Genomic DNA, 57,671 nt, shown 5'->3' with positions numbered 1-57,671 from the left:
ATAAGCGACCTTGATCTCAAGCCTTTCCACGGCAGCATCCTGCGTCATACGGGTCTCCATCGCGGCATCCACTCGACGCCTTTTCTTGCGAACGCTGAAGGAACGCGATAAACACGCGGCCTCTTTCCAGCATGCCGACAGTTTCTCATGTCATTGACCAGCGTCATTTTTGACAACACCCTGCGCGACTGGCTTTTGGCGCTTGGGCTCGCCCTGAGCATCAATGTCGTGATCGGTCTCCTCAAATGGGTGATCATTCATAAAGTTGCGACGATCAGCCGAGACACCAGCAGCGCGCTGGATGACGCGGTGGTTTACGTCGCCCGATCAACCCGTCAATGGCTGATCCTTGGCTTGACGCTGTTCGCAGGCACCCGCTATCTCGAAATGCCCGATCGGGTCGGCACCTTCTTTACCGTCACCGCCACCGTCGCCGCCTTCCTGCAACTGGGCCTCTGGCTCAATGCGAGCATGCGCTTTTGGCTCGATCGCCATCAGAAGCGTGCGCTGGCCCAAGACGCCGCCTCGGCCACCAGCCTCGCTGCCGTGGGCTTCGTCGGGCGAATGGTGCTTTGGTCGGTGGTGGCGCTGTTGATGCTCGACAACCTCGGCGTGGACGTCACAGCATTGGTCGCCGGCCTCGGTGTGGGGGGCATTGCGGTGGCACTGGCGCTGCAAAATATCTTGGGCGATCTGTTCGCGTCACTGTCCATCGTCGTCGACAAGCCGTTCGTGATCGGTGACTTCGTGGTCGTGGATGACATGTCCGGCACCATCGAGCACGTGGGGCTCAAGACCACCCGAGTCCGCTCGCTCTCCGGCGAACAGATCGTGATCGCCAATTCGGACCTCCTGAAAACGCGCATCCGCAATTACAAGCGCATGTATGAGCGGCGCATCGTGTTTAAGTTTGGCGTGCTCTACCAAACCACTGCCGATCAGTTGGAGGCGATTCCGGGAATGGTGCGCGAGCTGGTCGATGTCACCGCCAACACGCGCTTTGATCGGGCACATTTCTTCAACTTTGGCGACTCGTCACTCGACTTCGAGGTGGTCTATTGGATGACCCTGCCCGACTTCAACGCCTCCATGGATGCCCAGCAGGCCATCAACCTCGGACTGGTGCGGCGCTTCAAGACAGCGGGCATAGAGTTCGCGTACCCGACGCGGACGCTGTTCATTGAGGGTGGCGCGGTACCGACGGCATCAGACGAGCACGAATCGCATCAAAGCGGTTAAGGCGACGCCCCCGCGGACGCCAAGGACATCAAACATCTTGCCGCCCATGGCGCCTCAAACTCAACGACGTTTGCTCTTTCTCAGAAGTAATAGCCCACATTGATGTTGAAGCGGGTGTGGGTGTCTTCAGCGGCGTCGCCCAGCGAACCGCCGATGAACGGCTGGTTGCGGGCCGTCACCAGATCAAAATAGGTCACCAGCCCGCCGGCCGCAACCGACATGCCCAGCGTGTTCATCCACGTGCGCCCGCCAACACCGCGCTTGGCGACCATCTGGCTGTGGTCGTTGTAGACCGTCACCGCCGTCACTGGCCCCCACTGCACCGGCAGCGCGTAGGCGAGATTGGCGGTGTGTACCGTCGCCGCAGCCGGAATGCTGTCGAAGAAGGCATACGCGCCCACCACCAGTCGATCTGCGTCAACGTCGGTGCGGTGGTCATAGCGGGTGGACTGCAGCATCAGGGTCCAGCGGTCAACTTTGGCGCCCACATGAACCGCACCGGCACGCTGCGTACCGATGCTGTCATCGGCGTCCACCAGGTCACCATAAAGCGCTGAGACGCCCAGTGAGGCGTCAATCGGACCTAGCGCGCCCTCCCAAGCCACGCGCAGCGCGGCAGTGTTGCTCTCGGCGATCTCCTGCGCGGGTGCGTCGAAGGTGCCGTCGCCTGTGCTGCGAAGTCCGAGAATGTCGTAGGAGTAACGCTCGGTGCGGTCATTGACGAAGCCGTCGATACCGCCCTGTTCGTCGTTCTTGAACAGACCCAACTGCACGTCCAGCGCATCGAGCTTGCCGTGCAGCACGCCGCCCAAGTCGTAGTCGTCCTCCAGCCCCACGTAATAGAGCATGCTGAAAAAGTAAGAGTTTGAATTGAACGGTTGATGCCCGAACGGCACCTTGGTCACGCCCAACTGGCCACGCCATGCCGTACTGAAGTCATAGCCCACCCAGGCGTGGTGAATCACCTGCATGTATTGGTAGTAGCGAAGCTCGGCCGACAGGATCACGTCGCCCACCGTGCCATCCAGATTGATCCGGAAGGTGTCGAAATCCAGATCACCGACCCGCTCACGGTTGGCGGGCTGGTAATCCTCGAAGCTGTACTGGAACCGCACGGCACCGCCAACGTTGATGCCCTCTACGGGCTCGTCGGCCATCACTGGTCCAACCAGCGCGCACGATGCCGCGGCCGCAATGACGACCTTGAACCCTTTTTTCATTGTTCTTCTCCCCCGGCTGATATCGGGTCAGTCAGCACCTCGCGGATGATCGACATCCCCAAAGGTTTCCTTGGGGGCATCGGGCTCGCGTTCACGCACGGTCGGGGTAATCGGCTCGCCCCTGAAGGCTTTGAGCAACGACACGATCATCAGCAACATCACCACCGAGAACAGCAGTCCGGTCGCGATTGATGCCGTTTGCAGTGCCTGCAAGCCCCCGCTCAGCAGTAGGGCTGTGGCCACCAGACCTTCGGCCACCGCCCAGAACACACGCTGGATGCGCGGCGGATCGAGGTCACCGCCAGCCGTCAGCATGTCGATGACCAGCGAGCCGGAGTCTGATGAGGTGACGAAGAAGGTGACGATGACCAGGGTCGCCACCGTTGCGGTGAGGCCTGACAACGGCAGCCGGTCCAGCGTGACGTAGAGGGCCGTGGTGAGGTCGTTCTGCACTGCGGCGGCAATACCGCCCTCGCCAACGAGTTCGTGGAACATCGCCGTGCCGCCCATGACCGACAGCCACAGGAAGGTCACCAATGTCGGCACGAACAGCACGCCCAAGGTGAATTCGCGGATGGTGCGCCCGCGCGAAATGCGCGCGATGAACATGCCCACGAATGGCGCCCACGCCATCCACCAGCCCCAGTAGAAAATCGTCCAGCTGCCGGCCCAGCCGGTGTTGCCCACCGTGTCGGTCCAGAAGCTCATCACCACCAGATTCTGCAGGTAGCGGCCCGTGGTTTCGACGAAGGTGTTGAGGATGTACACCGTGGGCCCCAGCACCAGAACCGCTGCGATCAGCCCCAATGCCAACCAGACATTCACCGTGGACAGTATCTTCACGCCCTTGTTGAGCCCCATCACCACCGAACCCGTGGCAATGGCGGTGATGAATGCAATCAACCCGATCTGCAGCATCACGCTCTGCGGCGCATCAACGAGATAGGTCAACCCGGCGTTGATCTGCTGCACCCCCAGACCCAGCGACGTCGCCACCCCGAACAGCGTGCCGAAAACGGCGGTGATGTCGATGATGTGCCCGGGCCAGCCATAAATTCGGTCGCCCAACAGCGGATAAAACGCCGAACGAATTGCCAGCGGCAGCTTGTGCCGGTAAGCGAAGTACGACAGCGCAAGCCCGACGATCACGTAGATCGCCCAAGCGTGCAGACCCCAATGGAAGAAGGTCGTGCGCAGCGCCACCTCGGCCGAACGCGGTGTTTCGCCCTCCACCGCGAACGGCGGGGTGATGTAGTGGTACATCGGCTCGGCGATGCTCCAGAACAGCAGGCCAATGCCCATACCCGCCGAGAACAACATCGCAAACCAGGCGAAGTAGCCGTACTCGGGCTTCTCGTGAGGGTCGCCGAGGCGCACGTCGCCGTAGCGCGACATCAGCAGCCACAACACAAAGCCGACGAAAATACTGGCCGCCAGCATGTAGTACCAACCGAGGTATTCGGTGATAAAGGCCTGCACCGCGCCGAAGACGGCCTCGGTGGGCACCTTGAAGAAAATCCCCAGCGACACGAACACCAGCACGACCGTGGCCGACGTGATGAAAACGGGGGGGTTGACGCGCGGGAACGGCCCCACGGCGCGGGTTTGAATCTGGTTCTGCACTGCACTTCTCCCTGAACTTGGGGAGCGCCGCAATCACCGGGGCGCGGCGGGCGCTTTCCGTTGTTGTTGAAAAGACCCTAACACGCACCTCCATCCCGCCCAACCCTTGCCGGACTAATCCTCGGGCTCGTAACCCAGATTCGGCGCCAACCATTTCTCGGCCTCGGGAAGCGTCCATCCCTTGCGGCGCGCGTAGTCCTCGACCTGCTCACGGTTGACGCGGCCAACCACGAAGTACTGCGCATCAGGGTGCGCGTAGTACCAGCCGGAGACGCTGGCGCCGGGCCACATCGCCATGCTCTCGGTGAGCTGGATGCCGGTATTGTTCTCGACATCCAGCAATTGCCAAAGCGTCGATTTCTCGGTGTGTTCGGGGCAGGCGGCGTAACCCGGCGCGGGACGGATGCCAAGATACTTTTCGTCAATCAGCGCCGCGTTATCGAGGTGCTCATCGGGCTGATACCCCCAGAACTCCTTGCGCACCCGCTGATGCAGACGCTCGGCAAAGGCCTCGGCCAACCGGTCGGCCAAGGATTCCAGCAGGATGGCGTTGTAATCGTCGTTGGCGGCCTTGAACGCCTTGACCCGCTCATCAGCACCCATGCCGGTGGTGACGGCAAAGCCACCCACATAATCCCGCAGGCCACTGGTCTTGGGCGCCACGAAATCCGCGAGGCTGCGGTGCGGCACGCCGGCGCGATGCTCGGACTGCTGACGGAGGTTGAGCAGGCGCGCCTTCACCGTCTCGCGGGTTTCGTCGGCATAAATCTCAACGTCATCATCCCCAACCTGGTTGGCCGGAAACAGGCCGATCACCCCGTTGGCACTGATCCACTTCTCAGCAATGATCTGGTCCAGCATGGCGTTGGCGTCGGCAAATAGCTTGCGCGCGGTCTCGCCCGAGGCCGGGTTGTTGAGCAGATCGGGGAACCGGCCCTTCATCTCCCAGCCGATAAAGAACGGCTGCCAGTCGATGTAATCGCGCAGCTCGGCCAGCGGGTAGTCGGTGAAGGTTTTCACGAACTGCGTCGCCAGCGCGTGATGGTGGTCGCAGCCCGGGCCCTCACACACATCCTTGGCCTGCTGCACCAGCATGCGCGGACGCGGCGGCACATAGCCTTCCCAAGTGATCGGCGTGCGGTTGGCGCGCGCGGCGGCCAGCGGCACGAACTTTTGCTGGCGGTCCTTGTTGCCGTGGCGCTCGCGAATCTGGTCGTACTCGGCCTGGGTGTCGGCCAGCAGCTTGGGCTTCTGCTCGGCCGACAACAGCGCGGCGGCCACCGGCACCGAACGTGAGGCATCCTTCACCCAGATCACCGCGCCGTCGTAAGCCTTGTCGATCTTCACGGCGGTGTGCGCGCGCGAGGTGGTGGCACCGCCGATCAGCAGCGGAATGGTGAAGCCCTGACGCTGCATTTCCTTGGCGAGGTTCACCATCTCGTCAAGACTCGGCGTGATCAGACCGGACAAACCAATGATGTCGGCCTTGTGCTCGCGCGCGGCGTCGAGAATCTTTTGCCCCGGCACCATGACGCCCATGTCGACCACGTCATAGTTGTTGCACTGAAGCACCACGCCGACGATGTTCTTGCCGATGTCGTGGACGTCGCCCTTGACGGTGGCCATGAGGATCTTGCCCTTGGCCTGCGCGACATCGCCGGGCTTTTTCTCGGCCTCGATGAACGGAATCAGGTAGGCCACAGCCTTCTTCATCACGCGCGCCGATTTGACCACCTGCGGCAAAAACATCTTGCCGGCGCCGAACAGGTCACCGACCACGTTCATGCCGCCCATCAGCGGGCCTTCGATGACCTCAATCGGCCGACCGCCGCGCGCGGCAATCTCGGCGCGCAGCTCCTCGGTGTCGGACTCGACATGGGCGTCAATGCCCTTGACCAGCGCGTGGGTGATGCGCTCACCCACCGGCAGTTCGCGCCAGGACTCGTCCATGGTTTGCTTGGCGCCCGCACCGCCGCCCTGAAAGCGGGTGGCGATGTCCAGCAGGCGCTCACCCGCATCCTCGCGGCGGAACAGAATCACGTCTTCGATGCCGTCGCGCAGCTCGGCCGGCAGATCGGAATACACCGGCAGCACGCCGGCGTTGACGATGCCGAAGTCCATGCCGCGCTGAATCGCGTGGTACAGAAACACGCTGTGAATCGCCTCGCGCACCAGGTTGTTGCCACGGAAGCTGAAGCTCACATTGGAGACGCCGCCGGAAATATGGCAGTGCGGCAGGTTCTCGCGAATCCAGCCGGTGGCCTCAATGAAGTCGAGCCCGTAGCGGTTGTGCGCCTCGATACCGGTCGCCACCGCAAACACGTTGGGGTCAAAGATGATGTCTTCGGGCGGGAAGCCGACCTCGTCCACCAGCAGGTCATAAGCGCGGCGGCAAATGACCTTGCGGCGCTCCAGGGTGTCGGCCTGGCCTTCTTCATCAAAGGCCATCACCACCACTGCGGCGCCGTAACGGCGACACAGCCGCGCCTGCTCCAGGAAGGGCTCGACGCCTTCCTTCATCGAGATTGAATTGACGATGGGCTTGCCCTGCACGCATTGCAGACCGGCTTCGATGACCGCCCACTTGGAGCTGTCGATCATCACCGGCACCCGCGAAATATCGGGTTCCGAGGCGATGAGCTTGAGGAAGGTCTGCATGGCCTCGACGCCGTCGAGCATGCCCTCGTCCATGTTGACGTCGATCACCTGCGCGCCGGCCTCCACCTGCTGGCGGGCGACGGTCAGCGCGGCGGTGTAATCGCCTTCCTTGATCAGTTTGCGGAACGCCGCCGAGCCGGTGACGTTGGTGCGCTCACCGACGTTGACAAAGCCCAGCTCCGGCGTGACGTTCAGCGGCTCCAGCCCGGACAGACGCATCACCGGCACGTGCTCTACCGGGACACGCGGGGTGATGCCCTCGACGGCTTGGGCAATGGCGGCGATGTGCTCGGGCGAGGTGCCGCAGCAGCCGCCGACAACATTGACGAGGCCGTCTTCAGCAAAGCCACGAATGATGGCGGCGGTCTCGTCCGGGCGCTCGTCGTACTCACCAAACGCATTCGGCAACCCGGCATTGGGGTAGCACGAGATGCGGCAGTCGGCGAGGCGTGACAACTCGGCGATGTAAGGGCGCATGTCCTTGCCGCCCAGCGCACAGTTGAGCCCCACCGCGAACGGCTGGGCATGTCGGACCGACGCCCAGAACGCTTCGGTGACCTGGCCCGAGAGCGTACGGCCCGAGGCGTCGGTAATGGTCCCGGAGATGATCACCGGGTACCGAACGCCGCATTCCTCAAAGAAGGTTTCACAGGCGAAGATCGCCGCTTTGGCGTTAAGCGTGTCGAAAATGGTTTCAATCAGGAACAGGTCGACACCGCCTTCGGCAAGCGCGCGCGCCTGCTCCAGATAGGCATCCACCAATTGCTGGAACGTCACATTGCGCTTGCCCGGGTCATTGACGTCGGGGCTGATGCTGGCGGTGCGGTTGGTCGGCCCAATTGACCCCACGACGAAGCGGGGTCGCTGGGGCGTGCTCACCGATTCGGCCGCCTCGCGCGCCAGCGTCGCCGCCGCGACGTTCATCTCATAGCTCAGCGACTCCATGTGGTAGTCGGCCATTGAAATGACCTGCGCATTGAAGGTGTTGGTCTCGATCAGGTCAGCGCCCGCTTCAAGGTATTCGCGATGAATGTCGCGAATGATGTCGGGCTGGGTCAGCACCAGCAGGTCATTGTTGCCCTGCAGGTCGTGCTCCCAATCGGCAAAACGCTCGCCGCGGTAGTCCGCTTCGGACAGCTTGTGGCGCTGAATCATGGTGCCCATGGCGCCGTCCAGCGTCAGGATGCGGCGCTCGGCGGCGGCGAAGAGTTCAGCACTGCGGGGTGAGGGTTTCATGTCCATCCAAACGTAAGCAAACGCGTATTTTATCCTCTTATCCGGATAAGCGGATAATTAAGCTTGGTCGCCGATTGCTCACCGCCCGTCCGTCTGCGGCGCCCACTGATCGCGACCCCGCCCCTGCCTTCACATGGGCATGACAGGATGCAATTGTCGTCTCGCAACCGGTCGTGATTTCCCCCTCCACACCGGCTGCAACGGCTCTCCACCAGTCCGGCACCCCCCTTCCTGCCGGCCTGCACTGACCGGGTGTGCCCCAGTGGCGCACCCGGTTTTTTTGTGCCCGCGCTCGCCTCTTGCTCCAGACAACAGCGCCCATGATGCGCCGCTTGACAGTGATCGACCTCAAAGTCACATTAATAGAACGATTGGTCAATACGCGAGGCGCCTGATGTCATCAAATTCTCTTTCTGCGGCCGAGTGGCGCGATCAAAAGCGTGCCCTGTGGCCGCTGGGTGCGGTGATCGTTTTGCTGCCGCTACTCGGCGTTGCGCTTTGGTCAACATTCGGCGGCGCGGCATGGCTGTGGCTGCCCATGGTCATTCTCTACGGGCTGATTCCACTCATGGACCGTTTGGTCGGCGAAGACACGGCCAATCCGCCTGAAAGCGCCATCACCCAACTCGCGCAGGACGGCTACTACCGCTGGGCGCTGTTCGCAGCCATTCCGACGTATCTGTTCACCTGGGTCACCATGGGCTGGTTCGTGGCCAGCACCGAGCTGCCCTGGTATGGCTGGCTGGGCGCAACCCTTTCGGCCGGACTGGTTTGCGGGCTGGCGATCAACATTGGTCATGAGCTGGGGCATCAACCCTCCAAGCTTGAGCAGACACTCGCCAAGTTCGTACTGGCACCGGGCGCGTACGGGCATTTCTTTGTCGAGCACAACCGCGGTCACCACGTGCGCGTTGCCACACCCGAGGACCCGGCATCCTCACGCTTTGGCGAAAGCTTCTACGCCTTCTTTCCGCGCTGCGTGGCGGGCTCAATCCAGTCGGGTTGGGTACTCGAGAAGCAGCGTCTCGCCCGCCAGGGAAAGTCCGTCTGGCACTGGCAAAACCACAATCTGCAGACTTGGGCAATGACCGCTGTGATCTGGGGTGTCATGGTCGCCTGGCTGGGCTGGGTGGTCCTGCCCTTCATGCTCGTCGCAGCCGTCTTTGGCGGCAGCCTGCTCGAGGTGGTGAATTACCTTGAGCACTACGGCCTCAAGCGCGAACGCAAGGACGATGGCAGCTACGAGCGCTGCCAGCCGCATCACTCGTGGAACTCCAACCACACGGTCACCAACGTGCTGCTTTACCATCTGCAACGGCACTCTGATCACCACGCCAACCCGACACGCAGCTACCAGACCCTGCGCAACTTCGACGGGGTTCCGTCACTGCCGTCGGGCTACGCGGCGATGATCGTCGTGGCCTACATTCCGCCGCTGTGGTTCCGCCTGATGAACCCGCGCGTCATCGCGCAACATGGCGGCGACATGCGCAAGGCCAACATCAAACCGTCGATCAAAGAACAGGTCATCGCAAAATATTCGGCGCAGACCGCTTAAACTAACGCGCCTGGCGTGCTCGGCGCATGCCTTGGATCAAGCTCTTTTTGGACAATCAACGATGCGTAAATGGCGTTGCGTAATTTGTGACTGGGTGTACGACGAGGCTGTGGGCGTGCCCGACGAGGGCATTCCCGCCGGCACCCGTTGGGAAGACGTGCCCGAAAGCTGGACCTGCCCGGACTGCGGTGCCGCCAAGGCCGATTTCGAGATGGAAGAAATCTGAGTGCCGTACCGGTGCACCCGAAAAGCCCTCCACGCGGAGGGTTTTTTTGTGCCTGACGACACCCTGATGCCATGGTGATCCCCGTGGTGTGGCACCCCGATTACAGTATTCCCCAGCCGCCGGGGCACGCCTTCCCGATGGGCAAGTTCGCGGCGGTGGGGCGGTGGTTGGCGGCGCGCGGCATGGCGACGGTATGCCCGCTGCATGCCGACATGAGCACGTTGTCGGCCGTGCATGACCCGGACTACCTGCGTCATTTGGCCACGGGAACGCTCGATGCACGCGCCCAGCGCCGCATCGGCTTTGACTGCACGCCGGCGCTGTTTCAGCGCTGCCGGCTGGAAACCGGCGGCACGCTCGCCACCGTGGCGCTGGCGTTGCAGCACGGGCTGGCCTGCAATGCGGCCGGAGGCACCCACCACGCCCATCACGACTTCGGCAGCGGCTACTGTCTGCTCAACGACCTTGTGGTGGCGGCACGGCATGCCCTTGATCATCTTGGGCGCCACAAGGTGCTGATCATTGATCTCGACGTGCATCAGGGCGATGGAACGGCCGCACTGCTCGCCGATGAACCCCGCGCCTTCACCTTTTCCATGCATTGCGGCGACAACTTTCCGGCACGCAAGCAGCGCTCCGATCTGGATATCGCCCTGCCGCGCGGACTCGACGACAGCGGCTATCTGCACGAACTGAACAGCGTGCTGCCGTGGCTGCTCGACAGCGTGATGCCCGACCTGGTGCTGTACGACGCGGGCGTTGACGTCCATGCCGACGACCGTCTCGGTCATCTCAGCCTGAGTGACGCCGGGCTATTGGCGCGTGACCTCGCCGTGATCGGCGCCTGCCGGGCGCGCCACATCCCCACCGCCTGCGTGATCGGTGGCGGCTACGACCGTGATCTCGACCGACTCGCCAGTCGGCACGCTTGGCTGTTCGAGGCTGCCTGCCAGGTATTCAACGCCACTGACTCGGCGCCGTCCCGGTCCAGCGCTTGAAGGCGCGGGTAAAACTGCTGGCATCGCCAAAGCCCAGCAGATAAGCGATCTCGCTGACCGAATGCCGCCCCTCGGCGAGGTACTGCCGCGCCAGCGCCTCGCGCGTCTGTTGCAACAACTCGCCGTAGCGCGTGCCCTGCTCGGCGAGCTTGCGCTGCAGGCTGCGCAGTGACAGGTGCAGGGCCTCGGCGATAGCCGCCTCGCCGGGATCGCCCTGGGGCAGGCGCTCGGCCAGCAGGCGCTGCACGCGCTGTCCCCAGTCCGACTGTTCACGCGCGGCGAGCAGGCGCTGGGCGATGGCTTCGTTGGCGGCGGCGAGCTCGGGGCTGGCGCTTTCCAGCGGGCGGTCGACACGCTCGGCCGGCAGGATCAATTGATTGTGCTCGGCCGCAAAATGCACCGGGCTGCGGAACATGCGCAGCCAGGGTTCGGCGTTGCGCGGTTCGGGGCGTTGCAACCTCAGTGCCTGAGGATTGAAGCTGCGCCCCAGCAAGCCGCGGCTGAGCCGCATGAAGATCGTGGCGTAGGCGTCGATGGCCTCAGGCGAAGGCGCGGCTTCGCCCGCGGCAGGCGCGATGGTGACCACAAGCGCATCGGGCACATCTTCGAGGTGCAGACTCGCAGCATCGGAGACCACGGCCAGATACCGGGCGCAGCGCTCGAAGGCATCGCGCAGGCTCAGGCTCGCCATCACCGCCACGCCCAGCGCGTGAAAATGCGTGAACTCGGCATGCCGCGCCGCGGTGATGCCAAAGGCCTCGTCGCCGGTCGCCGCCACCGACAGCGCCCACAGCCGCCTTGAGGCAGCGACCGGATAGCGCGCCTGGGGATCGTCAAGCGCTGCGGGGTCCAGCCCCGCCTCGCGGATCAGCGCCTCGGCATCGCAGCCGGTCTCTCGCAAGGCACGGCGGACGGCGCGGCCCCAACTGCCGAGCGTCGAGGCGCTCATCTGGCGCTAATGGCCAAGAGATTGGCAGGATGGGTCATGGTGGCCGGCGGGCCGGTCTCGGATGATGGGCGAGGTCACTATAACGAGGTCTCTGCCCATGTCCGTCACCCTGAGCGATGCTGAAAAAGTCGCCCACATCAAGAAGGTCATCCTGCAGGCTGGCGACGAGTTGCGCGCCCGCCACCCCTGGCTGAAGAAACACCAGGACGCCATCGGCGCGACCATCATGGCGGTCTCGCTGGCCGGCATGATCGGCACGGCGACGCTGTACTACCACGGCCTGATCGCGTGGTGGCTGTGCATTCCGGTGGTGGCGATCTTCGCTTCGTTCATCCACGAGCTGGAACACGACCTGATCCACCTGATGTACTTCCGCAACACGCCCTGGGCCAACAAGCTGATGCTGTGGCTGGGCTGGATCGCCCGCCCGAGCACCGTGAGCCCCTTCGTTCGCCGCGACCTGCACCTGCACCACCACAAGCATTCGGGCACCGAAACCGATCTTGAGGAGCGCGGTATCACCAACGGCGAGCGCTGGGGCCTGAAACGCCTGATCATGACCGGCGACAACATGCTCGCCGTCTACCTGCGACCGAAGGAGACCTTCCGCATGGTGCGCGCCTACATTGCGAGCAAGAAGCCGGAGAACCACGCGGCGTTCAAAGCGATGGCCTGGGAACAGCGCCTGGCCTACTTCCCGCTCGGCAATCTTTATTACCTGGTCTGGCACAGCTTTCTCGCCTATTGGGCCGTCGCGGGCATTGCAATGCTCATCGGCAGCCCCCTGCAGCTTTCGGGCACCGCGCAGTCGGTGGTGAATGGGCTGAACTTTCTGGCCGTGGTGTGGATGCTGCCCAGCTTTCTGCGCACCTTCTGCCTGCACTTCGTCAGCAGCAACATGCATTACTACGGCGATGTGGAAGACGGCAACATCCTGCAGCAGACGCAGGTGCTCAACCCGTGGTGGCTGATGCCTTTCCAGCTGTTCTGCTTCAACTTCGGCGTCACCCACGCGATTCATCACTTTGTGGTGAAGGAACCCTTCTACATCCGCCAGTGGACCGCACCGGCAGCCCACAAGGTGATGCGCGAGATGGGCGTCCGTTTCAACGACACCGGCACCTTCGGCCGCGCCAACCGCTATCGCCTGGCCTGAGGACGTCTCGCCGACCGCGACGCCAACGCATTCGCGGTCATTTAGTGTTCATTTGGGCGAAATCCCCGTTAAACTGCCGCCCCTCACCGGGCAGGCAACGTCTTTTTGTGCCCGCGGAGACCGTATTTCAATTACAGGGAAGCTCCATGGCATTCAAGATCGCCGTCCTCAAGGAAACGCGCGCAAACGAGCGACGCGTCGCCCTCGTGCCCGTGGTGGCCGACAAGCTCACCAAGCTGGGCGCCACGCTGGCGGTTCAGACCGGCGCCGGTGACGCGGTCAAGCTGCCGGATTCGGCCTTCAAGAACGTGCACTTTGCCGCCAACCCTCAGGGTCTGGTGAGCGATGCCGACATTGTGTTGGCGGTGCAGCCGCCGTCGCTTGAGGCCGTTGACGCGATGAAGGACGGCGCCATCCTCATTTCCTTTATCTATGCCCACAAGGAAATCGAGCTGGTCAAAAAGCTGCGTGACAAGAACATCACCTGTTTCGCGATGGAGCTGGTGCCGCGCATCACCCGCGCCCAGGCTATGGACGCGCTGTCGTCGCAGGCCGCGCTGGCCGGCTACTACGGCGCCCTGCTCGGCGCCACCAGCATCGCCCGCATGATGCCCATGACCACCTTCGCCACCGGCTCCATCCGCCCCGGCACCGTGCTGGTGATGGGTGTGGGCGTTGCCGGTTTGTCAGCCATCGCCACCGCACGCCGCATCGGCGCCAAGGTGGAAGGCTACGACGTGCGCCCCGAAGTGAAAGAGCAGGTTGAATCCCTGGGCGCCAAGTTCATCGACACCGGCGTGGATGCCCGCGGTGAAGGCGGTTACGCCCGTGAGTTGACCACCGAAGAGAAGGACAAGATCGCCGCCGTGGTGACCAAGCACATCCAGGCGGCCGACATCATCATCACCACCGCCGCCATTCCGGGGCGCCCCTCGCCGAAGCTGATCTCCAAGGCGCAGGTCGACGGCATGAAGGGCGGCAGCGTGATCATCGACCTCGCAGCCGAAGGCGGCGGCAACACCGAGTACACCCAGCCGGGCGAAACCGTCACCGTCGGTCAGACCACCATCGTCGCGCCGCTCAATGTGCCGTCACTGCTGGGCGAGCATGCCTCCGAGCTGTATGCCAAAAACCAGTTCAACCTAGTGGAGTTGATGGTCAAGGAAGGCGTGCTGGCGGTGAACTGGGAAGACGAAGTCCTCGCCAAGGCCTGCCTCACGCACGGCGGCGAGATCAAGAACGAAGCGGCCGCCAAGGCCGTTGACGCAGCGTAATTAAGGGAGCACACGTCATGGATGCCACCATTGTCATCACGGGCTTCGTCGCCCTTTATATCTTCATGCTGGCCGCGTTCACCGGCTACGAAATCATCGGCCGCGTGCCGTCGATTCTGCACACGCCGCTGATGTCGGGCTCCAACTTCATCCACGGCATCGTCGTGGTCGGGGCCATGTACATGCTCATCAACGCCAGCTCGGTCATCGAGCAGGCGCTGGGCTTTTTCGGCGTGATTCTGGGTGCGGCCAACGCCGCCGGCGGTTATGTGGTGACCGAACGCATGCTTGAAATGTTCAAGCCGTCCGACAAGAAGAAGGGCTAAGTCATGAGCATCTCGTGGATCATCAATGCGAGCTTCGTGCTCGCCACGCTGCTGTTCATCTACGGCCTGAAGCGCATGTCGTCGCCGGTCACGGCGCGCTCCGGCATCGTCGTCGCGGGCTGGGGCATGGTGCTGGCGGTGGCCGTCAGCTTCCTCTATGTGTTCAACGTATCGCCTGATGTAAAGCCGCACCTCACCGTCAACGTCATCCTCGTGGTGATCGCGCTGGTGTTGGGCCTGGGCTGGGCGTGGCGTAGCGGCAAGAAGGTCGAGATGACCGCCATGCCGCAGATGGTCGCGCTCTACAACGGCATGGGCGGCGGCGCGGCAGCGGCCATCGCCGCCATCGAGCTGTTCGGCTACAAGGCGCACGGCAACATCATCCTCATCATGGCGGTGCTCGGCGGCGCCATCGGCGCGGTCGCGCTGTCGGGCTCACTGATCGCCTGGGGCAAGCTGGACGGCCGCATCAACGGCGTCTGGCGCTTCAAGGGCCTGCAGGCCGTCAATGGCCTGATCGTGCTGACCATGGTCGCCATCGGCGCCTGGGCGGTGATCGCAGGCGGGCAGATCCCGCTCTACGCCATCGCCGTGTTCTTCATCCTGGCGCTGGTCTACGGCGTGATGATGGCCATGCCCATCGGCGGCGCCGACATGCCGGTGGTGATTTCGCTGTTCAACGCCCTCACCGGTCTGGCCGTGGGCTTTGAAGGCTACGTGATCGGCAACCCGGCGCTGATGGTGGCGGGCATGGTGGTGGGCTCGGCCGGTACGCTATTGACGCTGTTGATGGCCAAGGCCATGAACCGCTCGGTGAGCAACGTGCTGTTCTCCAACTTCGGCGCCAGCGGCGACGAAGAGCAAGGCGAGATCAAGGGCAGCATGAAACCGGTGGAAGCCGGCGACGCGGGCATCAACATGCGCTACGCGTCCAAGGTGATCATCGCGCCCGGCTACGGCCTGGCGGTGGCGCAGGCGCAGCACAAGCTCTTCGAGTTCGTGAAGATTCTGCAGGCCAACGATGTGGACGTGAAGTTCGCCATCCATCCGGTGGCGGGCCGCATGCCCGGTCACATGAACGTGCTGCTCGCCGAAGCCGGTGTGCCGTACGACATCATCTACGACATGGAAGACATCAACGGCGAGTTCAAGGAGGCCGACGTGGCCATCGTCATCGGGGCCAATGACACCGTGAACCCGGCGGCTCGGACCAACAAGTCCAGCCCGATTTACGGCATGCCCATCCTCAACGTCGACATGGCCAAACAGGTCTACGTCGTCAAGCGCGGTCAGGGCAAGGGCTATTCGGGCGTGGAGAACGAACTGTTCTTCCAGGACAACACCAACATGGTCTATGGCGACGCCCAGAAGGTCATGGTTGCCATGGTGCAGGCCGTCAAGGCGCTGGATGGCGGCGGGCATTGAGTGTTTTAGCGGCAACACAGGAGGCTGCCCGCAAGGCAGCCTTTTTTGTGTGCCCGACCTCGTCAATAAAAAGATCGACCAGCTCAAGAAAGCGATTGCCGTTCGGCGAGCGGGGGCTTAGCATCGCATTGGACTCCGAAACCGTCCACCGTTTTGATCAAACACCATGGGAGATTCAAAAATGAAAAAGCTTCTGACCGGCATCCTTCTCGTTGCATCCTCTTCCGCAGCATTTGCAGAAGCCCCCGGCGGACCGAACTGCGGCTGGGGGAACATGTTGTTCCAGGGCAATTCAGGCATCGTCTATCACTTCCTCGCCAGCACGACCAATGGCACCTCGGGTAACAACACGTTTGGCATGACCTCGGGCACCAACGGCTGCTCGACAAGTGGCACGTTGACCTACGGCGGCAAGGCCATGGTCACGGCGATGATGGACGAGTTCTCGGCAGACGTTGCCGTCGGCGAGGGCGAGGCCCTGACGGCCGTGGCCGTTGCCTATGGCGTGGCCAAAGAAGATCGCGCTGCGTTTGCCAGCCTGGCCAACCAGAACTTCGCAGTGCTGTTCCCGAGCGAGAGTGTCACCGCTGACGAAGTCGTGGCCAATCTGGAAGCCCTGATGAAGGCCGACGCCCAGTTGTCTCAGTACGTCATCTGATCTCGTCGACTGTCGCCCGCAACGCGGCAGTCCAAGGATCTTTCAGGCCCGGTATCGCTAGATGCCGGGCCTTTAATTTGGCCGCCGACACGATGCACCCCACGCGCACATTTCTTCCCCTTCTGATCACCGTGGTTCTGTTGCTGCCCATCCGGGCATGGTCAGCAGAAACGGCGTGGGTGCAGGCCCAGTCCCTGGAGCTCTGGACGCAAAGCGAGTGGGTGAACCTGGTGCATTACAAGGCCGGCACATGGCCGGGGTCCTGGCGTAGCGCCACCGAAGATCCCCGCTTTTTCCTCGCCGATAACGGCTCGACCGACCCTCGTGCCGAACTACAGGCCACCCTGGCGGCCTTCACCGCGCTGGCCACGCTGGCCGACGACCACGCGCAATGCCGTTTCGTTGCCCGCTTGGCGTGGCTACGCAGCAAACTGGATCTTGGTGATCTGCCCAAACCAAACTGCGCGGCGTATCAAGCCTTCAGGCAGGAGGTTCAGGCCCGGCACGCCGTTCTGGTTTTCCCGTCGTACTACCTCAACAGTCCGTCGTCGATGTTTGGCCACACCCTGCTGCGCCTCGATCCAGACGAGGACGGCGGCGGCTCGGAGTACCTGTCGTTTGCAGTCAACTTCGGCGCCATGGTCGACCCCAGCGACAACGGCCTGTTCTATGCCTTCAACGGCCTCACCGGCAATTATCCGGGGCAGTTTGAGGTCGACCACTACTACAAAAAAATTCGCGAGTACAACACCGGCGAGAATCGCGATATCTGGGAATATCCGCTCAATCTCACGCCGCCCGAAACAGAGCGTCTGGTCCAGCACCTGTGGGAGCTCAAGGGCGTCAGCTTCGCCTATTACTTTTTTGACGAGAACTGCTCTTACCGGATTCTCGAGCTCCTGGAAATCGCCCGCCCTGGCATCGATCTGACCAGCGGCTTCCCGCTGACCGCCATCCCCATCGACACCGTTCGTGCGGTTGCGCGCACAGGCCTCATCCAGGGCAAGCACTTCCGCCCCTCCCAGGGCACGGTGCTCAAACAGCGGCTTGCGGCCGTGCCCGACGCGCTGCATGACACGGTCATTGAGCTGGGCATGGCGCCCGAACGGCTCGACGATGCCGATCTACAGGCGCTAGACCCAAAAACCCGGGCCCGGCTTATCGACGCCGCCTACAAGTACCTGCGCTTCACCCAGACCGGCGCCGAGCGAGACCCGGTCGTGGCGCAACGTAGCTTTCGACTGCTGCAAGCACTGCAACGTCACGCCGCCGAGCTCAGTCAGAGTGACGTGACGAAGCTTGAACCCGGCGCCTCACCCGATCTAAGTCACGGGAGCCGCCGCCTCGCGCTCGGCCTCTGGAATGAAGAAAGTCATGACTACCTGACGCTGGGCCTGCGCCTGTCGCTACACAGCCTGCAAGAAAACCGCGCCGGCTTTCCGATCGGCGCTCAGATCAACCTCGGCAATTTCGACCTGCGCATTGAAGATGACGGCAACATTGACATGAACCGATTTGACGTCGTGGACATTCTTTCCCTGAGCCCACGCGATGCCTTTTTCAAACCGCTGTCGTGGGCGATCCAGACGGGCGTCGACCGGCAATGGACCGGCAGCCGCGAACATCGGGTGGCGCACGTCAACGGCGGCATGGGCGCAACTCGTGCGCTGGGCGCCAATAACCTTCTCTATGGCCTTACCACGGCTCGACTCGAGTACAACCACGGCTACGACACGCGCACTCAGCCCGCCTTAGGATTGCGGGGCGGGCTCCTACTGAACGCCGGGCCGCTGACCGTTAACGGGGAGGTCGCGACCGAGAAATTTGCGAACGGGGAAGCGCGCACGCGTGTGGAGCTGCGCCACAACCTGCGCCTGTCGCGTCAGCAAGCGTTGCACGTCGAGCTGCAATGGCGCGACCAGCAGCCCGAGCACACCACGAACATCGGCCTGCGTTACCAGTATTACTACTGAGCGCCTCCCCGCTCGTGCGCCCCGACAACCCCGACATGCCTATCCAACCTCTGAACATGTTGCGCCAAGCCCGCACCATCGTGCCCCTGTTGTTGGTTATCGGCCTGGGGCTGTCGGGTTGCACGTCGGTTTTCCTGCAGCCTAATCGGGTGCAGTACTTCGCCGACCGGCCACTTGGCACGCCGGCTGAAGATGTTTGGATCACCGCAGCCGACGGCAACCCTTTGCATGCGCTCTATCTCCCGGCGCCCGGCAGCCCTCGGGCAACATTGCTCTATCTTCATGGCAACGCCGAAAACCTGAGTTCGCATGTTCATGCGGTGCGCTGGCTGCCCGCACAGGGCTACGGCGTGCTGGCACTCGACTATCGAGGCTTTGGGCGCTCGCAGGGCAAGGCCAACGTTGACGCCATTCATGAAGACGCCGAGGCGGCACTGGCTTGGCTCGTCGCCCACCCCAGCCTCGCTGACACACCGCTAATCGTCTACGGCCAAAGCCTCGGCGCTTCGGTGGCCATTCGACTGGCGGCCGACTCCCCTTCACGCCATAAGGTGGCAGCGGTCATCGCGGAGAGCCCGTTCGCCAGTTATCGCGGTATCGCGCGTGAAAAGCTGTCGCAGGTGTGGCTCACATGGCCGCTGCAGTGGCCCCTGTCGTGGCTCATCTCCGACCGCTACGCCGCGGCCGACGCGGTGGATCGCATCAGCCCGATCCCGCTGCTGCTGATTCACGGCGAGCGCGATCCCGTAGTGCCCAGCCGCCACTCACAACGTCTGTACGCAGCGGCACAAGACCCCAAAGATCTGTGGCTGATCGCCGATGGCGGGCACATCAACGCAACCGCCCAGGAGACCGTTCGCGAGCGGCTGCTCGGCTATCTCGCGGCGGTCAGCACCGCAACGGCAGGCAAACGCTGAGGCCGGAGGAATTTCCCCAGGTCACCACTCGCGGTCCACGCGCACCACCTGATGCAACCATTGTCCTTCGCCGCCCAGCGGCTGCCGTGACGCCACCGAAAAACGCAGGCTCGACGGGGCGGTACCGTCGTTTCTCGCCAGGTGCGGGCCCAACAACAGGAATTCGGTTCCGGCGGCGTCGACCTTGGCGTGGTCCAGCACCAGCGCCGGGTCGCCGGTGACGCTGCCGGCGGTGATTTCCAGCTTCGCCTGCCGCGCCTCAATCCCTTCGTGAACATGGCTGTTGATCAGGCTGACATTGCCGTCCTCAACCCGAAGGCTGCGCAGGTTGGCATTCTCGATCACCACATCGGTGCAACGCGTCAGATCCAGATGCCCCAGCTCGCCGGTGTAACGCGTGCCGACTTCGTCAAGACAATGGGTGACACGGGTCGGCGTCGGTGCGCGACGCAAAAAGCGCGGGGTCTTGTCCCGCCTATCCGGCTCAATCGCCTTCTTCAAGGCTGTATTGAACGCCTCCGGCACTTCGAACATCGGCATGTGCCCGGCGCCGTCGAGCACCGTGAGCCGCGCCGGGTCCAGCATCGCGGCCACCAGTTGGCCGGTGCGCAGCGGGGTGATGGTGTCGTCGCCGCCCCAGATGATCTCGGTGGGGGTGCGCACTTCGCGCAGCGCCGGGCCAAAATCGTGCGCTGCCATCGCCAGCGCACTGATCGCCATCGGCTCGCCGCCCAACCCCACCTGCCGCAACCACGGGTTGGCCACCAGCATGGCCGGGCTGATGCCGAGCCGCTCGACTTCGGCCAGGACCGCCTCCGTGAGTTGCCCCAGCCACGCGGCGCGCTGCGCATCACCGTCGGAAAAGCCGCGCACGCCAAGCTGGCTCAGCCCCTGCGCAACCACTGAGTGATGCAGTACGCCCGCCAGATTGACCAGGACCAGCTTGGTCAGGTCATTCGGGAACTGCTGCGCGTAGGCCAGCGAGATCGCGCCCCCCATCGAGTGCCCGACCAGGGTGAAAGGCCGCGGGTCGTGATGCCGCACCGCCTCGTGCACCGCGCGGGCCATCTCGTCCGGCGCATAGCGGTGATTGCCGCGCAGTGACGCGCCAAAACCGGGCAGGTCCAGTGTCATCACGCGGTGGTCGCGCGCCAGCGCCGGCACAACGTGCTGCCAGTCGTCCGACGCGCCATGGCTGAGCCCGTGCACCAACACCACCAACGGCGCGTCTTCCGGGCCCTGCATGTGGGTCACCACCGGGCCGCCGAAGGTGCCGCTGTGGACCGACTGCGTCACGGCGCCGGGCAACGCCGCGAAAGCCTGGGCGCCGCATGTGGCGAGCAGCAGTGCAGCGAGGTGGCGAGAACTTCGACAAAGGAAGGGGTACATGCGCAAACCGTAGCGGGAAAGCGCGATATCAGCAGCCCCTACCGCAATGGTCGATGAATCCTCCAGCGCGGCACACTAGGCGCATGGCGACAACACCACAAATCATCTGGTTCAAGCGCGACCTGCGCGTACACGATCACGTCCCGCTGGCTGAAGCCGCGGCCCAGGGCCGGGTGCTGGCGCTTTACATCGTCGAGCCCGCCCTGTGGGCGCAGCCCGACGCCAGCGGTCGCCATTGGGCGTTCGTGCGGGAATGCCTGGTCTCGCTGCGCGCGTCGCTGGCGGGTCTTGGCGTAACCCTGGCGGTGCGGGTGCGCGAGATGGAGTCCGTGCTCACCTCACTGCACCATCAACTTGGCGCCTTCACCCTGTGGAGTCACGAAGAAACCGGCAATGGCTGGACCTTTGCCCGCGACCTGCGGGTCAAGGCCTGGTGCGCGACGCATGACATTCAGTGGCGGGAGTGCCTCCAGCACGGCGTGATCCGCCGCCTGCAACAGCGGGATGGCTGGGCGCGGCGCTGGGAGACCTTCATGCAGCGTCCGCTCACCGACCTGCCGCAGCGCATCAAGGGCCTGCCGGGTATCGACGCGGGAGACATCCCGACATGGCCCGAGGGGCTGGCGGCAGACCCCTGCCCCGGCCGTCAGCACGGCGGTCGCGCCGTAGCCGAAGACACGCTCGTGAGCTTTCTGCACGCGCGCGGCACGGCCTACCACCAACAAATGTCCAGCCCGCTGACGGCCGAAGCCGCCTGCTCGCGCCTGTCGCCACACCTCGCCTGGGGCACGCTGTCGATGCGCGAAGTGACGCAGGCAACGAAGGTGCGCATCGCCGCCTTGCGCGCCGACCCCCACGCCCCCGATGGCGCACGCCGCGCCTACAGCGCCTTTCTGGGGCGCCTGCACTGGCATTGTCATTTCATCCAGAAGCTCGAATCGGAGCCGCGAATCGAGTTTGAAAACCTGCACCCGGCCTACGACGGACTGCGCCCGGAGCCCCCCGACCCGGCACGCCTCGCCGCCTGGTGCCAGGGCCGCACCGGCTGGCCCTTCGTTGATGCCTGCCAGCGTTATCTGGCCGCCACCGGTTGGCTGAATTTCCGCATGCGGGCGATGTTGATGGCGGTGGCCAGTTATCACCTGTGGCTGCCGTGGCGTGAGCCCGCACTGTTTCTGGCGCGGCGCTTCACCGACTACGAACCTGGCATTCATTACCCGCAGGTGCAGATGCAATCGGGCGTCACCGGCATTAACACCATTCGCATCTACAACCCGGTAAAGCAGGGACAGGACCATGACCCGCATGGCGTTTTCATTCGCCGCTGGGTCCCCGAACTGCATGGCGTCGCCGACTCGCACATCCACACCCCGTGGTTGCTGACAGGCGCCGAGCGCGCCGCGATCTGCCCCGACTATCCGCCGCCCATCGTCGATCACGAGGCTGCCGCACGCGCCGCACGCGACCAAATTTGGGCCGTGCGCCGAGGTGGGGCACATGGCGCCACAGCCGATGCCATCCAAACCCGTCATGGATCACGGCGCGCCGGCCTGCCGCCCACTGCCAAACGTCCGAGAACAGGGAAAAAATTGGCGAATCCGCAACTTGGGCTGGACTTCTGACGCATCATTTCGGGGCACGGCCCCCACTTAGTCACAAGGCCTGCCCCGCAGATTCAAGGCCTCCGCGTCAACCGAAAGATGCGACATCAGATTCATCACTTCGTGGAACATATTGTTTAAGTTGACTATTTTTTTATTTCGGCCCATCGCTCTCGCTGCACTGCAACATTTGATCCTGACCTCACAAGATCACCGCTCAGCACCGTGCACAACGTTATCCACAGGCCAGCCTTGATTCTGCGTACAACTTGATGGCATCGCACCCCAGCCCGGTCATCACCGTCGCACTGCCGGTGCCGCTGCGCCGCGCCTTCGACTATTCGGCCGACGGGCAGCCGGTGCCCGCGGGTTGCCGGGTGCAGGTGTCGTTCAACCGGCGCCTGCAAGTGGGCGTGGCACTTGGCAGTGGCACGGCGTCGGCGAGCGGGACCGGTGTCGAGCTCAAGCCCATCCTCCAGCGGCTGGACACCGCGCCGCTGCTCAACCACGACACGCTGGCGCTGCTGCGCTGGGCGGCGGATTACTACCTGCACCCGGTCGGCGAAGTAATTGCCGCGTCGTTGCCTTCGGCGCTGCGCAAGGGCAAGCCGTCCACGTGGACACCGCCGCAGCGCTGGTCACTCACCGCTGCGGGTGCCAACGCACTGCACGATCTGCCCGCTCGCCAGACTGCGCGGCGTGCCCGGCTGCAGATGGCACGCAGCGAACCTTCGCTGCCACAGGACGCCCTGACCCGTGCACTGGCCGAAGCAGGCTGGCTGAGCGCCAGTGACGACGCCCCCCAGGCGCCGCCGGATGCCCACTGGCCGGCACTCAGCCCGGCACAACAAAAAGCCGTCGAGGGCGTTTCGGCGCGGGGCGGCATCCAACTCATCGAAGGCGTCACCGGCAGCGGTAAGACCGAGGTCTATCTGCACGCCGCGCGCGCCTGCCTTGCGGCGGGCAGTCAGGCACTGATTCTGGTGCCCGAGATTGGCCTCACGCCGCAGTTGCAGGCCCGCTTCATCGAGCGCTTTGGTGACACGGTCTGCGTGTATCACTCCGGCCTCGCCGACGGCGCACGGCTGGAGGCCTGGCAGCGCGTTCGCCATGGTCATGCGCGGGTGCTGATCGGCACGCGCTCGGCGGTGTGGCTGCCCTTTCAACGCTTGGGCCTGATCGTCGTCGACGAAGAGCACGACGCCTCGTTCAAGCAACAGGATGGCTTTCGTTATTCCGCGCGCGACGTCGCCTGTTATCGCGGCAAGCAGGCCGGTTGCCCGGTGCTGCTGGGCAGCGCCACCCCGGCGCTGGAAACCCTGCATCTGGCGCACTCGGGCCGTTACGGCCATCAACGCTTGCCCGAGCGGATTCACCAGTCCGCCACCCCCACGGTGGAGTGCGTGGACCTGCGCGGCCTGCGACTGCGCGAGGGCCTTTCACCGCCGCTGCTGAAGGCGCTGGACGCCTGCCTTGCCGGTGACGGCCAGGCGCTGCTGTTCCTCAACCGGCGCGGCTTTGCGCCGCTGCTGCTGTGCAACCAGTGCGGCTGGAGTGCGCCCTGCCCCAGTTGCGACGCCCATCTGACGCTGCACCGCGGCCCCACCCAGTTGCGTTGCCACCACTGCGGCCACGCGCAGCCACCGCCGCGCAACTGCCCGTCCTGCGACAGCGACGACCTGCGCCCGGTTGGCGAAGGCACCGAGCGCCTCGAAGCCGCCTTGGCGAATCGTTATCCCGGTGAGCGTATCGAGCGCTTCGACACCGACCGCCTGCCCAACGCCGCCGCCCTGCACGCCAGGCTGGACGCGATTCATCGCGGCGACGTGCGACTGCTGGTCGGCACGCAGATGCTGGCCAAGGGGCATGACTTCCCCAAGCTCAACTTTGTCGGCATCGTCTCGGCCGACCAGGCGCTTTTTGGCGCCGACTTCCGCGCCATTGAACGCATGGGCGCGCTCATCACCCAGGTCGCCGGGCGCGCCGGGCGCAGCGGCCAGCCTTCCCGGGTGCTGCTGCAAACGCATGTGCCGGAGCACCCGTTGCTCGCCACCCTGATCCAGCGCGGGTATCCGGCCTTCGTCGAAGCGGTGCTCGCCGAGCGGCGTGCCATTGGCCTGCCGCCGTTTGCCCATCTGGCGCTGCTGCGTGCCGATGCCCTGAGTCTTGACGAGGCCATGGCGTTTCTCGACCAGGCCGAGCGGCGGCGACCCGCCGTGCCCGGCGTGCTTGCTTTGCCGGCGCAACCCGCCAGCATGACGCGACGCGGCGGCCGCTTTCGCGCCCAACTGATGCTGATGGCGCCGCAACGGACCGCGTTGCGCGCCGCCATTGAACCCTGGGTGATGACGCTGGCCACGCTCAAGGCCGCGCGACAGGTGCGCTGGTCGATTGACGTGGACCCCATCGAGGTCTTCTGAGGCGCGCGGGGCCTTATTTACCACCGCCAACGGCTCGAACCGCGCCGTTGCCGCGACTATGCTCGTCCGATTGCCATCGCTGACAAGCCACGCGGCGTCACGGCAGTTTCAGGGGGAGCGTTTCATGTGCCGGTCTGTCGTTATCTCTCGTGTGATCTCCATCGGCCTGCTGCTGGCACTGACCGCCTGCGGCACCGCCAGTAACGTCAATGTCCCCGCGCCGGGCGGCGGCAACACCGCCGAGGGTCGCGTCTTCACCGTCGAGCCCGGGCCCAACGCCAGCAGTGAAATGGTCGCCGCCATGGTCGACCTGCGTCCCGGTGACGAACTGCGTTTCGGCTGCGGGTACTTCGAGCTGGACAACGGCATCCAGCTCAACGGCACCGAGGACGTGCTGATCAAGGGCTGCGGCATGGATGAGACCGTGCTGTCGTTCAAGAACAGCCGCACGCAGGAGGGCGTGTCGGTCACCAACGTGCGCGGCATCACCATTGAAGACCTGACGGTGCTCGACTCGCCCGGCGACGGCTTCAAGCTCAAGGGCGTGGACCACGGCACCTTGCGCCGGGTGCGGGCCATGTGGTCCAGCGGTCGCAACCAGCCGGGCGAGGACACCATCACTGCCGCCAATTTTGCCAGCAAGCTCGACGTGGCCTGCACCGCGCCGGCGCGCGACAACCCGGCCAACCCGCTGTCGAACCCGGCCAACACCACCTCGCCGGATTACACCGTCAGCGTCGCGTCGGGCCGCTACGGCATCTACCCGGTGGAGTCGCGCAACATCCTGGTCGAGTTTAGTGAGTCCATTGGCGCGTCCGACGCCGGCATCTACGTGGGCCAGACCAACAACGCCATCATCCGCAACTCGCGCGCGGTCTATAACGTGTTCGGCTTCGAGATCGAAAACGTGCAGTCGGGCGAGTATGTCGACAACCTCGCCGAGTGCAACACCGGCGGCTTTCTGGTCTACGACCTCGACGGCCTCACCCAGTACGGCAAGCGCTCGCGCGTCACCGGCAACGTGGCCCGCAACAACAACACCTATAACTTTGCCGAACCCGGCACCATCGTCGCCAACGTGCCGCGCGGCTCAGGGCTGATCACGCTGGCGTACGACAAGATCGACATTGTCGGCAACACCTTCGAGAACAACGACACCGCCGGCGTCATCGTCACCAGCTATGAAGTGCTCGGCGTGCCGGGGGACCGGCGTCTGGACATGTTCTCCGAGCCGGTGCACATCCGCGGCAACACCTTCACCAACAACGGCAACAACCTGCCGCCGCCGGATGTGGCGACTATCCTCGCCACCCAGGCCGAGCAGATCACCTCGGTGTTTCCGCTGCTGATCGGCCTGAAATCAGTCGCTGGCGGCGGGCAATACCGCGGCGGCCACGTGCTGTGGGACGGCATCATCGACCCGCTGGACAGCGAATGTCCCTACCCGGTCAACGCGCAGGGCCAGCCGGTGCCGGCCGATGAAGATGGCAAGCCCATCCTCACCAACCTCGACCCCAATCCGTCATGCCGCTACAACGCCTACAAGTTCGACGAGGCCGGTGAACGCATCACGCCCAAGTGGTGGTTCGCGTGCATCGCCGACGACAACCAGTTTGCCGGTGACAGCGAGGATTACCTCAACTTCAATGGCCTGCGCGGGCTGGAATCGGTGTTCGCGCTCACCGAGGCCGACATTCCCGGCACGCTGCTGGGCCTCGCCGAGCTCGTGAACCTGCCCGGCAGCTTCGACATCAGCGAAAACGACTGCCCCGCGCGCTTCGGTTCGGCGCCAGCGCCCATCGCGCCGGTGGTGATTCCGCCGTTCGAGCCCAGCGGTGATGTCGACCCCGCGCCACCGCAGAGCCGCATTGACCAACTGTGCAATGCCAGCATGACGCCGGGCACCGTCAACTTTGAGGCCGCCGCCGAGGTCAACTGCCCGCAACTTGACCAGTACAACCTGTTCGCCGTGGCCAATGACCCGACCAGCCTGCCCAACGGCAACGGCGTGCCGTATGTGCTCAACAGCAAATTGTTCTCCGACTACTCGGTCAAACACCGCGTGGTGTTCATGCCGCCCGGCACCTCGGCGCTGTACCGTGACATCGACCAAGGCGTGAACCAGACCGTGGTGTTCCCGGTGGGCACGGTGATCGCCAAGACTTTCTCGTTCACCAATGAGCCGGCGGATACCGAAACCGACTTCGAGACCCGCCTGCTGATCAAGCGCCAGCGCAGCAACGGCCAGGTGTTCTGGGACGGCCTGGAATACATCTGGCGCACCGAAAACGGCGAACGGGTGGCGCGGCTGTCACAGGGCGGCGGCACGGCCAGCGCCAGCTGGGACTACTTTGATGTGGACAGCGGCGTGCGTCACACCGGACAAACCGCCAGCTACCTCATGCCCAACGCCAGCCAGTGCCTCACCTGCCACACCAACGACGACAATGAGACCGGCAGTGCGCCCATTGGCCCGAAAATCCGCAACCTCAACCGACCCTACGCCAGCGAATCACCACTGGCCTCGGGCGCGCTGGAACACCCGGTGGTGGGCCAGAACCAGATTGCCTGGTGGTGCGAGAACGGCCTGCTCAGCAACTGCCCGAGCACCCTGACCGTCGACCCGACGACGCAAATCGCCAACGTGTCGCGCGTGCCCATCTTCAACAAACCTGGCGACGGCGGCGAAGCGGCCGGCACCGACGCCGACATTGAACGTCGTGCCCGCGCCTACCTCGAAGTCAACTGCGCGCACTGCCACAACCCGCAGGGCAATGCATCGAACACCGGCATGTACGTCGACGTGGCGCGCGCGGTGAACGGTGTCTACGGCATCTGCAAAGGCCCCACGGCCACCGGCACCGAAGGCCGCGGTGGCCGATCGGTCGACATCCACCCGGCGCGTGCCGACGACTCCATCCTCGTTTACCGCATGGGCCCTGAGGCCACCACCGTCGCCGCCCGCATGCCGCCGCTGGCCCGCAGCGTCGTGCACGACGAAGCCGTGGCGCTGATGACGCAGTGGATCAACAGCGTGGTTGATGACAGCTACGAAGATGCCGATGCCTGTGGTGGCGCGGGCGACGGGTTGAGTCCGGGGTTGCCACTTCTAAGCGGCGGTTGAAGCCCGGGTGCTTGGGGTGCGTGCCAGACCACCTGCGAAGCGGACTTTTGCCTCGATGACAAGCAACCTGCATCGAAGCGAAAAGGCTGTCCGTTGAATTAACGACACATTCAGGTTGCCTGCCGAGGCCCCGAGGAATAGCATCACCTGCTTCAGTGATTTGCAGGGAGATTGCGATGCCAAGGTTCACCTTCAAACATTTTGCTGTGGCTGTGGCCGTTTCGGTACTCGCAGCGTGTGGTGGTGGCGGGAGCAGTGGTGGTGGTGGTGGTGCCACGATCAGCCCAACGGACCCTGATGCCGTCATGGGGGCTTTGTTGGTCAAGGTGGGCAACGCCGATGGCGAACTACTCCCTGACACAGATATCCCGCCGGCCAGCAACGTTTCGGAACAGCCCGAAGTGGCCGTTCAACGCGCGCTGACCACCACGACCAACGGCGCCACCGCGCAGGTCCCGCTGAACATTACGGCAAACTCACCGATTGCCAACCTCTTCTTCAAGGTGGCGGGTTCCGCCGACGTCTTCAGGGTCAACTTCGAGAGTGAAGGCACTGCAGCGGCACTGGCGCAGCAGCGGGCCGCCTTCGAAACGCAAAATTATTCGAAAGCACTGAGCGAGGGCATGGCCAACCTCGAGATCTCGATTCCGCCCAACATTGACGCGGGCAGCTTTGCGGTCGAGGTGTCGGCGCAAGACGTCGATGGCCGGGTCTCACTGCGCGAGATCGGCACCATCCAGGTCACACGGGTTGGCACCGGCGCTTTGCAGTTTTCGCTGAGCTGGGATGCGGCTGTCGACCTCGATCTTGAGGTGACGGACCCGGAAGGCGCCCGTGTCTTCTTCGACGCTCCCACCTCGGCATCCGGGGGGCGGTTGGACCAGGACAACACGGAGGGTGGTCCGGGCTCTATTGAGAACATTTTCTGGGAAGGCTCGGCCCCGACTGGGACCTATGCGGTGGATGTGAACCACTTTGAAGGGGCGGAGTCAGCCAATTTTGTCGTCACCGTATCCAGCAACGGCACAGTGATTGACACCATCTCCCGGGCCAACTTCCAGCCCAATGAGGGTCTCCTTCGGGTCTACAACCTGACTTTCAATGGGAATGCGGGGAACTCATCGGGTGTCGCCTTCCCAGAGTCATCGCCAAATCCGACGACATCGCCAATTCCGGCGCCCTCACCGTCGGCCAATGATCCCGCGCAGGTACAGGCGCGCTTACAGGGCGATTGGATTTCAGTTTGCGAAAGCTTCGGCAGTTCATCTTTCCGGGACCGGGTCTCTTTCGAAGGCGACCTAGCGAGCTTCTCGTTCGAGGATTTTGAGAATGGCGATTGCTCAGGGAACCCCGTGTTTGTGGAGAACTCCGTCGATCAAATTGTGATTGGCGCTTCAGGAATCACCGCCTCGGGCCAGACCGCTAACGCAATCGACTTCACAACCGTTCAATCCAATTTCCCGGAAGACATCGGTGATACATGCTTCACCATCGTTTTTGTTGATGCGACGCAGATGCTTTTCGGCGCCGAAGAGTGCGGACTACCGCGCACCAATATGCTCGATTTCGACTTCACGTTCAGCCGAGTGAATTGACGCCATATAGATACGACGCTTCCGCTCTGGCGTGGTGAGCAGTTTCTCCACATCCGCGTCGGCCAAGGCAGGCCCCCATAAGGGGCCTGCTTTTTGTTGGCTTGGCTAAAAAACGAATCTGCGCCGTCACCCCAAACATTCGCGGCTCGACGAAGTTGGCCACCCGAAGATTGCCAAAGCCGGGGCTGAAGTCGATGAAGTTGATTGCGGTGTCTTGGTCCAGCACTTTGCGCATCCACAGCGACAGTTCACCCGTGACCGTGGCCCCCGGAGGGGCATCCATCAACGCCAGCCTCGGGTTCAGCAGCCCGTGACCTTCCACTTCACCGTTGCCTGCGGTCTGGGCCATGGGGTTGCTGCCATCAAGCTGGTCGGGATGGGTGAAGAAGACGTCGAGAGCACGTTATAATTGCCAGCCTCAAGACTGGCACATCCAGGCAGTTGACCGCTGGGCGCACGGATCACCAGATTGATCGCGCCCGCCAGCGTATTGCGGACATTTATGTGTGTCCTGCGAGCCGCGCAGCACTTCAACGCGCTCAAGATCAACGACGTCAAAAATCGAGCCCAGGGATTTGCCGATGTAAACGCCATCGACATACGCGCCGACGGCCGGGTCCCAATAGATGGCGGGGTTGCTCTGGGTGATGCCGCGAATCGAAAGCTGCGAAATGGTCGAGTTGGAAATGGTCTTGTTGATCTGCAAGCCCGGTGTCAGTGCATTGGAATCACCAATGTTGCTGATATGCCGAGCCTCCAGCTGGTCCTGCGAAAAGCCGGTCACAGCCAGTCACTGTGCGCTGGCACATCGGTTTTAGGCCGAAGGCCAGGGCACGTCCTCCCCCGATCAGATGAGCCGCACCCGGTCTGTTGAGCGTGCGGCGGGCCGCTCAGCGATCCACGCCCAAAGACTTGAGACGCCGATACAGCGTGCGTTCGCTCATGCCCAACGCTGCGGCCAACTCGGCGCGGGTGCCGGAAAAATCGGAGACCGCGCTGAGCAGTTCATCGGCCTTCAGGTAGCGCCCACGCCGAGGTGCGGCCGCAATGGGCTGCGGCTCGGACGGGCGCAGTACCTCCGGCGGCAGGTGGGGCAAGCCAATCTGGCACTCGCCCGCCAGCAGCATCGCGCGCTCAAGGATGTTGCGAAGCTCGCGCACATTGCCGGGGAAGCGGTACTGGCAAAGCTTGGCCATGGCCTTGGCATCAATTGACGGGCGACGCCCCTCGGCGACACGGGGCAACAGGCTGTCCACCAAGAGTGGGATGTCATCGGCACGATGCCGCAGTGCCGGCAGATGAATGGGATAGGCACTGATGCGGTAGTACAAGTCCTGCCTGAAGCTGCGCTCGGCCACCATATCCAGCAGGGGCTTGTGGGTTGCGGCGACCAGGCGGAAGTCGGCGCGCTGCGTGTCGACCGCGCCCACCCGGCGAAACGTGGCGGACTCGATCAGGCGCAGCAGCTTGACCTGCATGTTGAGCGGCACATCGCCGATCTCGTCCAGAAACAGGGTGCCGCCGTGCGCCGCTTCAACCAGGCCGATCTTGCGCTGTGTCGCGCCGGTGAATGCTCCGCGCTCGTGGCCAAACAGTTCACTTTCGAACAACGACTCGCTCAGCCCGGTGCAGTCCACCACCACCAACGGCCCCCGCGCACGCGGGCTGGCCTTGTGCAGCGCGTGGGCGAACAGTTCCTTGCCGGTGCCGGATTCGCCCTGCAGCAGCACCGGAATCTGTGAAGAAGCGGCCTTCATCAGCGCCGACAACACGTCATTGAAGGCGTCCGAACGGCCCACCAGACCATGGTCACGCGGTTGCGCCGATGCTGCCGTGACCCGCGTCAGACGCTCGACGTACGCCATCACTGTGCCGTCAGCGCCGATGATGGGCCTGAGCTCGACATCAACGTGCTCCGGGCCGCGCGGGGTGTGATGGATGTGCAGCACCCGGTCCGGCGCGCGTGTTTCGCGCGCCTGCTTCATCGGGCAATGCTCACCCGAAAGATCACAGGGGCGATCGTAATGGTGCGAAACGCGGTAGCACTTTTGCCCGACGTAGGTCTCGGTCCCGACCCCAAATTGCCGCTGATAGGCGCCGTTGGCGGCGAGGATGTTGTAGTCAGGATCGAGCACGATCATCGGATCGTGCTCGTGCTCCAGGTACGAGATCAGCGACTGGACCGATGAGGTTGGCAGGGTCATGGATTCCTTTTGCGTTTGGGCTGATTAAGTGCTGCCAATACTCTGCCATATTGCGCCATTACTGCCATATTTGAGAGTCAACGTTGCGTGCCCTGCCTTGTCTCCATATTTTTTCTAATGAATATAGTTAGTTATATATTTCATCGTGATGGCACGCATCTTGTCAGTACAACCGAACATTCAGCACAGATGACGCGCCAATCGGCGCAGGAGAATGCCCATGACCTCAGAAACAAACCTTCGCCACACCGTTGTGGTGGTTGGCGGTGGCGCCGGCGGCGCAACCGTGGCCGCGCTGCTGCTCAAACAACAGCCCCAGCTTGATGTGGCGGTCATTGAGCCCGCGCATACCCATTGGTACCAACCCGCCTGGACCTTGGTGGGCGCCGGGGCGTATGACGTCAAGGCCACCGGCCGGCCGATGAAAGACTGTCTGCCCGCCCGCGCCACGCACATCAAGGCGCGCGTGACCGGCTTTGACCCAGCGCGACAGCAGGTCCAACTGGATGACGGGCGCCGGGTGACTTACGAGCAACTGGTGGTCGCCACCGGTCTGCAACTGGACTGGAACAAGATCGACGGCCTTGAGGCCACGCTCGGCCAGAACGGCGTCACCAGCAACTACTGCCACGACCTGGCGCCCTACACCTGGGAATGCATCCGCACGTTCACGGGCGGCAACGCGCTGTTCACGCAACCTGCCATGCCGATCAAATGTGCCGGGGCACCGCAGAAGATTCTCTATATGGCGGCAGACCGCTTCCGCAGCCGCAATGTTGCCGCCACGCTCAGCTTTTTCACTCCCGGGCCGAGCATGTTCGGCGTGCCGTTCTACGCCAAGGCGCTGGACAAGATCGTCGCCGAATACGGCATCACCCCGGCATTTGGACACAATCTTGTAGCCGTCGACGGCCCTGCCCGGCGTGCGGTGTTCGAGGTGAAGCAGGGCGAACAGGTCAGCCGGGTGCAACGTGACTTTGACCTGCTGCACGTGGTGCCGCCGCAGTCTGCCCCCGAGGTGATCAAACACAGCCCGCTGGCCGATGCCAGCGGCTGGGTGGCCGTCGACAAACACACGCTGCAACACACCACCTACAAGACCGTTTTCGGCTTGGGCGACTGCACCACCACACCCAACAGCAAAACCGCTGCGGCGGTGCGCTCGCAAGCCCCGGTCGTGGTTCGCAACCTGCTGCAGTCGCGGGCTGACAAACCGCTGGATGCGCGCTATGACGGATACGCGTCGTGCCCGCTCACCACCTCGGTGGGCAAGATCATGTTGGCCGAGTTTGCCTACGACGGCGTGGTCACCCCCAGCTTTCCCTTCGATCCGCGCGTGCCGCGCCGGGCCTACTGGTGGCTGAAGCGCTCATATCTGCCGCCGCTGTACTGGGGAATGCTGCGCGGCAATCTTGGGCTGGATTGGCACAAGCCCAGAACCTTCTCGGAAACGATTCCCACGCTGACCGCCTGACGGCGACACCGATTCACCGTTGTACCCCCGCCACTTCGTTACCTCGTTACCCCTTCACCCACCACAGAGACTTTCATCATGACGCTGCGCTTGAGTGACACCGCTCCCAACTTCCAGATTGCCACCACCACTGGCAACATCGACTTCCACCAGTGGGCGGGCGATTCCTGGGTATTTTTCTTCAGCCACCCCGCCGACTTCACGCCGGTCTGCACCACCGAGATGGGCCGCACCGCCCAGCTTGCGAGTGAATTCACCGCGCGCAACGTCAAGCCTTTGGGCTTGTCGACCGACTCGGTGGGCGAGCACCTGAAGTGGATCGAAGACGTGAACGCCACGCAGAACACCACGCTGCGCTTTCCCATCGTGGCCGACGAAGACCGCAAGATCGCTGAGCTGTACGACATGATTCATCCGGGTCAGAGCGAGACCGCCGCCGTGCGCTCGGTGTTCATCATTGATCCACAGATGAAGATCCGGCTGACCATGACCTACCCGATGAGTGTGGGCCGTAATTTCACCGAGATCCTGCGCGTGATTGATGCGCTGCAGCTCGGCGACAAGCATCGTGTGGCCACACCTGCCGACTGGACACCCGGCGCCAAGGTCATCATCCCGCCCAGCATCGGCAACGATCAGGCCAAGGACCTGTTCCCCCAGGGTTGGGACGAGATTCGCCCCTACCTGCGCATGACGCAGGTCTGAGCCGCCGCGTGACCCCGATATCCTCGCGACGGCCCGGCACCCGGACCGTCGCGAGGTTCATCTGCCCAGCCAGCGTGCGCTCCTGAATAACGTACGCACAAGCATCGGAACCACAAGGCCGGCATAACATACTGCCCCCCGTATCCAAAAGCGCACTTCAAGACGCCCCCACTCATGGCCTATACCCAAAAATTTCAGCAACTCGCCGACGCCGCCCGCAGCCGCGTCGAGGAAGTCTCCCCCGAACAGGTCGACGCACTGATCGCCGGCGGCGCTGTCGCGCTTGATATTCGCGACAAGGAAGAGCACGACGCCGACCACATTGCCGGTTCGCTACACGTGAGTCGCGGCAAGCTGGACTTGCGCTTGATGTCGTGCTGAGCATCGGCCCGGTGCCAATGACGCTGGTGGTGATCGCACTGGCGCTTGCGTTCGCCGCCGGTACGTCGTACATGCTCACGCGGCGAACGACGGGCGATGCGCCGTTGCCGCTCATGTCGCACATCTGGGACATGCTGCTGGTCGGTGCGTTGATCGCACGTTTGGCCTTCATTGTGAAATGGTGGCCGCAATACGCGGCCGACCCTTGGGCGATGGTGCGCATCCACGACGGTGGCTTCATGGCGGCGCCCGGCATCCTCGCTGGCCTCGCCTTTGGCTTCTGGCGCACGCGCAATGCAGTACAGGTCCGCAAGCCGCTGGCCATGACGGCCCTTGCCGGGGTGGCGGCGTGGGTAGCGCTTTCGGTTGGCCTGGCGCAGTTTCAGCGGCAGACTCTATCGATTCCACAAACTGAACTCTTCACGCTTGAGGGCAGCCGCACGCGGCTTTCGGACCACGTCGGAACACCCATGGTTGTGAATCTATGGGCGTCATGGTGTCCGCCGTGCAGACGGGAGATGCCGGTGCTGGCGGCGGCCCAGGCTCAGCGCGATGACGTGCTGTTTGCGTTTATCAATCAGGGCGAATCAGCGGCGGTGATCACCGAGTATCTGCAGCGCGACCGTCTCGCCCTTGAAAACGTGCTGCTCGACCTGCAAGGCGAGGTTGGTCAGGCCTTACAGTCGCAAGGCTTGCCGGCCACCCTGTTCTTCAACGCAGAAGGCCGCCTGGTCGAAACCCATTTTGGCCCGCTGTCCGGCGCCAGCCTGGCCGCGAAGATGACGGGGCTCTCGCCTGGCGCCTTGAAATGAGCCCTGCCTTGCGCCACACACCATCAATCAACACGAGCAATCCCGAGCCCCAGCAATGCGAGTGATTCAGCAAAGCCCGCTTCTCTTGGCCATTGGCAGCTTCGACCTGCTAGTGTCCTTTAACAAAAGTTCATAGAACGATTATGAGTGACCGTTGTCCATCTTCCCTGACTTGAGGGAGGATGCGGAGATGACGGGACGCAAACCCATTGGGCTGGAGCTGACACCCACCGAGCAATCGGAGTTGGAGCAGTGGGCTCGTCGTCGCAAGACGCCGTCGGCGGACAAGCAGCGTGCGCAGATCATTCTGGGGTGCAGCCTTGGATTGTCGGGCCGCGAAGTGGGACAGCGCTGCGGGGTGACGACGCAAACCGTGTCGAAGTGGCGGCGGCGTTTTGAGCAGTACCGGATCGCGGGATTGAGCGATGCGCCGCGCACGGGTCGACCGCGCACGATTAACGACGACAAAGTGTCGGAAGTCATTGAGAAGACTTTGCATAGCCGTCCAGCCAAGGCGACGCACTGGTCGACGACTTTGATGGCCGAAGAGACTGCCCTCAATGCCATGGCAGTCAGCCGCATCTGGCGCGCCTTTGGGCTCAAGCCGCACCGGCTGGAAACCTTCAAGTTGTCGACCGATCCGCACTTTGTTGACAAAGTGCACGACATCGTCGGTCTGTATCTGAATCCGCCAGATCGTGCCTTGGTGTTGTGCGTTGATGAAAAAAGCCAGATTCAAGCCCTGAACCGTACCCAACCTGGCTTGCCGTTGCGTTTCGGGTCTGCCGAAACCACGACCCACGACTATGTGCGACACGGCACGACGACCTTGTTCGCAGCGCTGGATATCGCCACCGGCGAAGTCATTGGTCGCTTGCACCGGCGGCATCGCAGTGCGGAGTTCCTGGCGTTCCTGCGCGCACTGGATCGTGAGGTGCCCAAGCACCTCGATATTCATCTCATTCTCGACAATTACGGCACGCACAAAACCGAAGCGGTCCGCGCTTGGTTTGCCGCCAGACCGCGCTATCACCTGCACTTCACCCCGACCTCAGCTTCCTGGCTCAATCTGGTAGAACGCTTTTTCTCGCTGTTGTCACAGCGGTGGATCAAACGTAGCGCCCACACCAGTACCAACGACCTTGAGCGATCCATCCGCCACTACCTCAAAACCTACAACCAGGACCCCAAACCCTTCGTATGGCGCAAATCCGCCGATGAAATCATCTCGGCTATCGCCCGCCTCTCTGATCGAATCAATAATAAAGTGAACTTTTGTTAAAGGACACTAGTGACCGCGCTGTTCGCCGTGCCCGGCCTGTCGGACGCGTTCATCGCTGCCATTGATCTGGTCGGCACCAGCACGGGCCTCGCGCCGCCCCTTGAGCCGTTCTCGGCCTTGAGCATGTTCATGGTGAACCTGGCCGGCGTGCTCGGCGTGTGCTGGAACGTGATGATTCTGCGCAGCGGCGCTTACGAGATGATCCGCATCAATGTGGTGGCACGCTGGGCGGTTGCGGCGTTGATCATTTACTACGTGGCCGCGCGCGGCGTCACGCCAGTGATTCTGCTTTTCGCCGTCAGCGAAATCTTTGGCAGTCTGGTCGAGATACGGCAGAAGCCACTGGCCCGGCCCGCAGCCACAGCCTGACCCAGCTCAGGCGGCGACCGCCACCCCGCGGGTCACCCAGACCATCGGCTTTGGGCCGCTGAGATAGCTGGACTCAATCTCGGTTGGTACAAAGCCGCCGTCACGCAGCATTTCGGGCACATCGCGATTGAGGTGGCAGCCGCCCGCAATGGGCTTCCACCATGGCGTGAGCCGATCCTGCCAGCGCTGGACGCTGACATCAGGGGCACGGCCGTGTTCACAGAACAGCAGCTCACCGTCCGGCTTGAGAACGCGTCGCATCTCGCGCAGCGCACGCAGCGGGTCGGGAATGGTGCACAACGTGAAAGTGCACACCACGGTGTCGTAGCTGGCATCCGGTGCCGGAATCTCTTCTGCGGAGAGGGTGATCAGCTCCACCTCCAACCCCGCCTTGAGCGCACGCTTGCGCGCAGTGGGGCTCATCTGGTCCGCCGGGTCGAGGCCCTGCAAAGAGTCGAGCCGGGTCGGGTCGTAGAACGGCAGATTGTGCCCGGTGCCTATGCCGATCTCCAGCACCCGGCCTTTGGCTCTGGGCACCAGCGCGGCGCGCTGGCCCTGAATCTCCTTCATACCGCAGCAGCAGTCGATCAGCAGCGGCATCACGTATCGGTCGTAAAGATTCATGGGATTCCAGTGGTTGGTTCAGGTGGCGGGTGCGCGGCTGCATACCTTACCGGGTATCCGCATTTTGTCGTAGCGGTATGCAGTCGAGATCGTTGGCAAAAGTCAGCACGCCGTCATAAAAGCGTGTCGCCTGTGCGCGCGTTTCGGCCTCGCGGCCAAGCGTGCGGCGCATGCGATGTGACAGCAACACCGCGCCAGCCCCTGCACGATGGGCGATCTGGCCGATCACTGACGGCGGCATGTGTAGCGCGCGGGCCGCACCGCTGGCCGACTCGGGCACCGCGTTGTGTGCGACCAGCAAATCGACATCGGCCGCCAGCCGCTCCAGGACACCATCGTCGCCATGCGTATCGCCGCTGAAGGCGACGCTGCGACCGCCTACGTCGATACGCCAACCCAGCGCCGGCACGATGCCGTGGCCGAGGCGGGCGGCCGAAACCTTCACGCCCTCTGCCTCGTGCACCAGGGCGACCTGCCCCTTGGGCGGGTGAATGTTGACGGGTCGCAGTGCGTAGCCGGCCGCGTCGGCCTGGCCATCTTCCGGCAAATAATTTCCAAGGTATGCGAATGCGCCTTCTGGCCCGAACAGACGTTCGAGAAAATCGGTGGTGGACGGGAAGTCGCCCTGCCCCACTGGCCCGAGCACCGGCAGCGGCTGACTGCGCGATTGAAAGTAGGAGGACTTGACCAAGGCCGACAGGTCGCCGCTGTGATCAACATGCAGATGGGTGAGCAGTATCAGGTCAAGCGCTGCAACCGTAGCGCCCGCAGCGCCAAAGTTCGCAGCGCTGCCACCCCCGATGTCCACCAACACGCGGGGGCGACCGTCGTGCCACACAAGGTAACTACTGGCAGCACGACCCGCCGCCAGCTCCGGCCCGCCAGAGCCGAGAACCTGCACCGCTACGCCATCAGCACCGCACGCCGGGCTGGCGGCAGTCGCCGCCCAGGATGAGATCAACATCAATCCAAGCAAGCCAACTGAAGATCGCGTCATAACACAAGCTCTCCGAGGATTTCGCATTGATTAAGCGGACTGATCGAGTCAACAGCCCCGTCTTGTGGGGGTATTTCACACCCGCTCCGACCATTCGACACGGACGCCGTTCATCGGCTGATCAATGCCGCTCACCCTCAATCGGTGCATTCCTTACGACGCACCAAGAAATCGCCTGATTCCTGGATGAACGCGGCAGTGACAACCTCGTCACCTGCACATCGACAGTTGACCGAGCGTTCAAAAATGCGTGACTCAATACACTACGGGGTACGGCTGGCCCTTCTCATTGTTGCCGTTCTTGCCGTTGGCTGCGACGACGGCTCCAGTGGCGCCGTGAATGCTGACGACACGGACCTGGAGGGCCTCGCCTGCAACCGTTTCGCGCCTGTGGGCTCGACCGTCGAGATCGTGACCGAGGGGCTGCTGTGCACCCTGCTTCCGGGTGTCGTTTGCAGTGTCAACAATCCCGAGCGGGCGGTCGACGGCAATCTCACCAGCGCGGCGAACGTGGTGTACCGGGTTGGATTGCTTGATGAAGCACTCAATGGCTCGGCGGGCGTCCGGGTCACGCTGCCCGATGTCGTTGCTCCGGGGCAGCTTGCCGCCTTTGAAGTCGCACTCGGCGTCGGTGTCCTGGATGCAAGCCTGGGACGCCTACTGACCATCACCACATTCCGCAATGGCACGGTCGCGGAAATGCGCGGCTCAGGTAGCTTCCTAGACCTCAATCTTCTGGGCATCGACCTTGCGGGCGACGGACGTCGAAAACTCGTGGGCTTTGTCGCCACGGAGGCCTACGACCAGATCCAGCTCAGTTTCAGCGCCGAACTTCTCACGCTCGAACTCTCGACCGGCGCCCAGGTGTTTGAACTGTGCCTTGGCGGCGCCTGACGCAAACTCACCCCATCGGGATCACAAAAAATGTCGAACTCTTTCCTGTCACGGCCGGTCACCCTGGCGCTGTCTGGCCTACTTCTGGCTGCGCTGTTATCGACCGCATTCCAAGCAACCGCGCAAAGCGCCACGCCGCCGGGTTGGTATAACGCTGAGCCCGGATGGTATGTGGGCGCAGGCGGCTTCCATCACGGCCTGGATGATGCGCGGAGTGTCAGCCAAACCCCCGGTACGCTGGGCACGCCCGCGTCCAACAATTGCCTGCTCGCCGATCTACTGGGCCTGGGGACGCTGCTGGACGCCATCGGGGGAATCGGCAACGAGGGCTGCTTACTGGGCCTTTTGGGCCCTGGCAATGATCAGATCGACCCAACGTTGCCGCAATCCATCCCCACGCTCATTGAATACGACGGCGGCATCGGCTTAACCGCGTCGGCCGGCTACCTTTTTGATGGCGGTCTTCGCCCTGAGCTGGCGCTGAGCTATGCACGCGCCGACTGGGACCGCATCACGCTGGGCACCGGTGCGACACCGTTGACCACACGGTCCAACAACAGCACCACCGCGTTTGGCCTTTTTGCAAACCTTTGGTACGACTTCGAGCTCAGCGCCCGATTTGCGCCCTATCTCGGCGGTGGCCTTGGCTATCAGCAACTGGAGGTCAGTGGCGACATCAACAGCAGCGACAACGGCTTGGCGTACCAGTTGGGCGCTGGGGTCTCCATCCCGATCGACCGGCAGATGCGCGTCGGGCTGGACTACCGCTATCAGGTGCAGGACGACCCCAGTTTCAGCACCTCTGATGGCGGCCGTCTCGAAAGCGAATACAAAGCCCATCAGATTGGCGTCTCGGCGCGGTACTACTTTGGCGGCGGCGACATTCGCGACGCCGATGGAGATGGCGTTCCTGATCGCCTTGACCGCTGCCCCAACACCCCGGCCGACGTACAGGTGGACCGCTTCGGTTGCCCGCTGGACAGCGACGGCGACGGCATCCCCGATCATCAAGACCAATGCCCCAACACACCCCCCGGCGTACCCGTGGATACCGCCGGGTGCCCGCTGGATAGCGACAGCGACGGCGTGCCTGACCACCTCGATCAATGCCCGAACACCCCGCCGGGGACGCAAGTCGATGCCCGAGGCTGCCCGCTGGACCTTCGCGATTCCGACGGCGACGGCGTACCCGATCTGTTCGACACCTGCCCCGACACACCGCCCGGTGTGGCCACAGGCGAAGACGGTTGCCCGCTGGATTCCGATGGCGACGGCATTCCCGACTATCTCGACGAATGCCCGAATACGCCACCGGGTCTGGCCGTGCTGCCCGACGGATGCGCACTGGTCGGTGACTGCCGACGCCCCAAACCGGGTGAGGCCGTCGACGAGAATGGCTGCGCGGTGAACAAGGCCTTCATTCTCCACGGCGTGAAGTTTGAATTTGACTCGGCGATCCTGACGCCGGAAGCCAAGCGGATCCTCGATCGCGTGGCCGAAACGCTGAAGGCCTACCCGAACGTCAATCGGGTGGAACTCGGCGGCCACACCGACCATGTCGGAACAGCCGCTTACAACCTGGGGCTTTCAGAGCGTCGCGCGATCGCCGTCAAGGACTACCTGGGCGACCGTGGGATTGCCAAACGCCGCCTCACGCCGGTCGGGTATGGCCTGAGCCGACCCATTGCCGATAACGCAACCGAGGCGGGCCGCGAGGAGAACCGACGGGTCGAGCTGATGGTCCGTGAGTAGCGTGTGCGCGACGTAGCGGGATGCCGCCAGCTTGCAGACCGGCCCCGTCGCCATTCAAGCGGTCAGCGCATCGTTGCCGATGGCGAACATAACCCTCGCCTTGGGCAACGGGCGCTGGCAGCCGCAGCATGGTCGCTTCATCGCGTGATCTGAACGTCGACCGAACGCAGAAACCCCGGCGGTGCGCCGAATCGATATTCCTGCACCGTTCTGGGGGGGCCAAGATCGACATTGAAATGCAATCGGCCCGCGCCATCGCTGACCATGGTTTCGGGGCGTCCGTCCACCGTGACGGTATAGGGCGAATCAGAATCGAACCACGTGGCAGACGTCACTGTGGCCTGACCACTGCCCGACAAGGTGAACCCCTGCTCGCTGACATTGCCGAGCCTGACGAACTCCTTTGCATCACGCTGGACCGCCACCGACCAGCCGAAGACATCAAACTCCTCGTCGATCACGCGATGGGAGAAGTGCCGCACGGGCATCGGCGGCAACGCAGCAGCCGAAGCCTGTTGCGGCAGGATGCGAGCCAGACCTTCTTCCCAGAAGTCGGGCGTGTGGGTGCCAAACCCATAGTCATCAAACTGATGCGCAATACCGAGTCGGTTCAACTCGCGATGCACGTTGACCGACATCTCGTGCACGGCCGCCTCAAGCACATCGAGAAACAGCAAGCGCCCCGGCTGCCGCCCGTTGCCCGAGCGGATCACGACATCGACCGTGCCGAGGTTTTCGGCGAGATCAAACGGGTTATGCCCCCGCCAGCGGAGTTCCTCTGAACTGCGCGGACCCCATACGTCACTCTCCACCCCACCATCAAGCAGCGCCCCATCGTCGAGCACGAGCCGACCCAGCAGGGTATTGCTGTCAATCGCGGGGGACAGCGCGGCCGCGCTTCCGAAGTAGTGCGGGTACTTTGCCGCGTAGGCCAATGCGCCATGCCCGCCCATAGAGATGCCGAGCAGCATCCGTCCGGCACGATCCCGTCGAACGTGAAACTGCCGCTCAACCCACGGCAACAGTTCGCGGATGTGATGGGTTTCCCAGCGCGGCGGGCCACCTAGTCCAGCATTCTGCCAATCGCTGTAAAGACCGCCGTTGCCGCCCTCCGGCATCACATAAACGACATCAAGAAGATCGCTGATGGCCAATAGATTCATCTCATCAGTCCATGACGCGTAGCCTCTGCCATCGCTGCAGCACCCGTGCAGAAGATACGATACCGGGTAGGGGTCACGTCGCTGCGGGTCATACTCTTTGGGCAGCAACACGCGCACGCGGACCTCGGCAGCGAGCGCCGGACTCAGCACGCGAAAATCGATCAGCCGTTCGCTGAGTTCTTGTGATTCAAGCACCACCAAGGCTCTGGACGGCGTCGGCAGGCGGAGGTCCGCAGACGCCTCGTCGGCTGGCAAGAACTCCGCTTCCAGATCTGAGCAGGCGGCCACCAGCGCCATCAGCGAGATCAAGGTCAGCCGCTGCCAACTGACAAGCAGGCCGTCACGCGGGCTGAAGCATCCTCGAAGATCCATCGTTGTTCTCTCGCTGATTTTGGGCCGTTGCCGGTATGGCTTGGCCCCGAAACATCATCGGTCGAGAGGTGTGAAGCACAAGCAGCCAAGGATGAAGTCCATGAAGGCGATTATCGATAACGCCGGCATGACAACCACCCCCAAACTGACAACTGACGATGCCGTTACGCTGCGACTGACTTTTCAAGAGATCTGAGACCACGCATGACGGCACCTCTTAACATCGCCATTGTCGGCAGCGGCATCGCCGGTCTGGCGGCCACCTGGCTGCTGGGCCGCAGCCATAAGGTGACGCTGTTCGAGCGCCATGCGCGACCCGGCATGGGCGCGTTCAACGTGGCGCTTGACGCGGGCGGCAAGGCCATGCGCATCGACGTGCCGCTGCGGGTGTTCAAGTCAGGCTATTACGACAACCTGATGGCGCTGTACCGCGCCGCCGGGGTGCAGATGCAGCCCACCGACCACGCCGCGTCGTTCTCGACCCCGGCGGGCGACACCTACTTCCGCTACCGCAACCTGGTGCTGGCCGGCCGTTCGATTCCGCTGGTCACCGACTGGCGGCGCCACGCCCGCACCATCACCCGCGAAGTGCTGCGCTTTCTGCGCCAGGCGCCGCGCGACCGTGCTGCAGGCCGGACGCAGGGCCTGTCGCTGGGCGACTACCTGCAACGGCACCGCTACGACGCCGCCTTTGTCGACGGCATGCTGCTGCCCAGTCTCGCGGCGGTGTGTACGTGCAGCTATGAGGGCGTGCGCCGCTACCCGGCCGACACGCTGATCGACTTTTTCACCAGCGGCTCGCTCACCCAGTGCACCTGGCGGGCACGGCATGGTTCGGAAGACGCCATCGCTCGCCTGCTGGCGCCCTGCGACGAGCTGGTCTGTGAGGCGCATATCAAGACCGTGCTAGTGGACGGCGACGGCGTGCACCTGACCAATGAACACGGACCCAGCCGCCGCTTCGATCACGTGGTGATCGCCGCGCAGGCCAACCAGGCCGCCGCGCTGGTGGAAAGCCCCGACGCCGAGGCCGCCGACTGGCTGCGGCAGGTGCCGTATGAAGGCAGCGAGGTGGTGGTGCACCGCGACGCGCGACTGGTGCCCACCTCGGCACGTACCTCGCCCGTGCATTTCAGTGTGGACCCGGCGGCGGCGGCGCCCATGGCCAACATCCGTCTCAACCACATCGTGCCGGAACTCGCCGACGAGGCCGCGCTCTATCAAACGTGGAATCCGCTGACCGAACCCGCCGCCGACCAGGTGCTGGGCCGCGCCCGCTTCGAGCGTCCGCTGGTCACGCTGGGTAGCCAGTCGGCCATGGCCGCGCTAGTCGCCCGGCAAACGGCATCGCCAACGCGGCTGTGGTTTTGCGGCTCGTACCTGATGCCGGGCATTCCGCTGCTGGAAAGCGCCGCACAATCGGCGCTGCACGTCGCCAAGCAACTCGGGGTGCCAGCGCCCTGGGCGGCGGCCTGAACCCTTTGTCTGACAGGAGCAACACGCATGAGTATTCGACTGGGCGACATCGCCCCCGACTTTGAAGCCGACACCACCGAAGGCCGCATCAAATTTCACGACTGGGCGGGCGCAAGCTGGGTGGTGCTGTTCAGCCACCCCAAGAACTACACCCCGGTTTGCACCACCGAGCTGGGTTACACCGCCAAGCTGAAGGGCGAATTCGACAAGCGCAACGTCAAGGCCATTGGCCTGTCGGTGGACAAGCTGGCCGATCACCACGGCTGGAGCAAAGACATCGAGGAAACCCAGGGCGCCGCGCTCAACTTTCCGCTGATTGCCGACGCCGACAAGACCGTGTCGAACCTCTACGACATGATCCACCCCAACGCCAGCGACACCTTAACGGTGCGCTCGGTGTTCGTCATCGACCCCAAGAAAAAAGTGCGCCTGACGCTCACCTACCCGGCCAGCACCGGCCGCAACTTCGATGAAATTCTGCGGGTCATTGACTCGCTGCAACTCACCGACGGCTACAAGGTGGCGACGCCGGTGAACTGGCAGAAAGGCGACGACGTGATCATCGTGCCCTCGGTCAGCAATGAGGATGCCAAGAAGCTGTTCCCGGCCGGCTGGAACGAGCTCAAGCCCTACCTGCGGATGGTGGCGGACCCGAAGAAATAAGCGCGTCCCGTGGGTCGGCCTTCATGCCGACTGCCAACCGCGCATGTCGGGTTGAAACCCGACCTACAGGCCATGTCGCCAACCAACCGACCGCACTGTTGCACGCTGCCTGGTACTGGGAGCGTGGATAAAGGCTGCTCCGGAGTCCTTTCTACCCCCTCTCCCACCTGTGGGAGAGGGTGCCCCGCAGGGGCGGGAGAGGGCCGGCGAAAGCCGGTACGCGGCTGGGTTCCCGCACTGCGCGCGGCCCTCTCCCCCGGCCCCTCTCCCGCAAGCGGGAGAGGGGAGCACTTTTACCCAACCGCCTAGAACTGGCTACCGCTCGCGATAGGGGCCCCGCTATAGACTGGTCGCGTCTCCGCTCACCATCCTCGGACGCCAACCCCTTGCCCCCTGTCCCCTTTGCCGACGCCCTTCGCGTCTGGTTCAAGATCGGCCTGATCAGCTTTGGCGGGCCGGCCGGGCAGATTGCGTTGATGCACCGGCTGATCGTGGAGGAACGCGGCTGGATCAGCGAGCAGCGCTTCTTGCACGCGCTGAATTTCTGCATGTTGCTGCCCGGTCCCGAGGCGCAGCAGCTCGCGACTTATACCGGCTGGCTGCTGCACAAAACCTGGGGCGGCATCATCGCTGGCGTGTTGTTCATCCTGCCCGGCTTCGTGCTGATCGTCGCCATCTCCTGGGCTTACGTGACGCTGGGTGATCTGGCGTGGATGCAGGGCCTGCTGTTCGGCCTGCAATGCGCCACCCTCGCCATCGTCGTGCAGGCGGTGCTCAAGGTGGGGCGCAAGGCGCTCAAGCATCCGCTGCTGTGGGGCATTGCCGGGCTGTCGTTCCTCGGGATTTTTGCCTTCAACCTGCCGTTTCCGTTGATCATTTTTGCTGCTGCGGGCCTGGGGCTGATCGGCGCCCGTGCCCTGCCCGCCGTGTTTGCGCCATCGCAAGACGCCGCTGCGCCTGCCGAGCGCCCGGCCGCATCACCACCACTGGCGTGGACGGTGCGCATCCTGCTGGCCGGCGCCGCGCTGTGGGGATTGCCGGTGCTGCTGCTGGTGCTGACCCTGGGCCTCGGCCACGTGTTTACCGACCAGGCGCTGTTCTTCAGCAAGATGGCGGTGGTCACCTTCGGCGGCGCTTACGCGGTACTGGCCTACATGACCCAGCAGGCGGTCGAGCGCTACGGCTGGCTGGCACCGGGTGAAATGGTGCAGGGCCTTGCGCTGGCCGAAACCACGCCAGGGCCGCTGATTCTGGTGCTCACCTACGTGGGTTTTCTCGCCGCCTGGCGCGACCCCGGCGCGCTGAGCCCCGAGCTGGCCGGGGTGATGGGCGCAACCCTGTCCACCTGGGTCACGTTCGTGCCCTGCTTTCTGTGGATTTTTCTGGGCGCGCCCTACATCGAGCGGCTGCGCGACCATCGAGGCCTGAGCGCCGCGCTCACCGCCATCACCGCCGCCGTGGTGGGGGTGATTCTCAACCTGTCACTGTGGTTCGCGCTGCATGTGCTGTTCACCGAGGTGAACCGTTGGGAGGGCTATGGCCTTCACCTGCTGGTGCCCGTACCCGGCAGCCTGAATCTTGCCGCGCTGATCATTGGCGCGGCGGCCATACTCGCGCTGATGCGCTTCAAGATCGGCCTGATGACCGTGCTGGCCGCCTGCGCCGGAGCGGGCCTGGCGTTGGCCTAGGCCTTTGGGATCCCCGGGGCATTCTTGCCGCAGCGCTGGCCAACAGCGTCAGCCTCAGGGACGTTCTGAACGCGGGCCAGTTGATTCGGCCACGGGTGGGCACGTTTCCTGAACCCAGATTGCCAAGACAATGCCCGAGAGCGTCATGACGACAACCACGAACCAGAATGCCGCCTCGACCGCACCGGTCAGCGTGGCAGCGATGCCGAGGCCGACGGCGCCAACCCCGTAGCCCAGATCGCGCCAGAAGCGATAGATGCCGATCGCCGATGCCCGCCACGCCGGCATAACCCGCGCACTCATCCAGGCCGATCACCCGGCTGCGCTGCTCGGGGCCGGCGAGATCGAGCTTGGTGGTCTGCGTCATCGACCAGGTCAGGCCCTGGTTGATGCCCAGAAGTACCGTCGCCAGCACAATCCATGACCACGACGGGGCGAGGTAAAGGATCACCTCAAGCCCCCAGCCAACCTTCACTACGGGCCGCCGGCCGAGGCGCTCGGCAACAAAGTTCATGACCGCCTTCACCACCCCGAATGCCAGCACGAAGGCGACCAGCATCATGAACGAGCCCCGCGCCACGCCGAATTCAGCCTCGGCGAGCGCCGGCACCACGTGCGCACATGCCCAGTGTCATGCCGACGAACAGCACCTGCAGCATCTTGGCGGATCTACGCGATATTGGCGGTAACGCCGAACCTCACGGAGCCACCGCAGCAGGGGCTCGCGGCCAAACTGCTGTGGCACTTGGGTCAAAATTGAACATCATCGTATTATACCCCCGTCCGTACCGGATCAATGTATTCACCGACACCGGCGCACCCGCTGGTCACGACGACTCCCAGGAGGCTGAACGCGCATGTCCGACGACCCCTTCACCGAATTCAAGGCGATGCAGCGTGCGCTGTGGGCAACCTTCGCACCGCTGGCCACGTTCACCACGCCCCCGGCGGCGCGCCTGATTGATTTCGCCGCGATAACCCCGGGCGATGCCCTGCTCGACGTTGCCTGCGGCACCGGCGTGGCTGCCGTGACCGCCGGCTTGCAGGGTGCCCGCGTGTCAGGCCTCGACCTGTCGCCGGTGCTGATTGAAGAGGCGCGTCGCAATGCCGCAGTGGTTGATCTCGATGCCGAGTTCATCGAAGGCGATGCCGAGGCCCTGCCCTATGCCGACGGGCAGTTTGATGTGGTCGTCAGCCAGTTCGGTCACATGTTCGCGCCGCGCCCCGAGGTCGCGCTGGGCGAAATGCTTCGGGTGCTCAAACCCGGCGGCCGGATCGCTTTTGCCACCTGGCCGCCTGAGTTGATGATTGGCGGCATGTTTGCCCTGACCGCACGGTATCTACCGCCCCCGCCGGGCGTCGCCCCGCCGCCACAGTGGGGCGAGCCGGGCATCGTCCGTGCGCGGTTCGGCGATACGGTCCGCGACCTGCAGTTTCAGTATGACGACATGGTGATTCCCAGCCTGAGTCCACGTCACTACCGGGCCAACATGGAGTTGACCGCAGGTCCGGTGGTCAAGCTGGTCAGCATGCTGGCCGACCAGCCGGAGCGGCTGCAGACCTTTCGCGCCCAGCTCGACGCCCTGATCGCGCGGTTCTTCAGCGACAACCGCGTGCGTCAGACGTTTCTGCTCAGTCGCGCGATCAAATGCTGAGCAATCCCGAAGGGCGCACCACTTGGTTGTGTCGGCCAGGATTTTCGCCTGACCACGACCCGGATCAGTCGGCGATGCCGCGGTTGCCGCCCATGCCGATCAGACGCGGGGTGTTGATGCGGCGCGGCGTGACTGATTGTTGGCCACGCAACCACCGGGCGGTCACGTCCCACACCGCCTCGCCCTCCACCCCCGGCGCCACCGGCGCCCAGCCGGCGACGGTGTATTGGCCGCTGGCATCCAGCGGTTTGCCGCCCAGCCGCAGGTCCTGGATGCGTTGGCCCGCGTCGGCGTTGGGGTCGATGGCGTACTCCAGCCCCCCGACCCGCACCATGTCGCCGCCCTGTTGCAGGTAGGGATCGGGGTTGAACAGGTTGTCGGCCACGTCTTCAAGAATGGTCTTGATCTGCTCGCCGCTCATCGTGTTGCGGGTGGTCTGTGGATAGGTGATGGCGGTCTGGTCCATCAGCTTTTCCAGGGTGATGGCCTCGCCGGGCAACAGCGTGGTGCCCCAGCGGAAGCCGGGTGAGAAGGCGATCTGAGCATCCTTCTCGTCCATCAGCGCATCGAGAATAAGTTGATCGAAACTGCCGTTGAAGTTGCCGCGCCGGTAGAGCAGATCGTCGGTGGTCGACAGCACTTCACCCAGCTTCTGGGTGTACGGCGCACGCACCTTGTAGATGAGCGCGCTCATCTCGCGATCGGCCGGCAGCGCGTCGGCAAACACCGGTAACAGTCGGTATTGCGACCCTGAGACCTTGCCGTTCTTGACTTCGAAATCGAGCACGCCGAGGAACTTGGCGTTGCTGCCGGCATTGGTCACCAGGGTTTCGCCGCCGTCGTTCTTGATGATTGTCGGCTGGGGCATGCCGTCGTGGGTGTGGCCGCCCAGAATAGCGTCGAGACCGGTGACGCGCGACGCCAGCTTGAGGTCGGTGTCCATGCCGTTGTGAGAGAGCAACACCACCACCTGCGCGCCTTTGCCGCGCGCCTCATCGATGGTGTCTTGCAGGTCATTTTCCTGAATGCCGAAGCGCCAGTCGGGCATGAAGTGACCGGGGTTGGCAATCGGCGTGTAGGGGAAGGCCTGGCCGATGATGGCCACCGGCACCCCGTTCATTTCCTTGAGGCTGTAGGAGGGAAACACCGGGTCTTCGAAGTCTTTGGTGCGCAGGTTCTGGGTGAGAAAGTCGATCTTGCCCTTGAAGTCCTTGGCGACGATTTCTTCGACGCGCTCGGCGCCAAGGGTGAACTCCCAGTGCCCGGTCATCACATCGACGCCCAGCAGCAGGGCCGCGTCGACCATGTCCTGCCCCCGCGTCCACAGCGAAGTACCCGATCCCTGCCAGGTGTCGCCGCCATCCAGCAGCAGCGCGCCGGGTCGGCTGGCGCGAACCTGTTTTACCAAGGTGGCGAGATGGGCAAACCCGCCCACCCGGCCATAGCGGCGTGCGGCCGAGGTGAAATCGATGGCACTGAAGGCGTGAGCCTGCGGCGTGCCGGGCTTCAGCCCGTAGTGCCGCAGCAGATGCTCGTTGACCAGATGCGGCGGCTGGTTGAGCGCGCCGCCCACGCCGAGGTTGACCGAGGGCTCACGAAACCACACCGGCAACAACTGCGCATGGCAGTCGGTCATGTGCATGAAGTGCACGTTGCCGAAGCGCGGCGCCTCGTACAGGCCCGACCAGTCCGGCGTGTCCAGGGCGGCACGCGACATGATCGGCAGGCCGGCCGCCGCAGCGGCGGCCAGCACTTGTATGAATTCACGACGATGCACGGCAAAGCTCCTGTGTCAGACGCGGGCGACTCACTGGTTGACCGGCGATTCCGGATCAAACAGCAGCGCCATGAGGTCTTTGATCTGGTGTTCGGTGAGAATCCCCGCCTCGCCGAAGCGCGGCATATGTGAGCAGGCGTTGTAGGCGTGTGAATTCCAGATGCGCGTCCAGGTGTACTCCAGCATCGGCTGTGAGTCGCCGCGCAACTTGCCGTAGCCCGCCAGCGACGGCCCCAGGTTGCCGTAGGCGATCTCATCCGGATTGAGCTGGTGACAGGCGTAACAGTTGCCGCCATTGGGCTGTGCCGGGTCGTCGCTGTACTGCATGCCGGTGCCGGTCTGGGCGATCTTTTCGCCCGCCTGCCAGTCGCCCATAAAGTCGCCGCTTTCGGGGAACACCACCGCAGCCAGCGCCGCCGTGGTGATGAGCTTGGCGTCGTCGCCCGACGGCTGATCGCCGGGCGCGTCGCTGCAGATCACCTGCATGTCGTTGCGCTGCAGCCGGTCGAGGCTGGCCTGTCCACGGGCGCGGAACGAACTGGCGAGGATCGCTTCGAGATCAACTTCGGTGGCATCGACTGAGGCGGCAGCTTCGGCGCCCGGCGCCTCAACATCGGCTTTCTGGCCCGAGCACGCTGCCAGCCCGATCGCCGCCATGAACATGATGAAGGTGCGCGTTGCGAAGGTCATCGTCGTCTCCCTATCGCTTCAGGCCGGGGGCAGCCATCGGCTCGCCGTTGGCGCGCGCACCCATATAGGTGATCAGCCCGATGGCGGCATCGGATCCGTACACCAGCTCCGGCAAGCGCTGCTGGCGAAAGCAGTCGCCCACCCGCCACTGCATGGTGCGCACCGTGCCCTGCGAGATGCGATACCCCGGCCAGGTGGAGTACGCAAACCGTGCCCCTTCGTCGCTGGTCAGGTCGGGCAGGGCTTGCAGGCGAATGCGCTTGTCCGGCTGCGCATGACAGGTGGCGCACGAAAAATCGTAGGGCCCGGCGCGGTAGGTGAACAGCTTCTTGCCGGTCTGGTAGGCCTGCTGTTCCTTGGGATGATCCTGCGGCACTGCGATGGGCGCGCCGCGTGACATGCCGGCGATGTAGGCGCTCAAGGTTTCCAGCGGCGTCTGCGGTTGGCCCTGCTCGGAAAACGGCTTGGCCACCAGTTCATCGCGGTCAAAGCCCTGGATTTTTTCCATGCAGTAAACCAGCCGCATTTCCAGGTCCATCACCGCATCAGCGTCTTCGAAGTAGCGCGGCAACTGCGCGTAGGCGCCTTCGACGACACCCGGCCCAAGGCCCAGATCACACTGCTCCAGCGACACGTTATTCGGGCCACGGGCTTCAGCCCACAGGATCTCGCCCTCGAACTCGACCAGCTCGGCCGGGTTGTCGTCGCCAAACATTTCCCGGTACTGCGCAAACGGATTGTCATCCTGCGCCCAGACCGACAGGGCGGTCAGTCCGGCCAGGGCGATGACGGTCGTTTTCCAGTTCATGATCAGACCTCGGCAGTGTCAGGGGCTCAGCGCAGCGCGACTTCGTCGGTGCGGGAGTCGCCCTGGTTGTCCTCCCACGACACCACCACCTTGTCGCCCGGCGCGCCGCCCTTGAACGAGAACGACAGGAACGGGTTCTGCGACACAGCCGCGCCCCAATGGGCGGACAGCACGACTTTGTCGTTGTGCATGGCCATGACTTCGGTGATGTGGTGCGCGGGCACCAGCGCGCCGCTGGAATCCTTGCGCTGGCCGGTTTCCATGGGGTGCGACATCAAGGCTTTGACTTCGGTAACGCCATCTTTGGTGGTGGCGCGAATTCTCATGGGGCGTGACATGGTGATGCTCTCCTGATGTGGGTCTACCGCGTGTTCACTGGGCCTGCCGGATGTTTATCAACCGCCGCAGCCGCCCAAGGTGACCTTGGTCTCGCGGCGTGCGCTGTAGAACTTGCCGTCGGCGCGGACCACGGCGTACACGTCGCAGGTCTGTCCAATCTTCACGCGGGTGCTGATCGCGCCCTCGGTGCCTTCGGCGAAGTCGAACGACGCCGCCAGCGGATTCGGGTTTTTCTCGACCAGAATCATGATCTGGTCGGTATTGGGGATCTTGCTGGTGACCGAAACGGGCACCACCGCGCCGTTCTCGGCGATGTCGGGGGTTTGCAGGTCAATGTCGGCGCTTTCGGTCGGCGTGCTGCCGAGGTCCTTGAAGACGGCATCGACCGAGTCGGCCTTGAAGGCACCGTCGAGCCCGGCCGCCGCCGCCAGGGCGCGCAGCGGCCACAGCGCCGTGGTGGCCATCAATCCCAGGGCAGTGACGCCCATTCGCATCATGTTTCGACGTTGCAGGTTCATCTCACGGTCTCCTCAAAAACCAAGTTGGGGTTCGGCTGAATTCAGGGTGTTGCGCGGGCCAACCACGCGGCAATGGCCTGCGCATCGGACTCCGAAAGATGGGGTTGTGGCGGCATGGGAATCGCGCCCCAGACGCCGCCGCCACCCTCGACGATCTTGCTGGCCAGATAGGCTTCGGCATCGTCCTGGCCTGCGTATTTTCCGGCGATTTCGTTGAATCCCGGGCCCACGATTTTTCGGTCAACGCCATGGCAGGCAGTGCAGCCGTTGGCGGCCAGCAGTTCGACCATGGACTCGTCAGCGGCGGCATCACCCTGCGGCGCAGGGTCTTCTGCCGATTCGGGCACTTCGCCTTCTGCAAGGGTGACGGCGCCGCGAATCGGGCCCCAGGTGCGGTTCTGGTCGGCCAGGTTGCCGTGAGCAGACCGGGCGTAGTCGGGCAGCTCCGAGAGCACCTCCACCGATTCGGTGCAGTCACTCATGCAGTCGGTGTTGTTCGTGTCGGGCGTGCCGTCGATGTCCCACAAGCCGTGCTCCCGAGTCATGCCGTTGCGGTTGGGCATGCGCGCCTGCACCTCGGCGATGTTCTGGTCCGACAGCTCGAAGTCCATGGGCACAATCTCGGCCAGGTTGAGCATGTAGGCGAGCAGCGCGTACACCTCGTCCGGGCTCAGCGACTTGGGTGCATCCCACGGCATGGCGCGATGGATGTAGTCCCACAGCGTGGACACGGTGGCGACCTTGGTGAAGGTGGTGCGCACCGCGCCGCCCGACGCCAGCGACGCCACGACGCCGGTCTCGATGTCCTCGGCAGTCGTATTACCGATCAGCGGCACGAACACGTGATTGGCGTCGCCAAAGTCGCCGTGGCAGGAGGAACATTTTTCGATCCACAGTTCTTCACCGGTGTAGACGTCGCCCTTGCCGGGCGGCAGACCCTCGAAGTCAGGGCGAACGTCAATGTCCCACGCCGCCACTTCGTCGGGCATCGCATCGCGGCCGACATTGAGGTATCCGCCAGGGCTGGATGAAGCCGGGCGCGATGCAGCGTTTTGGGCCGCTGGTGCGGCATCGCGCTCGCCACTCTCGCCGGAACACGCGACCAGACTGCATAAACTCAGCATCAATAGGGGCAGGTTGCGCATGGTCGACCTCATGCGTGGACGTTGGACACGTCGCCCGACTCGGCGACGCGCCACGATTGAATGGCGTTGTTGTGGTAGACCGAGCGCGTGCCCCGCACGTCACGCAACTGGGTATAGGTCGGCTGCACATAGCCGGTGCTGTCCACCGCGCGGCTTTGCAAAATCGCCGGGCTGCCGTCCCAGACCCAGTCCACGTTGAAGCGTGTCAGCGCCTTGGGCAATACGGGATTTTCCAACCGCGCCGTGCGCCAGTTCTTACCGCCATCGAACGACACATCAACCTTTTTGATGCTGCCACGACCGGTCCAGGCCAGGCCGGTCACGTTGTAAAACCCTTTATTTAGCAGCACCTGTCCGCCGGACGGGCTGGTGATCACCGACTTGGCCTCGTGGATCGACGTGTACTGCCGATGCATGCCGTCGGGCATCAAATCCAGATAATGCGAAGCTTCATCTTTAGTTGCGTAAGGCTTGTCACCGACCTCGAGTCGCCGCAGCCATTTGACCCACGACACGCCTTGCACGCCCGGTACCACCAGCCGCAGCGGATAGCCGTTCTCGGGCCGCAGCATTTCGCCATTCATGCCGTAGGCGACCATCGCGTCATCCAGCGCGCGATCGATGTCGATGGTGCGGGTCATGCTGGAGCCATCGGCGCCTTCCGCGAGGATGTATTTGGCCTGCGCTCGATCAAATCCGGCGTCGTCGAGCAGGGTGGAAAGCAGCACGCCGGTGAATTCCGACCCCGACAACATGCCGTGGGTGTACTGCACCGTGGGCACCGCGACGTTGCCCCACTCCATGGCCCCGTTGGCACCGCATTCCAGCCAGTGGATGCGCGACACCGACGGCAGACGCAGCAGGTCATCCATGGTGTACACCCGCGGCCGCTTGACCAGGCCGTTGATCATCAGCCGGTGGCGCGCGGGGTCGATGTCCACCCAGCCCTGATGGTGGCGCTCGAAGTGCAGACCCGACGGCGTGATGATGCCGAACATGCCCTGCAAGGGCGTAAACGCCACCGAAGCCTGCGGCACGCTGGCCAGCCCGGGCGACTCGCGCCGCACCAGGTTTGCCTCGTACTTCGAGGGCTGGCCGTAAGGCCGCATCGCCACCGGATTGCCCAACATCTTGGTCCACGGCGGTAGGTTGAGAATCTCGGGATCACCCTGTGCTGCAAAGCTGCTCGCCAACGGCGCGCTGGCCAGCGCCGCGCCGGCGGCAAGAAAGCTCTTGCGGATGAAATTACGCCGGTCTTCGTTGATGCCTTCCTTGCGCAGTTCCTGCAGGAACGTCGGCGCGAGAAAGTTCTCCGGCGCCTTGCGGACGCGACCTGGCTGGCGATCTTCGGTGCTCATTAAACCTTTCTCCTCCTCGCGGCGTTCTGTGGTGACGCCTGCCGGAACCTGCGGTGCTGTTCGCTGACTGCGGGCTCCGCACTCAGTTGTATTGATACCCTGCACCGTACACTTTTCCGATCACCCTGTATACCCCTACCGGTACCAGATCACTAAGGATTGCCGCAGCGATGACTCAGCTGCCCAGCCCCACCACCGGGCGCCCCAGCGTGGTCCATTCGTGCATCGATCCGTCATACAAACGAACCTGTTGATTGCCGAGAATCTCGCTTTGGATGAACCAACTGCCCGCCGCCATGTGCCCGGTGTTGCAGTAGGTGACCGTGGGGCGATCAACGACGATGCTTTGCGCGGCAAACACGCCGCGATACTCTTCAGTTGTCAGGAAATGCTGGGCCACGCCTTGCGCACGAAACCGCACGTCAGTCGGCAGGTTGCGGGCTTCGGGCAAATGGCCGCCGGCCATGACCGAGGGCCGCTTGAAGCTCAGCCCCAGAAACTGCGGCAGCGGCCTCGCATCGACGATCTGAACCTTGGTCTTGATCGCCTGCTCGACGTCGGCCACCTCTGCCAGCATGTCGCTGCGCAGCGGTCGGGCCTCCCAGTCGCCTGCGGTCGGCTTAGAGGCCGCCGTGCTGATGGGCAGGCCGGCCTGCAACCACGCCGCGTTGCCGCCATCGAGCACCGCCAGCGCATCGGCGCCGTAGAGCTTCAGCGTCCAGTACAAACGTGCGGCTTCCTCGATCTCGAACGGCGCTTCACCAATCGACGTGATGACGATGGGCCGCCCCTTGCGCAGGCCGCTTTCGCGCATCAGCGCCTGCACCTGCGCGGCGTCGGGCACCAGCTTGCTGATCTTCTTGCCCTCTACAGTGCGATCCACCCGGGCCTTGTTGAAGTCCACCCTCAACGCGCCTTCAATGTGCCCGCCTGCGTAGGCGAGCGTCTTCTTCCCCGATTTCGGGTCGGTGTGAAACTCTGGCGCGACGGTCCACGAGGACGGATCACTGCGCACGTCCAGCACCACCACCTGGTCAAGATGGGCCTTGAGCCACGCCACATCGACCACCGGCCCGGGCAGGGTCGCCGCCACGGTGAGCCCGGGCGCGCACAGCGCAACCCACAGCCCCAGCTTCAAACTCCAGCGATTGAACATGACCTTCTCCTTTAGGTGAGTCGCAGGCCGCGCCAGCGGTCCAGGTGGTGCGCCTGCGTCGCGAGGCTGATCGGGCATCGACTCAGCACCGCGATTCGGCGGTCTTCAGGCACGTCGGAACGCAGTCGCAGTCGCAGCTCGGCCAAGCGTTCATCCCGCGCGTGCAGCACGGCTTCTATTTGTGGACCAAAGGCACCGACCAGCCACGCCAGCCACTGGTGAACCGGCCGCAGGACGTCGGGTGCGCGCAATTCGAATACAGCCAGTCGTTCAATCACGAAGGCGGCGCTGGACCAGTGCTCGTCGGTCACCCAACGGTTGGGCGCGAACAGACCACAGGGCAAACCGCGTGCATCGACGGAGACAGCGACCAGATGCGTGACCCGCTCAGCTTCGTGCGTGTCGGCAAACAGATGAAAGTGACCGTGTTCGCCGCGCGTGCGTCCACCGCTGGCATGCGCGTGATAAAACCAGCGGAAGCCGGTCTGGCGGTCGTGTGCATCATCATTCGGCCAGTGCTGCCAAGCCTTCGGGGTGGGTTCGCCTTGCAGCATTTCAGTGAGCACGGTGCGCCCCTTGATCGCCCACTGATGCGTCCGCGCAATCAACTGTGACAGGCCATCTGCCGCGCGCTCACGCTGTGGGGGCGTCAGCATGGACGACGGCTGCGAAGACGCTGGGCCGACACGCGACACCGGGGCAGCGTGTCTAACCACCCACTGCGCAGGGGCCAGTCTTCTTCTTCTTTTTGACCGCGCAAGGGTTGGTCGCGCCGCCTTCATCCGCGCCCTGGTTGGCGTTGGTCGTCTCGGCATCGGGCAGGTCATTGCCCGGGTTGTCGGACGAGCAGCCCGCCATGGGCACGACGGCGCCCATGGCCAGGCCGAGCATGGCGACCGCGTGGGCCAACGATTTGCTGCTGCCGGGGTGACGTTTCATCGGTTCGAGTCCTTAGTTAAAAAGAGGGGCGAGCGCGGCTCAGGAGGCCTGCGCCGTCGCGCCGGCAGGCGCCGCAGCTGACGCAGCAGTTGCGGCGGGCTTCTTGTCACGCGTCATCCAACCGACGCCGACCAGACAGGCCAGCAACATCAGCAGCACGACAATCGTCGGCAGGTTGAGCAGCTCGGGAACGGTCTGCGCCGTGGGTCCGGGCACCGCCTCAAGAATCGGCGCGATGGCCTCATAGGCGCCGGCAAACACGTAGGTACCCAGGGCCAGACCGATAAAGAACACCAGCCCGTCGATCTTGCCCGACACGAACCCGACCACCGAGGTCCCCGGGCAGTAGCCACCCACGGCCATGCCGGCACCCACGCCGACGCCGCCGAGCAGCGTCGCCCACAGGAACACGGTGGGAATGTAAATGTCGTTCTTCGCCATCACCCCACCCGCCTGCAAAAAGAACAGGCCAAACGCGGCGACGATGATGGCGGTGAACATCACCTTGAACACCCGCCAGTCCTTGAACCGCAGTTGCGCCGTCAGGTTGCAGGCGCTGGCAAAGCCGGCGCGCTCCAGGGCAAAACCAAACACCAGGCCGCAGAGCAGGCCACTGAGAATGCCGGTGAATTCGAGGGGAAAGCTCATGCGTAGAACCTCTTCATGATGAGGCCGAACGCGGCCCCGGTGGCAAAGAAACCCATCAGGAACAGAAAGCCCGCCGACGCCAACGTGGCGGCGCCCGACAAGCCCAGACCGCTGGTACAGCCCAGCGCGATCCTCGCGCCCAGGCCGGCAATCATGCCGCCCACCAGCGCCAGCGCCAGCTTCTTGGCGCTGCTGAGCTTGGTGGGGCCATCCACGG

At 63.7% G+C, this 57,671-nt stretch carries 52 protein-coding genes and 1 pseudogene (2 of these 53 only partly in view); 27 read left to right on the top strand and 26 right to left on the bottom strand.

Translation table 11 applies throughout. The annotated features are described in order from the left end of the window. Positions 1 to 48, bottom strand: partial view of a SlyX family protein gene (locus U741_RS0105215; protein WP_029889432.1) — the start only. The gene continues 165 nt to the left of window position 1, outside the view; only the first 48 of its 213 coding nucleotides appear in the window; its start codon is at positions 46 to 48; its stop codon lies beyond the left edge, outside the window. 99 nt (positions 49 to 147) lie between these two features. On the opposite strand from U741_RS0105215, the gene U741_RS0105210 reads away from it, so the two are divergent. Further along, positions 148 to 1,239: a mechanosensitive ion channel family protein gene (locus U741_RS0105210; protein ID WP_029889431.1), complete on the top strand. Its 1,092-nt coding sequence runs from the start codon at positions 148 to 150 to the stop codon at positions 1,237 to 1,239. Positions 1,240 to 1,319: 80 nt separating this feature from the next. Here U741_RS0105210 and U741_RS0105205 read toward each other — a convergent pair whose 3' ends face one another. From U741_RS0105205 to metH, 3 genes are all read right to left on the bottom strand, one after another. Then, the gene (locus U741_RS0105205; RefSeq protein WP_052378512.1) at positions 1,320 to 2,459 is read right to left on the bottom strand and encodes a putative porin; all 1,140 of its coding nucleotides are present in this window, start codon (positions 2,457 to 2,459) and stop codon (positions 1,320 to 1,322) included. Between the two features lie 27 nt (positions 2,460 to 2,486). Further along, complete coding sequence (locus U741_RS0105200) at positions 2,487 to 4,082, bottom strand: BCCT family transporter (protein ID WP_029889429.1); 1,596 nt, start codon at positions 4,080 to 4,082, stop codon at positions 2,487 to 2,489. 114 nt (positions 4,083 to 4,196) lie between these two features. Then, positions 4,197 to 7,976 (bottom strand): methionine synthase, encoded by a 3,780-nt coding sequence (gene metH, locus U741_RS0105195; protein WP_152551500.1) that lies wholly within the window; start codon positions 7,974 to 7,976, stop codon positions 4,197 to 4,199. 394 nt (positions 7,977 to 8,370) lie between these two features. On the opposite strand from metH, the gene U741_RS0105190 reads away from it, so the two are divergent. From U741_RS0105190 to U741_RS0105180, 3 genes are all read left to right on the top strand, one after another. Then, positions 8,371 to 9,534: an alkane 1-monooxygenase gene (locus U741_RS0105190; RefSeq protein ID WP_029889427.1), complete on the top strand. Its 1,164-nt coding sequence runs from the start codon at positions 8,371 to 8,373 to the stop codon at positions 9,532 to 9,534. Between the two features lie 61 nt (positions 9,535 to 9,595). After that, positions 9,596 to 9,760, top strand: a complete 165-nt coding sequence (locus tag U741_RS0105185) for a rubredoxin (protein ID WP_029889426.1) — start codon at positions 9,596 to 9,598, stop codon at positions 9,758 to 9,760. Positions 9,761 to 9,831: 71 nt separating this feature from the next. Further along, positions 9,832 to 10,758 (top strand): histone deacetylase family protein, encoded by a 927-nt coding sequence (locus U741_RS0105180; protein WP_029889425.1) that lies wholly within the window; start codon positions 9,832 to 9,834, stop codon positions 10,756 to 10,758. On the opposite strand, the gene U741_RS0105175 is transcribed toward U741_RS0105180, so the two are convergent. Continuing rightward, positions 10,718 to 11,707: an AraC family transcriptional regulator gene (locus U741_RS0105175; RefSeq protein ID WP_029889424.1), complete on the bottom strand. Its 990-nt coding sequence runs from the start codon at positions 11,705 to 11,707 to the stop codon at positions 10,718 to 10,720. The two genes, U741_RS0105180 and U741_RS0105175, sit on opposite strands and share 41 nt — an antisense overlap. Before the next feature lie 97 nt (positions 11,708 to 11,804). On the opposite strand from U741_RS0105175, the gene U741_RS0105170 reads away from it, so the two are divergent. From U741_RS0105170 to U741_RS0105140, 7 genes are all read left to right on the top strand, one after another. Then, complete coding sequence (locus U741_RS0105170; protein ID WP_029889423.1) at positions 11,805 to 12,863, top strand: fatty acid desaturase; 1,059 nt, start codon at positions 11,805 to 11,807, stop codon at positions 12,861 to 12,863. Between the two features lie 146 nt (positions 12,864 to 13,009). Then, complete coding sequence (locus U741_RS0105165; RefSeq protein WP_029889422.1) at positions 13,010 to 14,137, top strand: NAD(P) transhydrogenase subunit alpha; 1,128 nt, start codon at positions 13,010 to 13,012, stop codon at positions 14,135 to 14,137. 17 nt (positions 14,138 to 14,154) lie between these two features. Beyond that, positions 14,155 to 14,463: an NAD(P) transhydrogenase subunit alpha part 2 gene (locus U741_RS0105160; protein ID WP_029889421.1), complete on the top strand. Its 309-nt coding sequence runs from the start codon at positions 14,155 to 14,157 to the stop codon at positions 14,461 to 14,463. A gap of 3 nt (positions 14,464 to 14,466) precedes the next feature. Further along, on the top strand, positions 14,467 to 15,888 hold the full coding sequence (locus U741_RS0105155; protein WP_029889420.1) for an NAD(P)(+) transhydrogenase (Re/Si-specific) subunit beta: 1,422 nt from the start codon (positions 14,467 to 14,469) through the stop codon (positions 15,886 to 15,888). Between the two features lie 181 nt (positions 15,889 to 16,069). Next, positions 16,070 to 16,546: a DUF3015 domain-containing protein gene (locus U741_RS0105150; protein ID WP_029889419.1), complete on the top strand. Its 477-nt coding sequence runs from the start codon at positions 16,070 to 16,072 to the stop codon at positions 16,544 to 16,546. 179 nt (positions 16,547 to 16,725) lie between these two features. Beyond that, positions 16,726 to 18,519 (top strand): Lnb N-terminal periplasmic domain-containing protein, encoded by a 1,794-nt coding sequence (locus U741_RS0105145; RefSeq protein WP_161776128.1) that lies wholly within the window; start codon positions 16,726 to 16,728, stop codon positions 18,517 to 18,519. A gap of 35 nt (positions 18,520 to 18,554) precedes the next feature. Next, positions 18,555 to 19,436 carry an alpha/beta hydrolase gene (locus tag U741_RS0105140; protein WP_161776126.1) on the top strand — a complete coding sequence of 294 codons (882 nt, stop codon included), beginning with the start codon at positions 18,555 to 18,557 and terminating at the stop codon, positions 19,434 to 19,436. Between the two features lie 21 nt (positions 19,437 to 19,457). Here the strand turns inward: U741_RS0105140 and U741_RS0105135 are convergent, their stop codons facing one another. Then, on the bottom strand, positions 19,458 to 20,732 hold the full coding sequence (locus U741_RS0105135) for an alpha/beta fold hydrolase (RefSeq protein ID WP_161776124.1): 1,275 nt from the start codon (positions 20,730 to 20,732) through the stop codon (positions 19,458 to 19,460). A 176-nt stretch (positions 20,733 to 20,908) separates the two neighbouring features. Between U741_RS0105135 and U741_RS0105130 the strand changes: the two genes are divergently transcribed. From U741_RS0105130 to U741_RS18255, 4 genes are all read left to right on the top strand, one after another. Beyond that, complete coding sequence (locus tag U741_RS0105130; RefSeq protein ID WP_029889415.1) at positions 20,909 to 22,447, top strand: FAD-binding domain-containing protein; 1,539 nt, start codon at positions 20,909 to 20,911, stop codon at positions 22,445 to 22,447. 251 nt (positions 22,448 to 22,698) lie between these two features. Next, positions 22,699 to 24,846, top strand: a complete 2,148-nt coding sequence (locus U741_RS0105125; protein ID WP_029889414.1) for a primosomal protein N' — start codon at positions 22,699 to 22,701, stop codon at positions 24,844 to 24,846. A 124-nt stretch (positions 24,847 to 24,970) separates the two neighbouring features. Further along, a complete protein-coding gene (locus tag U741_RS0105120) occupies positions 24,971 to 27,970 on the top strand; it encodes a parallel beta-helix domain-containing protein (protein WP_052378509.1) in 3,000 nt (999 codons plus the stop codon). Between the two features lie 176 nt (positions 27,971 to 28,146). Continuing rightward, on the top strand, positions 28,147 to 29,565 hold the full coding sequence (locus tag U741_RS18255; protein ID WP_152551499.1) for a YfaP family protein: 1,419 nt from the start codon (positions 28,147 to 28,149) through the stop codon (positions 29,563 to 29,565). Here the strand turns inward: U741_RS18255 and U741_RS0105110 are convergent. From U741_RS0105110 to U741_RS0105100, 3 genes are all read right to left on the bottom strand, one after another. After that, positions 29,549 to 29,914: a hypothetical protein gene (locus U741_RS0105110; RefSeq protein ID WP_029889411.1), complete on the bottom strand. Its 366-nt coding sequence runs from the start codon at positions 29,912 to 29,914 to the stop codon at positions 29,549 to 29,551. The two genes, U741_RS18255 and U741_RS0105110, sit on opposite strands and share 17 nt — an antisense overlap. A gap of 69 nt (positions 29,915 to 29,983) precedes the next feature. Next, entirely contained in the window at positions 29,984 to 30,349 is a 366-nt protein-coding gene (locus U741_RS0105105; protein WP_029889410.1) for a TonB-dependent receptor plug domain-containing protein, read from the bottom strand. A gap of 106 nt (positions 30,350 to 30,455) precedes the next feature. Then, the gene (locus U741_RS0105100) at positions 30,456 to 31,769 is read right to left on the bottom strand and encodes a sigma-54 interaction domain-containing protein (RefSeq protein WP_029889409.1); all 1,314 of its coding nucleotides are present in this window, start codon (positions 31,767 to 31,769) and stop codon (positions 30,456 to 30,458) included. A 220-nt stretch (positions 31,770 to 31,989) separates the two neighbouring features. On the opposite strand from U741_RS0105100, the gene U741_RS0105095 reads away from it, so the two are divergent. From U741_RS0105095 to U741_RS0105070, 6 genes are all read left to right on the top strand, one after another. Continuing rightward, positions 31,990 to 33,243, top strand: coding sequence for an NAD(P)/FAD-dependent oxidoreductase (locus U741_RS0105095; RefSeq protein ID WP_029889408.1), 1,254 nt, complete (start codon positions 31,990 to 31,992; stop codon positions 33,241 to 33,243). 78 nt (positions 33,244 to 33,321) lie between these two features. Then, positions 33,322 to 33,948 (top strand): peroxiredoxin, encoded by a 627-nt coding sequence (locus U741_RS0105090; RefSeq protein WP_029889407.1) that lies wholly within the window; start codon positions 33,322 to 33,324, stop codon positions 33,946 to 33,948. A 174-nt stretch (positions 33,949 to 34,122) separates the two neighbouring features. Next, positions 34,123 to 34,329 (top strand): rhodanese-like domain-containing protein, encoded by a 207-nt coding sequence (locus U741_RS0105085; RefSeq protein WP_152551498.1) that lies wholly within the window; start codon positions 34,123 to 34,125, stop codon positions 34,327 to 34,329. After that, complete coding sequence (locus U741_RS0105080; RefSeq protein WP_043110198.1) at positions 34,323 to 35,141, top strand: TlpA disulfide reductase family protein; 819 nt, start codon at positions 34,323 to 34,325, stop codon at positions 35,139 to 35,141. Before U741_RS0105085 ends, U741_RS0105080 begins: the two co-directional genes overlap by 7 nt. 190 nt (positions 35,142 to 35,331) lie before the next feature. Continuing rightward, positions 35,332 to 36,423, top strand: a complete 1,092-nt coding sequence (locus U741_RS0105075; RefSeq protein WP_029889404.1) for an IS630 family transposase — start codon at positions 35,332 to 35,334, stop codon at positions 36,421 to 36,423. A gap of 9 nt (positions 36,424 to 36,432) precedes the next feature. Next, positions 36,433 to 36,792: a hypothetical protein gene (locus U741_RS0105070; RefSeq protein WP_029889403.1), complete on the top strand. Its 360-nt coding sequence runs from the start codon at positions 36,433 to 36,435 to the stop codon at positions 36,790 to 36,792. Positions 36,793 to 36,798: 6 nt separating this feature from the next. On the opposite strand, the gene U741_RS0105065 is transcribed toward U741_RS0105070, so the two are convergent. Next, positions 36,799 to 37,416: a class I SAM-dependent methyltransferase gene (locus tag U741_RS0105065; protein ID WP_029889402.1), complete on the bottom strand. Its 618-nt coding sequence runs from the start codon at positions 37,414 to 37,416 to the stop codon at positions 36,799 to 36,801. A 46-nt stretch (positions 37,417 to 37,462) separates the two neighbouring features. Beyond that, the gene (locus U741_RS0105060; RefSeq protein WP_043110197.1) at positions 37,463 to 38,413 is read right to left on the bottom strand and encodes an MBL fold metallo-hydrolase; all 951 of its coding nucleotides are present in this window, start codon (positions 38,411 to 38,413) and stop codon (positions 37,463 to 37,465) included. 246 nt (positions 38,414 to 38,659) lie between these two features. On the opposite strand from U741_RS0105060, the gene U741_RS0105055 reads away from it, so the two are divergent. After that, positions 38,660 to 39,307 carry a hypothetical protein gene (locus U741_RS0105055; RefSeq protein ID WP_029889400.1) on the top strand — a complete coding sequence of 216 codons (648 nt, stop codon included), beginning with the start codon at positions 38,660 to 38,662 and terminating at the stop codon, positions 39,305 to 39,307. 30 nt (positions 39,308 to 39,337) lie between these two features. After that, positions 39,338 to 41,059: an OmpA family protein gene (locus U741_RS19645; protein ID WP_235200068.1), complete on the top strand. Its 1,722-nt coding sequence runs from the start codon at positions 39,338 to 39,340 to the stop codon at positions 41,057 to 41,059. Positions 41,060 to 41,196: 137 nt separating this feature from the next. Here U741_RS19645 and U741_RS18250 read toward each other — a convergent pair whose 3' ends face one another. Then, positions 41,197 to 42,519, bottom strand: a complete 1,323-nt coding sequence (locus U741_RS18250) for an alpha/beta hydrolase (RefSeq protein WP_161776122.1) — start codon at positions 42,517 to 42,519, stop codon at positions 41,197 to 41,199. A 279-nt stretch (positions 42,520 to 42,798) separates the two neighbouring features. Here U741_RS18250 and U741_RS0105035 point away from each other — a divergent pair, with 279 nt between their 5' ends. The 3 genes from U741_RS0105035 (at position 42,799) to chrA (ending at position 46,421) form a co-directional block, all read left to right on the top strand. Beyond that, entirely contained in the window at positions 42,799 to 44,070 is a 1,272-nt protein-coding gene (locus tag U741_RS0105035; RefSeq protein ID WP_029889397.1) for an NAD(P)-binding protein, read from the top strand. A gap of 27 nt (positions 44,071 to 44,097) precedes the next feature. Beyond that, on the top strand, positions 44,098 to 44,733 hold the full coding sequence (locus tag U741_RS0105030; protein ID WP_029889396.1) for a peroxiredoxin: 636 nt from the start codon (positions 44,098 to 44,100) through the stop codon (positions 44,731 to 44,733). A 386-nt stretch (positions 44,734 to 45,119) separates the two neighbouring features. Continuing rightward, complete coding sequence (gene chrA / locus U741_RS0105025) at positions 45,120 to 46,421, top strand: chromate efflux transporter (protein WP_200872679.1); 1,302 nt, start codon at positions 45,120 to 45,122, stop codon at positions 46,419 to 46,421. Between the two features lie 54 nt (positions 46,422 to 46,475). Here chrA and U741_RS19640 read toward each other — a convergent pair whose 3' ends face one another. Continuing rightward, entirely contained in the window at positions 46,476 to 46,724 is a 249-nt protein-coding gene (locus U741_RS19640; RefSeq protein ID WP_235200065.1) for a hypothetical protein, read from the bottom strand. After that, positions 46,687 to 47,101 (bottom strand): annotated as a pseudogene (locus U741_RS20070) (MFS transporter); the annotation flags it as partial. The gene U741_RS19640 and the pseudogene U741_RS20070, both read right to left, overlap by 38 nt. 177 nt (positions 47,102 to 47,278) lie before the next feature. On the opposite strand from U741_RS20070, the gene U741_RS0105015 reads away from it, so the two are divergent. Next, positions 47,279 to 48,076 carry a class I SAM-dependent methyltransferase gene (locus tag U741_RS0105015; RefSeq protein WP_029889394.1) on the top strand — a complete coding sequence of 266 codons (798 nt, stop codon included), beginning with the start codon at positions 47,279 to 47,281 and terminating at the stop codon, positions 48,074 to 48,076. A gap of 64 nt (positions 48,077 to 48,140) precedes the next feature. On the opposite strand, the gene soxB is transcribed toward U741_RS0105015, so the two are convergent. The 12 genes from soxB to U741_RS0104955 form a co-directional block, all read right to left on the bottom strand. Then, positions 48,141 to 49,853: a thiosulfohydrolase SoxB gene (gene soxB / locus U741_RS0105010; RefSeq protein ID WP_029889393.1), complete on the bottom strand. Its 1,713-nt coding sequence runs from the start codon at positions 49,851 to 49,853 to the stop codon at positions 48,141 to 48,143. Positions 49,854 to 49,883: 30 nt separating this feature from the next. After that, positions 49,884 to 50,543 carry a sulfur oxidation c-type cytochrome SoxX gene (soxX, locus tag U741_RS0105005; protein ID WP_029889392.1) on the bottom strand — a complete coding sequence of 220 codons (660 nt, stop codon included), beginning with the start codon at positions 50,541 to 50,543 and terminating at the stop codon, positions 49,884 to 49,886. A 10-nt stretch (positions 50,544 to 50,553) separates the two neighbouring features. Beyond that, the gene (gene soxA / locus U741_RS0105000) at positions 50,554 to 51,351 is read right to left on the bottom strand and encodes a sulfur oxidation c-type cytochrome SoxA (protein WP_029889391.1); all 798 of its coding nucleotides are present in this window, start codon (positions 51,349 to 51,351) and stop codon (positions 50,554 to 50,556) included. Positions 51,352 to 51,377: 26 nt separating this feature from the next. Then, positions 51,378 to 51,689, bottom strand: a complete 312-nt coding sequence (gene soxZ, locus U741_RS0104995; RefSeq protein WP_029889390.1) for a thiosulfate oxidation carrier complex protein SoxZ — start codon at positions 51,687 to 51,689, stop codon at positions 51,378 to 51,380. A gap of 57 nt (positions 51,690 to 51,746) precedes the next feature. Further along, the gene (gene soxY, locus U741_RS0104990) at positions 51,747 to 52,208 is read right to left on the bottom strand and encodes a thiosulfate oxidation carrier protein SoxY (RefSeq protein WP_029889389.1); all 462 of its coding nucleotides are present in this window, start codon (positions 52,206 to 52,208) and stop codon (positions 51,747 to 51,749) included. A 41-nt stretch (positions 52,209 to 52,249) separates the two neighbouring features. Then, positions 52,250 to 53,332 (bottom strand): c-type cytochrome, encoded by a 1,083-nt coding sequence (locus U741_RS0104985; RefSeq protein WP_052378974.1) that lies wholly within the window; start codon positions 53,330 to 53,332, stop codon positions 52,250 to 52,252. Between the two features lie 29 nt (positions 53,333 to 53,361). Further along, complete coding sequence (soxC, locus tag U741_RS0104980) at positions 53,362 to 54,711, bottom strand: sulfite dehydrogenase (RefSeq protein ID WP_029889387.1); 1,350 nt, start codon at positions 54,709 to 54,711, stop codon at positions 53,362 to 53,364. A 175-nt stretch (positions 54,712 to 54,886) separates the two neighbouring features. Further along, positions 54,887 to 55,867 carry a sulfurtransferase gene (locus tag U741_RS0104975; protein WP_029889386.1) on the bottom strand — a complete coding sequence of 327 codons (981 nt, stop codon included), beginning with the start codon at positions 55,865 to 55,867 and terminating at the stop codon, positions 54,887 to 54,889. A gap of 11 nt (positions 55,868 to 55,878) precedes the next feature. Beyond that, positions 55,879 to 56,523, bottom strand: a complete 645-nt coding sequence (locus U741_RS0104970; RefSeq protein ID WP_052378505.1) for a DUF6969 family protein — start codon at positions 56,521 to 56,523, stop codon at positions 55,879 to 55,881. 52 nt (positions 56,524 to 56,575) lie between these two features. Further along, complete coding sequence (locus tag U741_RS0104965) at positions 56,576 to 56,806, bottom strand: hypothetical protein (RefSeq protein ID WP_029889384.1); 231 nt, start codon at positions 56,804 to 56,806, stop codon at positions 56,576 to 56,578. A gap of 39 nt (positions 56,807 to 56,845) precedes the next feature. Continuing rightward, positions 56,846 to 57,454, bottom strand: coding sequence for a YeeE/YedE thiosulfate transporter family protein (locus U741_RS0104960; RefSeq protein ID WP_029889383.1), 609 nt, complete (start codon positions 57,452 to 57,454; stop codon positions 56,846 to 56,848). Beyond that, positions 57,451 to 57,671, bottom strand: partial view of a YeeE/YedE thiosulfate transporter family protein gene (locus U741_RS0104955; protein WP_029889382.1) — the 3' end only. It continues 298 nt past the right edge of the window; only the last 221 of its 519 coding nucleotides appear in the window; its start codon lies off the right edge, out of view; the stop codon is at positions 57,451 to 57,453. Before U741_RS0104955 ends, U741_RS0104960 begins: the two co-directional genes overlap by 4 nt.

The sequence above is a fragment of the Polycyclovorans algicola TG408 genome (assembly GCF_000711245.1).
GTDB classification, from domain to species: Bacteria; Pseudomonadota; Gammaproteobacteria; order Nevskiales; family Nevskiaceae; genus Polycyclovorans; species Polycyclovorans algicola.
Note: the sequence above shows the minus strand (reverse complement) of the source record. Positions and strands in the feature narration are given on the sequence as shown.

Bases quoted from the DNA above. Each gene is read 5' to 3' on its own strand.
- U741_RS0105210 (WP_029889431.1), top strand. From the start codon at position 148: ATGTCATTGACCAGCGTCATTTTTGACAACACCCTGCGCGACTGGCTT.
- U741_RS0105205 (WP_052378512.1), bottom strand. From the start codon at position 2,459: ATGAAAAAAGGGTTCAAGGTCGTCATTGCGGCCGCGGCATCGTGCGCG.
- metH (WP_152551500.1), bottom strand. From the start codon at position 7,976: ATGAAACCCTCACCCCGCAGTGCTGAACTCTTCGCCGCCGCCGAGCGC.
- U741_RS0105190 (WP_029889427.1), top strand. From the start codon at position 8,371: ATGTCATCAAATTCTCTTTCTGCGGCCGAGTGGCGCGATCAAAAGCGT.
- U741_RS0105185 (WP_029889426.1), top strand. From the start codon at position 9,596: ATGCGTAAATGGCGTTGCGTAATTTGTGACTGGGTGTACGACGAGGCT.
- U741_RS0105180 (WP_029889425.1), top strand. From the start codon at position 9,832: ATGGTGATCCCCGTGGTGTGGCACCCCGATTACAGTATTCCCCAGCCG.
- U741_RS0105175 (WP_029889424.1), bottom strand. From the start codon at position 11,707: ATGAGCGCCTCGACGCTCGGCAGTTGGGGCCGCGCCGTCCGCCGTGCC.
- U741_RS0105170 (WP_029889423.1), top strand. From the start codon at position 11,805: ATGTCCGTCACCCTGAGCGATGCTGAAAAAGTCGCCCACATCAAGAAG.
- U741_RS0105165 (WP_029889422.1), top strand. From the start codon at position 13,010: ATGGCATTCAAGATCGCCGTCCTCAAGGAAACGCGCGCAAACGAGCGA.
- U741_RS0105160 (WP_029889421.1), top strand. From the start codon at position 14,155: ATGGATGCCACCATTGTCATCACGGGCTTCGTCGCCCTTTATATCTTC.
- U741_RS0105155 (WP_029889420.1), top strand. From the start codon at position 14,467: ATGAGCATCTCGTGGATCATCAATGCGAGCTTCGTGCTCGCCACGCTG.
- U741_RS0105150 (WP_029889419.1), top strand. From the start codon at position 16,070: ATGAAAAAGCTTCTGACCGGCATCCTTCTCGTTGCATCCTCTTCCGCA.
- U741_RS0105140 (WP_161776126.1), top strand. From the start codon at position 18,555: ATGCCTATCCAACCTCTGAACATGTTGCGCCAAGCCCGCACCATCGTG.
- U741_RS0105130 (WP_029889415.1), top strand. From the start codon at position 20,909: ATGGCGACAACACCACAAATCATCTGGTTCAAGCGCGACCTGCGCGTA.
- U741_RS0105125 (WP_029889414.1), top strand. From the start codon at position 22,699: ATGGCATCGCACCCCAGCCCGGTCATCACCGTCGCACTGCCGGTGCCG.
- U741_RS0105120 (WP_052378509.1), top strand. From the start codon at position 24,971: ATGTGCCGGTCTGTCGTTATCTCTCGTGTGATCTCCATCGGCCTGCTG.
- U741_RS18255 (WP_152551499.1), top strand. From the start codon at position 28,147: ATGCCAAGGTTCACCTTCAAACATTTTGCTGTGGCTGTGGCCGTTTCG.
- U741_RS0105110 (WP_029889411.1), bottom strand. From the start codon at position 29,914: ATGGCCCAGACCGCAGGCAACGGTGAAGTGGAAGGTCACGGGCTGCTG.
- U741_RS0105100 (WP_029889409.1), bottom strand. From the start codon at position 31,769: ATGACCCTGCCAACCTCATCGGTCCAGTCGCTGATCTCGTACCTGGAG.
- U741_RS0105095 (WP_029889408.1), top strand. From the start codon at position 31,990: ATGACCTCAGAAACAAACCTTCGCCACACCGTTGTGGTGGTTGGCGGT.
- U741_RS0105090 (WP_029889407.1), top strand. From the start codon at position 33,322: ATGACGCTGCGCTTGAGTGACACCGCTCCCAACTTCCAGATTGCCACC.
- U741_RS0105085 (WP_152551498.1), top strand. From the start codon at position 34,123: ATGGCCTATACCCAAAAATTTCAGCAACTCGCCGACGCCGCCCGCAGC.
- U741_RS0105075 (WP_029889404.1), top strand. From the start codon at position 35,332: ATGACGGGACGCAAACCCATTGGGCTGGAGCTGACACCCACCGAGCAA.
- U741_RS0105065 (WP_029889402.1), bottom strand. From the start codon at position 37,416: ATGAATCTTTACGACCGATACGTGATGCCGCTGCTGATCGACTGCTGC.
- U741_RS0105060 (WP_043110197.1), bottom strand. From the start codon at position 38,413: ATGACGCGATCTTCAGTTGGCTTGCTTGGATTGATGTTGATCTCATCC.
- U741_RS0105055 (WP_029889400.1), top strand. From the start codon at position 38,660: ATGCGTGACTCAATACACTACGGGGTACGGCTGGCCCTTCTCATTGTT.
- U741_RS19645 (WP_235200068.1), top strand. From the start codon at position 39,338: ATGTCGAACTCTTTCCTGTCACGGCCGGTCACCCTGGCGCTGTCTGGC.
- U741_RS18250 (WP_161776122.1), bottom strand. From the start codon at position 42,519: ATGGCGCTGGTGGCCGCCTGCTCAGATCTGGAAGCGGAGTTCTTGCCA.
- U741_RS0105035 (WP_029889397.1), top strand. From the start codon at position 42,799: ATGACGGCACCTCTTAACATCGCCATTGTCGGCAGCGGCATCGCCGGT.
- U741_RS0105030 (WP_029889396.1), top strand. From the start codon at position 44,098: ATGAGTATTCGACTGGGCGACATCGCCCCCGACTTTGAAGCCGACACC.
- U741_RS19640 (WP_235200065.1), bottom strand. From the start codon at position 46,724: ATGAGTGCGCGGGTTATGCCGGCGTGGCGGGCATCGGCGATCGGCATC.
- U741_RS0105015 (WP_029889394.1), top strand. From the start codon at position 47,279: ATGTCCGACGACCCCTTCACCGAATTCAAGGCGATGCAGCGTGCGCTG.
- soxX (WP_029889392.1), bottom strand. From the start codon at position 50,543: ATGACCTTCGCAACGCGCACCTTCATCATGTTCATGGCGGCGATCGGG.
- soxA (WP_029889391.1), bottom strand. From the start codon at position 51,351: ATGAACTGGAAAACGACCGTCATCGCCCTGGCCGGACTGACCGCCCTG.
- soxZ (WP_029889390.1), bottom strand. From the start codon at position 51,689: ATGTCACGCCCCATGAGAATTCGCGCCACCACCAAAGATGGCGTTACC.
- soxY (WP_029889389.1), bottom strand. From the start codon at position 52,208: ATGAACCTGCAACGTCGAAACATGATGCGAATGGGCGTCACTGCCCTG.
- U741_RS0104985 (WP_052378974.1), bottom strand. From the start codon at position 53,332: ATGCTGAGTTTATGCAGTCTGGTCGCGTGTTCCGGCGAGAGTGGCGAG.
- soxC (WP_029889387.1), bottom strand. From the start codon at position 54,711: ATGAGCACCGAAGATCGCCAGCCAGGTCGCGTCCGCAAGGCGCCGGAG.
- U741_RS0104975 (WP_029889386.1), bottom strand. From the start codon at position 55,867: ATGTTCAATCGCTGGAGTTTGAAGCTGGGGCTGTGGGTTGCGCTGTGC.
- U741_RS0104970 (WP_052378505.1), bottom strand. From the start codon at position 56,523: ATGCTGACGCCCCCACAGCGTGAGCGCGCGGCAGATGGCCTGTCACAG.
- U741_RS0104965 (WP_029889384.1), bottom strand. From the start codon at position 56,806: ATGAAACGTCACCCCGGCAGCAGCAAATCGTTGGCCCACGCGGTCGCC.
- U741_RS0104960 (WP_029889383.1), bottom strand. From the start codon at position 57,454: ATGAGCTTTCCCCTCGAATTCACCGGCATTCTCAGTGGCCTGCTCTGC.